This is a genomic window from Pseudomonas sp. FW300-N2F2 (genome assembly GCF_017351655.1).
Taxonomy (GTDB): domain Bacteria; phylum Pseudomonadota; class Gammaproteobacteria; order Pseudomonadales; family Pseudomonadaceae; genus Aquipseudomonas; species Aquipseudomonas fluorescens_AA.
Window position 1 is genome coordinate 2050750 of the sequence record NZ_JACNDQ010000001.1, and the last position, 57671, is coordinate 2108420.

Here is a 57671-nt window from a genome sequence, read left to right on the forward strand (position 1 = left end):
TGATCCCCCGCTCCAAGCTGGAGTGCGACGACCAAACCGGCCACGACGGCGTTGGGCAGGTGAGAGAAAATCAGCGTGAAGCCAAGCCAGTATCCTCTGCGGTTTTCCGGTGCCGACTCGACGATGTAGCTGGTCGAGCCGGTCGTTTCGCCACCCAGTGCCAAGCCTTGTGCGATTCGACAGAGCAACAGCAGTAACGGTGCGGCGATCCCGATGGTTGCATAGGTCGGAAGCAGCCCGATGATCGCGGTGCCTAGTGCCATGAGCCAAACGGTCATCGCCATGACCCTGATACGGCCAAGGCGGTCCGCCAGATAGCCAAACATCAAGCCACCCAGGGGGCGGGCTACGAAGGCCACTGCATAGACTGCGAACGTGCTCAGAAGCGCGGCAGTTCGATCTGAGCCGGGAAAAAAATGAACGGATAAAATGGGTATTGAGAACCCGAATACAGCGAAATCGTAGATCTCACCGAAGTTCCCGATAGCGCCAGCGGCTAGCGATCGCCGAGAGCTGGTCGTTTTCGTCTTCGTCATGCGTCTTCTCCTGTGACAGGATGGTTTTTATTAGTTGATGCAAAGCTGATGCATCAAGACTGCAGGATGAAACAGTGTTGCTTCGCCATCAGGCCTTAGAGATGTTCGAGGCGTGGATCAATATTGCATTTTCGCCAGATGAATCTTGGTGGTCAGCGAGCGTAATGTTTGTGAAAAGCGTTTCTGCGATGACGCAATCCGCTAACGAAGGTTATGTTAGAAAGACGCGTGTTGCTGGGGTTTAAAAGCAATACGCGTTCACTATTTGTTAATAGGTTGGCGAGGTTTGCCGGACCAGGCAGGTAGCCGAGCGTGGGCTTGTTTCCTGCAGAAGGTGCCGCTGGCTTACCGCCGCATCGGGACAGACTTTGGTTTTCCTATAGACCTCGATCGATTCCACGCTCACTATTCGTGAGCCGCCAATCAATTGCAGTTGGAGGAGGGCTTGAACTGAACCGCGGAAATAGAGCTGTAGAACGTGCTCAAGTCTTTTATCGGGACTGGATCGCTGATCTGATGATCCGCTTGCTCGAAGAGGCTTCGTGCAGCATTGGCGATCAACATGGGAGCTCCAAGATCATTGCCGCGCAAACAGGCCGCTTTGAGGATGGTTTTTTCGCTCGAGAGTGCCGTGTTGTCCAGGGCGTGACTGGATAACAATTGGGTATAAATAGAGCGAGAGGATTCACTCCATCCCGATGTCTTTTCCAGGACCTGTGCCATGTCTTCCAATGCCAACCCATATCGCAGGCCTGCCGCCGTGCATTCATAAGTAATCGCGCTGCATAGCGATGCGATCGCACCTGTGACCAACTCGATGGCGTCACCTTCAGGGCACGCTTGAGGGGCGCCATCCGTGGTCAGCTTCACGGCGTCGCCGTCGTACAGTTTTGTCGCCGCCATGCTTTCGATGAGCCCGACCATGTCTTCGAGCTGCGCAATTGGCCCCAGGGTGTTGGTTCCGATTTGCAACAATGCCCTGACCAGAGCGGTTAGCGGCATTGGGACATCCCTGGACATTCCCAGCGCGACGGCTTGATCGACGTCTTTGAGCATCAATGCGAGGGCGAAATTGGTGGAGGGTTTTCCCTGGGCAAGCGCGGGTAGCATTCTATCCGTGGTTTGATTTCGCGCTTTGTTGCGGTTCAACACGTCCGCCATCAGGGGCAGTGACAGGCCGGCTTTTTTGCCCATGGCCACGACTTCAAGGGTCCCGAGTCGGCAGCCAGCATTCATGGCGTTGTTGACCATTTTCATGGCTTGACCGTCGCCGACCCTTTCGCCACAACGATAAATCGTTTGGGTGATAACTTGTAAAACGGGGAGGGCGCGCTCGTAAACCGTATCCGGGCCCGCAACCATCAGGGTGGCTTTGCCTTCGGCAACGACCAGGGGGCTGGCAGACACCGCAGCATCCATCATGTCGATACCGCGTTCGGCCAGTTCTTCGGCCATACGTCTGGTCTCGCCCGGGATACCACTTGTTTGATCAATGATCAGCGTCCCCGGCACCAATCCGGCCGCGAGGCCGTTTGGACCGAACAGCGCAGACCTGACGTCCGAACTGCGTGGCAGGCACAGGAAGATGACGTCACACCGGCGAGCCAGGTCGGCCGCCGTAGGCGCGACATCGGCGCCCAGTTTCTTGAACGTGTCGACGGCAGCCGTGTTGATATCCCACACGCATAACGAGTGAGACAGGAATCGACGAGCGAGTTGACTGCCGAGGGCGCCGAGCCCGATGTATCCGATTTTCATTGCCTGTCGCCTCTCTTGTGACCATTCAACCGACGCATGCGACGTATAGGGGGAATGGTGCAGATAATTTTATTGTTCTTGGGGGGGGGATGAGAGCATATTGCCTGAATGCTAAAGCAATGAACCGATCATGCCGCCATCAACGCTGATGCTCGATCCAGTGATGAAACCCGCCTGTGTGGATGCGAGAAACGCGACCACGCCACAGACCTCGTCTTGCTCCCCCATGCGGCCGAGCGGCGTAAGTTTGCGGCGCGCCTCTGCCTGCTCCGGGGTGTACGCGGCGGTGCCGGTGCGGTGCGATGTGTCGATCAACGCCGGTGCTACGCAATTGACAGTGATGCCGCAAGAGCCCACTTCGTTCGCGAGATGTTTCATGTACGCGGTAACGCCGGCGCGAAAAACGGTTGAAAGGCTATGGTGCGGCATGGGTTGCTTTACTGATGCCGAGGTAATGGCGATGACGCGACCCCATTGCTTCTTGAGCATCTGAGGAACCATTTCCTTGGCTACCTGGATGGTTCCCCAGAGTTGATTTTGATAGGCCTCTTGCCACCGTTCCTCTTCAGTTTCGTCGAGCGTCGCCCGCAGCGGATTGGGGGCTCGTCCCGTGTTCAGGACGAGGATGTCGGTGCCGTTGAATGTAGCGTTCACCGTGTCGGCGAGGCGCTTTACGTCAGCGGCGACGCGCATGTCGCCGGCAATGGCGACTGCACGCACGCCGTGCTTTGCCGTTATTTCCTGGGCGAGGGCGGCCAGTTTGTCCGCCGAGCGTGCAAACAGCACCACGTGAACGCCCTCGGCCGCCAGTGCGTGAGCAATGTTCTTGCCTAAACCTGCGCTGGCGGCGGTTATGACTGCCACTTTTCCGTTGATCTTCAGGTCCATGATTTACTCCGATACGATGATTTCATTGCCTTCAACGCTAAATCGATGTGGCATGTCTTCGGAGGCCCATTCCAAGTAGGAAAGCACTTCATGGAATCGAGGATCGTCGTGATTCAGCACTTCAGGCCGATACCGTGCGTCCATGACCATCGGAAGGAACGAAACTTTTTGTATACCGTTTTTGGTCGCCACTGCTTTGGCGAGCAAGCTCAAGGTACAGGCCTTGCCGTAGGGCATGAAAGGGTATTCGGGGTCGAGGTCCGCGTGATTGCGAACCGCACCGTGGGACCAGGCGGGTTCGTTCCATGAAGGCGCGGGAAACGACTTGGTCATTGCGAACACGCCGAGACTGTAGAAGATGGCTTTGCCCTTATACATCTCGATCGCTTTGGGAATATGCGGTGCGTGACACACCACCATATCTGCACCGGCATCAATGGCAGCATGGGCTACGGTCACCTGGTAATCGGAGATCACGCGTGGCAGCCGGATGACGCCGGAATGAAAAGCCAGGATAACGACGTCTACCTCACCTTTCAGCTTCTTGATGTCCTCGATCAGGTTCGCCAGGTCGCTGGAATCGGGTTCCGTGCGAATGCGAACGGGCTGGTGGGGACCACGTGTTTCATAGGAGGTATCGACCTTGATACTGGACACGCCAGGTTTTTGCGGGCCTGCCTCACTGCCGGCAGGACCGAGCGAGGTATAGCCCATATAACCGACCTTGATCCCGTCGTGTTCAATGATTGCTGGACATCGTGCTTCTTCCAGATCCCGACCTGCGCCTGTCACCTGGATGCCGCGCGAGACAAAGAAGTCCCGGGTATCCACGAGGGCATCCGGGCCGCTGTCGTAGCTGTGATTGTTTGCCAGGGTCACCGCATCGAACCTGCCATTGGTGAAAATAGCAGCCATTTCAACGGGCTGACCGACTTGTGGGGCATGATCTGCGCGCACGGTGCGGTCCGAGTAGGTGCGCATGCAGTTGATGAAGCGCATATCGGCCGAGGCAAGGGTCGGCAGGACGAGCTCTGTGTATCCCTCCACCGGGAAGCCGTCTTTCGGTCCATGCGTGGGTCCGCAGTCCCCGCCGATCAATATGGTGGCGTTCGATGTCATTTTCCCTCCTATTATTTTTGTGGGGAATTTATGGTTCCGATGAATGAAACATATGCTGCTAGTTAGAACTGATAATAGCACTGCGAAAACGGCATGACCACGATTTGTACAGGCATCATGTCGTTGGATAAAGAGTCAGTTTTGATTTTCTTGGTTCTGATGATCGGAACAGGTATCGATAATAAGAACATGTGATAGTATCAATTTCGACTTCCTTCCGGGCGCGGGCGTTACCTGCCTGAGCGTCTCTGTGGCAGGTCGAGGGTCGACGCCTGTTCAGGAAAACGGCGTTGGTGCCAGTCTACTATTTAAAATTATCAGTTAGTTCAATCGCTTACATGAAAATAAGAGAGGGCGGAAATGGCAGGCTCACTGGATCAAACGCAGGGGTACACACCGGCAGGGCGGCTTGCCGGGAAAGTTGCTGTTGTTATTGGTGCTGGACAAAGCCCGGGCGAAGGCATGGGTAACGGTCGAGCGGCGGCCATTCGATTTGCACGTGAAGGGGCGCACGTTCTGGCCGTTGATCGGCAAATCGAGTCCGCTGAGGAAACTGCGGCGATGATCATTCAGGAGGGCGGTTCCGCTGCAGCATTTTCTGCGGATGTGACCCGGGAACATGAGTTGGCCCTTGCCATGCAGATGGCAAAAAAACGTTGGGGGGCCCTGGATGTCCTGCACAACAATGTGGGGGTCAGCCTCGCCGGTGGTGACGCCGACTTGATGGACATCACCGAAGATCAGTTCGATAACATTTGCCGTATCAATCTTCGCGGTACCGTCTTTGCCTGTAAGCACGCAGTAGCACTCATGCGCGAACAAGGGGGCGGGGTTATCGTCAATGTGTCATCCGCGGCGGCATTGGGTAAGTATCCCTACGTTACCTACAAGGCTACAAAAGCGGGTGTCATTGCTTTCACCGAGCAGTTGGCGCTTCAAAATGCTCCTTATGGGATCAGGGCAAACTGCATCCTGCCAGGCTTGATCTCGACGCCGATGGCGGTTGAGGCGCGTATTCAAGCGTGGAACCAGACGCGTGAGCAGGTCAGCGCGGAGCGCAACGCCAAAGTGCCGCTCGGCCGCCAGGGAACCGCTTGGGATGTTGCGAATGCGGCCCTGTTTCTTGCGTCCGATGAAGCCAATTTCATCACTGGTATCTCATTGGCGGTGGACGGCGGCCGGCTGCTCAATCGTATTTAATTGTAGTCCCCCACTGCTGGCAGTGGGGGACCATCGGCGCATTGCCGCTCAATCAACGTAGCCCGACAATACCCATCCAGTACTGAAGTTGATTTCCTGGCGTCTCGACATCGACGCTTCGAGCGTACTTGAGATGCCCGTCATCACCTATCCGGAATATCGACAGTGTCGCGGGCGTTACAGCCAGCCCTTTTTCATCATCGTATGTGGCCAAGGCCTTGATACTCGCCGTGACGAGCAAACGGCCACTGGGATCACAGGCAAATGTTCGGACGTGAAAGGAACGAGTGTCCACATGCTGAACGAGTGTGGGCTCGCCTGTTTCAGGGTTGATAGCGTAGACGGCTATGTTGTTTTCACCTCCGGAGAACACTTGGTGCCCCTGGTCGGAGTGCGTCGCATCTGCGCGATTTACCAGGTAAACAAACTTCCCGTTTGGATGAACATGGATTGCACCGGCGAGTTGTCGCGGGCGCACGTGCTCAGGGGTTCGCAGCGTTCCCCGCGTGAAGGCTGGCTCGGCCTCGATCCGGTCACCGTCATGTCGGAACATGTAGAGACGGTTGGTTCGCTCGTCGGCTGCGTAAAGCCACGGATGCGTCGGATGAAAGTCGACATGCCGCGGGCCGAAGTCATAGCCATGATTCGGCGCAACCACATCGCTCATTTGGAGATGCTCTTCAGTTAGCCGAAATGAACGGAGTGCCCCGGGATCTTCCAGCTTGTCTGTCGTTGCGTTATTGCCGCGGTCAACTACCAGGACTTGTTTGGCGGATGGATAAAACATGACTTGGTGCGGATAGACCCCAAAGTCGGTGTCCGGATCCTGAGCCTGGCAACTGCCAATTGTACGGTCTGCGTTGATGCGGTGCACAGTCAATGAGCCGCGCTTGAAATTGTGGGCATTGACGATAAATCGTCCCAGGGGGTCGATACACAAATGTACCGCTCGGTAGGGAAGTCGCGCAGGTAAGCCGTGAGTGTTGAGTTGCCCGTCAGGTCCCAACGAGTAAGCGCTGACGTGATTGTGATGGGACTCCACCCTCGGGCCACCGTCGCTTGTTGAGACATACAGGAAGCCGCCGGATGGATGAGGCCATGCGTATTGCACCTTTGAGGCCACAGTGACGCTTTCCATCCTGTGGAGCGTTGCGCTGTCTACGTCAATCATATAGCGCGTGATGACATCATCTACGGCGCTGTAGAGTACGGCGCGGCTGCTCATTCAAGCCTCCGAATGGTCAATTGTGAACATGGGAACGGACATGCCGCTTTCTGATTCTTTAAACGCGACCCTGACCCGCTGCCCGATGCGAACACTGTCCAGATCAACATCGACAATATTCGTAAGCATCATCAGTCCCTCGTCAAGGCGCACATAGGCAATGCAGTACGGTGCTGATGCGCCGCGTCTTGTGATGCTGAAGGTGTAGATTGTCCCGGTCCCGCTTGCGGTGATCCATTCGACATTGGTGCTCCAGCAAAACGGGCACAACGCACGAGGATAATGATGCGGTTGATGGCAGGCATTGCAGCTCTTCAAGAGCAGGCGCCCCTCGGCCGCAGCATCGAAATAGGGTTCATCACCGGGGTTCAGGATGGGGTCGCTGATGGGGCGTTCTGTGTAGGGGGTCGACATGTTTTTACTCCCTTTCCATGATGACGGTGGCTGCACCGTGCCGATGACCTATCGCGCCGCCGATGCCGGTGGCGAGGGCTAGCGAACAGTTGGGAACTTGCACCTTTGGATGAGCCTCGCCTCGAAGCTGTCGTACGGCTTCGATTATTTTTGTGATCCCGCCGCGATTGGCGGGATGGTTATTGCACAGGCCGCCGCCATCGGTGTTGAACGGCAACTTGCCGATGCCCGAAATAAGGTTGCCGTCCGACACGAATTTTCCGCCTTCGCCTTTTTTGCAGAATCCCAGGTCTTCAAGTTGTAGGATGACGGTGATGGTGAAGCTGTCATAGATGGAGGCGTACTGGATGTCGGCCGGTGTCACACCCGCCTCTTCGAAGGCTCGAGGGCCGGTCCACGCGGCTCCGGTATAGCTCAAGTCGAGGCGTCCACCCATCTGGTGTTTAGTGGATTCACCGCAGCCAAGTATCCGTACCCGTGGTCTGTTGAGGGCCTTCGCAATCTCCGGGCGGGCAACGATAACTGCGCCGCCGCCGTCGCTCACGACGCAGGAATCGAGACGCCGCAGCGGGTCAGAAATCATCGGCGATGCCAATACATCTTCGACCGAGACCACTTTGCGCAACATCGCCAGAGGGTTGTGTTGCGCATGGTGAGAGGCGGCGACCTTGACCCACGCCAGTTGCTCGCTGGTTGTGCCGTACTCATGCATGTGGCGCATCGCACACATGGCATAGAGGTTCAACGTGACTGGGTTATAGGGCATCTCGAATGGCGCGTCCGGTAGATTGACTCCTCGTACGCGCGCCTGTATCCCAGAGATACCTTCAGAGTTGGGGCGACCAGCCAGTGTAATCAGAGCCACGTTGCATCTGCCCGCTGCTATTGATTCTGCAGCGTGGGCGATATGGGCGAGATAAGAGCATCCTCCCATATCGGTCGAATCGACATGCCTCAGCTTGTCCAGATTCAGGTAGTTGGCCATCGACCATACATTCCCGCCGGGTGCATCGCCCGCGCAGAAATATCCGTCGATGTCATCTTTGCTTAATCCCGCGTCTTCAATTGCCCCTTTCGCCGCCTCCGCATGTAGTTGTGCCACCGAATGGTGGGGGGCCTTGCGTAGGGGGTGCTCATACGCTCCGACGATGTATGCCCTGCCTTTTATTGTCATCTCTAGGGTTTCCTCAGTGCATGAAGATGAAGCTCGAATGTGCTTTCCGGTACCTTCGTTCAGGGGGATCGGTCCAGCGTCAAAGACTAAAGTAGCACAGCAAAAAGTTCCGATCAGTGAAATCCGTGCTGATTATCAAAACTCATGCTACCATCGATTCAACGTTGTTTGGAGCGCAGGATGGCGCTGCACTCAAATTTCCGGGCCAAACCTGGATGCTCATTGGGTGCGAGCGGTCGCGGGGTAGGGGCAGGCCATATTTTTTTTTGAGACAGGAAGATGAGATGAGCGAAAGCCTGATGGTCAGTTACGAAGTCGAAGGTGTTGTGGCCGTAATCACAGTCAACAATCCGCCCGTCAACGCCCTGACTCCCGAGATGAGAGGGAGCATCATTGACGCCGTTACCCATGCGAACGCCGACCCGGCTGTCGCGGCGATCGTGTTGATGGGGGGTGGCCAGAATTTCATCGCGGGTGCTGATATTCGACAGTTCGGCAAGGCGAGAACAATCACTACCAGCATGAGTGCTGCGGCACTCGACGCCAGCGCCAAGCCGACTGTCGCTGCTATTCATGGATATGCGCTGGGAGGCGGTCTCGAGCACGCCCTCGCTTGCCATTACCGGATTGCATTGCCCACAGCCAAGCTCGGATTGCCCGAGGTCGCTCTCGGGCTGATACCAGGAGGCGGCGGTACGCAGCGTTTACCAAGGCTGGTCGGGGCGGCCGTAGCCACCGATTTGCTCGTCTCCAGCCGCCATATCCATGCCCCCGAAGCATTGCAGATCGGGCTTATTTCCCAGATTGTTCCAGGAACACAAAACCAAGAGCTTCGTGACGCTGCCGTAAGGTATGCAAAAGCAGTGGCGCACGCTCAACCGCAGCGCGTACGCGATTTGGCGCTCGAACCGATGGATGCGACAACCATGGATTTGCTGCAAGCGGCACGCCGCGAAGCAGCCAAAAAGTCTCCTCACAACAAGGCGCCTCAGTACGCGATCGATTGTATCGAAGCAGCTTTCAACCTGCCGTTTGATGAGGCTCTAGAGGTTGAGAGCCGCTTGTTTTCTGAGCTGGAGGGTTCTGATGTTGCCAAGGCACTTCGCTACGCATTTTTTGCCGAGCGCGAGGCTGCCAAGGTTCCGGATGCGCCCCCGGGTTTCAAGCCTGCTGGTGTGACGTCCGCTGCTGTGATCGGCGCGGGAACGATGGGCGCCGGTATTGCCATTTGCTTCGCTGATGCAGGCATTGTGGTGAAACTCCTGGAAGCGAGTGCCGAAGCACTGGACAGGGGCCTGCAGCGCATACGTGACATCTACGCCGTAAAGGTCAAGCGCGGACGCATGACTGTGCAAGAAATGGATGCATGCCTTCAGTTTGTCCAGCCTGTCTCTCATTACGAAGAGATCGGCGACTGTGATGTCGTGGTTGAAGCGGTGTTTGAACGGATAGATCTGAAGAAGGATGTGTTCACCAAACTTGATGCGGTGATGAAGCCTGGCGCGCTGTTGCTAACGAACTCTTCCGCGATTGATATCAACGTCATGGCCAACATGACAGGCAGGCCTCAGAGCGTCGCCGGCGCTCATTTCTTCGCTCCCGCGAACGCGATGAAACTGTGCGAAATCGTGAAGGGTGATCAAACCTCGATCGAGACAGTTGTGCGGGCAATGAAGATGGGTCGCGATCTTAAAAAAGTCTGCGCGGTCTCCGGAACGTGCGATGGCTTCGCGGCAAATCGCAGTCGCGCGCCGCTGGTCACGGAAATGATGCTACTGCTTGAGGAGGGAGCACGCCCTGAGCAGATCGACAGGGTCATGGTTGAATTTGGCTATCCAATGGGACCGTTCGCAGTGAGCGATCTGTCCGGTCTCGATGTCAGCTATGACACGCGCAAGCGTCGCGCGGCAGCTGACCCTCAATACAGGAAGCTCCATGTCCCGGATCGGATGGTCGAGCTGGGCCGCAAGGGCCAGAAAAATGGGGCCGGGTGGTATCGCTATGAAGAAGGTGACCGCACACCTCGTCACGATGAAGAAGTGATGCGGATCATCGCGACCGTCGCCCATGAGCTTGGCACGCCTCAGCGTACCTTTACCGACAGTGAAATCCTCAAACGTCTGTTATTTGCCTCGATCAACGAGGCTTGCAAGATCCTGGATGAAGGTAAGGCATATCGAGCCAGTGACATTGATGTCATGTGGTTGTACGGCTTTGGATTTCCTCGCCATCGAGGAGGGCTGCTGTACTGGGCTGACACGATCGGGGCCACGGAAATCCATCTGCAAGTGCAGCAATGGCATGAGCAATACGGCAGGCGTTGGGCACCTAGTCCGCTGCTGTCGAAAGCGGCCAATGAAGGGCTGTCCCTGAGAGAGCTGAAATCAGTCATATGAAAGCAGGGCAATGGCAACCATGGCCGCGTGCGGCCGGTAACAGCTGTTCTGGCAAAGTGAAAGCAACGCCCTGGTTGCTGTCCCCCAAGGGTTACGAAACGCTTCCCATGGTCGGCAAAGGGGCCAACAAGTAGAAAATGAAACGGAAGAAAAATCATGAGCAATGACACGTCCACACAAGCCTTGTCCGAGGGCGAATTCAAAATTTGGCAATGCATTTTATGCGGTTTCATGTATGACGAAGCCGAAGGTATTCCGGAAGAGGGCATACCTGCTGGAACTCGGTGGGAAGATGTTCCCCAGGATTGGATTTGCCCTGAGTGTTCGGCGACGAAGCTGGACTTCGAGATGGTCGAGATTTGATTAATTGCCTTTCCGGCACAGTGTTTTTTCGGTGATTGAGGGCGATATCAACCGAGCCCCTTGGCGCCAAATGTAGAGGGAATTCAGATGTCCATTGAAACCAATAATAATGTCATCGCCGACGCTGATCATCCGCGCGTAGGCCTCTTCATCGACGGTGAATGGATTTTCGACCGCCCCTCTTGCTTTGAAGTGTTGGACCCCAGCACCGAAGCATCGCTCACCAGCGTTCCCGGGGCCACGACCGCTGACCTGAAACGCGTGTTGGCCGCCGCTGAGCGGGGGTTCAAAATCTGGCGGGACACACCACCGGCTGAGCGTAATATCATCATCAGTCGTGCCATCGCAGGCGTGCGTTCACGTTCCGAAGAAATCGCGCAGATCATCACCCGAGAGAACGGCAAATTAATTGCAGATGCGCGTGCGGAGGTGGAGCGTTCGGCGAGCTTCTTCGATTGGGACATGGCACAGGCCCTGCGAGCCTACGGGACCATCGTTCCGGGCGAAGCTCAAATGCAGAAATCGATTCTTCGTCAGCCAATTGGTCCAGTCGCAGCGTTCACGCCTTGGAATGTGCCGCTAAGCGCACCGTCGCGAAAAATCAGCGGTGCACTGTGCGCCGGGTGCTCCATCATTTTGAAAGCCCCAGAAGAAACCCCTGGCGCGGCAGTAGCAATGGTTCAGTGCTTCGAGCGAGCCGGTTTGCCCAAGGGCGTATTGAATCTGGTGTTTGGCAACCCGGCGCTAGTGTCTTCGACCCTGATCGAGTCGCCAGTGACCCGCATGGTGACCTTGACGGGGTCGGTGGCAGTCGGCAAGCACTTGAGCCAACTGGCGGGTGCGGCCATGAAGCCGGTGCTGATGGAGCTCGGCGGCCATGCCCCGGTCATCGTTTGCGAAGGGGTCAATGCCGCGGAAATCGGCAAGATGGCACTCAAGAGCAAAATTCGGATCAACGCTCAGTGGTGCGCTGCGCCAGGTCGCTTCCTGGTACACGAGAGTATCTACGACGAATTCGTAGCGGCGTTTGTGGCAACCGCCGATCAGGTACGTGTGGCCGACGGCATGGATACGAAGGCAGACATCGGACCGGTCACCAGTGTCCGGCGCCTCGCCGCGATGCAGCATTTTGTCGATGACGCATTGGCGCGTGGCGGCAAGGTTGCCGTGGGTGGGCATCGTGTAGGTGAGCGTGGTTATTATTTTGCGCCGACTCTGCTGGTCGACACTCCACTAGATTGCGCCATCATGACCGATGAGCCTTTTGGGCCGGTCGCTGTCGCGGTTCGTTTCTCGACCCTAGATGAGGCCATCGAGATTTCCAACAGTCTATCCGTGGGTTTGGCTGCTTTTGCGTTCACCAATTCACTGGAACAGGCTGAACGATTGAGTCGTGAGCTGGATGTTGGAGTCCTGTCGATTAACCATTTCGGTGCGCCGGATCCTGACACTCCGTTTGGCGGTGTGAAGGACAGTGGTATTGGTAGAGAGGGGGGGCCGTGGAGTCTGGACTCGTACATGGTCAGCAAGACCGTGCTACAGAAAACTGCTCGCGTCTGACTCAGTGCCCCCAGTTTCCGTGACGGGCGTTGGGGGCTTTGGCTTTATCCGATGATCAAGGCCAATCCAGTGACCACTTGAATTCATAGGAGCATTCACTGAGGCAGGCATTTCCTGAAGCTGCTTCCTGCTAATGTCGGACTTTTTTTGATGCGCAAGGCATCAATGCGCTTCGCACGAACGCATCCGATTAAGGAGTTTGCCCATGAGTGCCAATAATGGTCGCCTGCCTATGATCGGGCTACTTGCTCTGTCCACTACAGCGTTTCTCACCATTCTGACCGAGACGATGCCGGCAGCGGTTCTGCCTGCGATGTCGGAGAGCCTTGAGCAGCCCCCCGCTGGTATCGGTTTATTGGTTTCCATCTATGCATTGGCCTCCGCTGCAGCCGCAATCCCCATTGTGGCGCTCACTCGAAGTCTGCCTCGCAAATCCTTGTACATCATGCTCGTGCTGAGCTTTGCAATGGCTAACGGTATTACCGCCATCTCGACGTCTTATGCGCTGACGGTCGCGTCACGGGTGGTGGCTGGCCTGGCCGCAGGAGTTGTCTGGCCGGTCATCTGTGGTTATGCCATCCGCTTGGTCGATCGCAAAGACATGGGACGGGCTGTCGCGATTACCCTGGCGGGGAGTACCGTGGCCATGGTCGCCGGTTTGCCCTTGGGTAGCATGCTGGGTTCATTGCTTGGATGGCGTTTCAGCTATGGATTGCTTTCGCTGCTCGCGCTGCTTGTCATCGTTTGGGTTTTGCTGGTCGTGCCGCCCATGCCGGGAGAGGGGCGCAAGGAAGGCACTTCGATTCATGACGTCATTCGCACCCCGGGGTTGAGAGTGATCTTGCTGTCGGCTTTTTGCGCGATCCTGGCTCATTACACGCTGTACACCTACATGGCGCCGCTTGCGGAAAAAAACAGGCTGTCAGGCGGGACCGCTCAGGGCCTGTTTCTGTTCGGTACGGGTGCCATCCTGGGCGTACTGATCGCCGGACGTTTCGTCGATACAAGGCTGCGGCTCATAGCGACCACCGCGTTGACGTGCACGGCTGTGACGATGGTTGTGCTGATAGCAGCTCCGTATCAAATGATCGCTTCGGCTGCGATATTTGTGTGGGGGGCTTCGTTCGGCGGCATGCCTACTGTTTTTCAATCAGCGACGGGGCGGGTGGCAGAAGATAATGCGGAGGTGGCAACGGCGATATTGACGACCATCTACAACTTGGGGATTTTTGGCGGAGGTGCCGTAGGTGGTTTGCTCCTAAGCTACTTCGGGATAGTAAGTCTCTCGGGGTTTGCGCTGCTCATCGTTAGCGCTTCCCTTGTGGTGGTCATGGGAGGGAGGTGTCACGCCTTTCCACGGCAGTAAATTATTGCGGGATATATCTCCCTGGAAGAGCGCGCGGCGTAGATGCAATCCTCACGACCGCGTTTCATGGCTGCCAAAAGCTCAGTCGGCATTCACCGGATCGCGCCCCGACGATGTTCAAGTGCTGCCATTCTGTTTATCGCGATAGCTCTTAACTCGTTGTTTTCATAGGTGCCTTCTTGATTCGGCGATATCTGTCTTTGCAGGACGTGCCGCTCATGGCTTAGCCACCGTTGTTCAACGGGACTCGTGGTGGCGCAGTTCAAGCACGAGCACTGTTGAGAAAAGCTCATTAGCGTATCAATCAGGTGCCGTATAGCCATGGCGCCATTGCCGGGGCTAGTTTTGTCTCGCTGGTGCAGCAGAAATGCTTTCGTTGGATGCGGGACTTGATTGCGCGCAACACAGGCATTGCACGCAGTTGTCATTTAATTTTATTACCCAAGCAAAGCAGGGCCGGATATGAATATCGCCGCAGTTAATACCTTGGAGATTCGGGTGATCGAAGAGGTTGACCAACACTTTGAACAGCGTTTGAAGGCGTACGCGGAGACCTTTGAAAAAGTACACGGATGCCTGGGGTATAGCGTGATTCGCAGCTCCCGCGATCCTGGTTTGTGGGTCTTCAGTGGCTACTGGAGCGCGGCATCGATGATGACTGAGCACTTTGAAAGTGAGTCGATGACGGCGTTGGTCAATCATTTGGTAACGTCATGTTCCAACCTGACGTTTGCCAGTTTCACGCCCCAAATCGGAAGGGGGCCGCACGATGAAGCTTGATGAAGCGCTATTTACGGCGATCGATCTCAATGCCTTGTTCATTCTCTTGGTGGTCTATCGCGAGCGAGGCGTGACGCGGGCAGCCGAACGACTGAACGTAAAGCAGCCAGCGGTGAGTAATACGCTGGCGAAGCTGCGCGTTCACTTTAAAGACCCCTTGTTCATTCGACGTTCGAGGGAGCTGGTGCCCACGGCCAAGGCCAACGAAATCGTACGGGGGTTGGCGCCGGCATTGATGAGGATCCAGGACGTTATACGCCCCTTGTGAGGATGATCGGCCGTGCCGTCCCTTCCTGTTCAGATAACCCATTCCAAGCAGGATTTTATCGATGAGAATAACGTTTGCCATGTCAATGCTTAGCGTAACCTTGATGGTTTCAAGTTCGTTGCACGCTGCAGAGGAGCCTGACAGCGCGATGCAAATTGTCAGGAACGGGGAGCAACCTTCTGTCCTGGGGTCGTCCAGGAATTTCGTCGGCACCGTCAGGGTTGATCCTTTATTTGCAGCGCGCCCGCCATCAAGGGTTACGGCAGGTGCTGTGACCTTTCAACCAGGGGCCCGATCAGCTTGGCACACTCATCCGGCGGGCCAAAATCTTATCGTCACGGCCGGTGTTGGATGGATTCAGCAAGAAGGGGGGGAGAAAATCGTCATCAAGCCTGGTGATGTGATTTGGACCCCGCCGGGTGTAAAACATTGGCACGGGGCCACGGATACCACTGGCTTGACGCACTTGGCAATTCAAGAGGTACAGGGCGGGAAAAATGTCGAGTGGCTGGAGCCGGTTACTGATGAGCAGTACGGGCATTCGCGATGAAGCCGCCAAGGCATCTGCGGATCAACGCGATATAGTCTGAAACCGGTATGGAAGAATCGACGATTAGGTCTGCATTATTCTGTTACATTGATGCTTGGCGCAGTGGGGCGATGGAGTTTTTTCGTCAATGATTAAAGGTGGGATTTAATGAATCTCCCGTACTCCGTGGGAACTCCCTAAACTGCAGCTAATAAAATCGTCAGCGCACCAGTCCAGGATTGCAGGCAGTCCGGTGTCTATTAATCAATTTTATGCATGACTCCATTCAATTGGATGTGGTGTTTTCCAGACAGCGCCTCGAATACATTGACGTCGACGAATTGATCCTTTGTGGGCTTAGACCTAATGCCATGAAGGGTAGTGCCCGGCGTCAAAGCCCAATGCTCCGTTCAGCGCAGTTGACCAGCTAGATTTGATTCCACTGGCGTTCATCGAGCCTGGGCCAGGCCGCAGTCGTTGTGGATGTCCACACATCGGTTCTTAATTAGGAACAACACCATGAAGAAATTATTTTTTACGCTGGCCCTGCTGGCTAGTTCGTTTACCGCGGTGGCAGCCGATATGTCCAACGGCGCGAACAACTTTTTCAAGAGTGATAAGGTGACTGAGCAGAAGGTATCCTTCAATAATCAGTACCGAATGAAAGTCGTCGGGAACCTGTATGTCCCGAAAAATTTGAATAAGGCCAACAAAAGCCCTGCGATTGTCATTGGCCACCCGATGGGGGCGGTCAAAGAGCAAAGCTCAAATCTTTACGCTCAGAAACTCGCTGAACAAGGCTTTGTGACCCTTGCGATCGATCAATCGTTTTGGGGCGAAAGCGAGGGGCAACCGCGTAACGCCGTGGCGCCGGATATTTACTCCGAAGCGTTCAGCGCAGCGGTCGATTACCTTGGAACCCAGTCGTATATCGATCGCAACCGCATCGGCGTTCTCGGCATCTGTGGTAGCGGCAGTTTTGTCATCAGTGCGGCAAAAATCGACCCTCGGATGAAGGCGATTGCCACCGTCAGTATGTATGACATGGGCGCAGCCAACCGCGACGCGCTCAAGCACTCGCAAACACTTGAACAGCGCAAGCAGATCATCGCAGAGGCGGCTGAGCAGCGTTATGTAGAATTCACGGGTGGGGAAACCAAGTACACCGGCGGTACCGTGCATAAACTGGACGCGAACACCCATCCCATCCAGCGCGAATTCTTCGATTTCTATCGCACGCCTCGTGGTGAGTTCACCCCGGCCGGGTCTTCGCCTGAAGTGACGACGCATCCAACGCTGACCAGCAACGTGAAGTTCATGAACTTCTATCCGTTCAACGATATTACGTCGATTTCGCCTCGTCCTATGCTGTTCATCGCAGGCTCTGAAGCACACTCGCTGGAGTTCAGCCAAGAAGCCTTCAAGCTGGCGGGTGAGCCTAAGGAGTTGTTCATCGTGCCAGGCGCGGGCCACGTGGACTTGTATGATCGGGTGAACCTGATTCCGTTCGACAAGCTGACTTCTTTCTTCCGAACCAACCTGAAGTAACCCATCTTTGAAGCCGCAACTGCCCGGTTTGCATAGGATGTTGTGGCTTCAAGTCTGAACGTAGGTCGTAGTGCGCATCGCTCGACTTGCCCTTGGTGGAACGTTCATCCCTTGAGTCTTCATGGCTCTTTCGGGCCCTGTACGCTGTGCAGGGCCTTTTTTTTCTGTCATGACTCGTGGCGCAACGCGGCGATTAATAAAGCCATAGCCCCGGAGGGTTGCCGACGGCTTGGGTAATAGAGATGAAGTCCTGTCCACAGCGGGCACCAGTCTTTCAGTACCGGAATCAGGTGGCCAGCCTTGACATAGGGCTCAGCGATGTCTTCAGGTACATAAGCGATACCCAAGCCTGCAATGGCTGCATCAAGGCAATCATAAATACTGTTGTAAATCAGCTGACCATCAACCCGCATGTTCAACTGCCGGCCATCTTCCCCGAACTCCCAAGGCCACAATCCACCATGGGTAGGAAGACGCAGGTTTATGCAATTGTGCTGCATCAAGTCTTCGGGCGTCTCTGGTTCAGGGCTGCTGGCGAAGTAGCGCCTGGTCGCTACTGCGGTGAATCGCATGTCAGGACCGATGCGTACGGCGATCATGTCCTGGGCTATCGCCTCACCCAATCGGACGCCCGCATCGAAACGATCTGCTGCGATGTCGATAAGCCCATTGTCCGCGAACAGCTCGACTTTTATTCCAGGGTACTTCGGCAGGAATTTCTTCAACTTTGGGGAGATGATCGATCGGATGGCGTGATCCGATGCGGTGATGCGTACGGTCCCGGTTGGGCTTTCGCCCAGCTCTGACAACGCCAGTAATTCAGCGTCGATCTCTTCGAAGCGGGGACCGACAGTTGCCAGTAACCGTTCACCGGCTTCCGTTGGCGAGACTGAGCGGGAGTTGCGCGCAAGCAAGCGCGTGCCCAGATTTCGCTCCAGTGAGCTGACGGCATGGCTGACCGCGGATTGAGACAGGCCTAGATGTGCTGCTGCTCGAGTAAAACTCTTTTCCCGGGCGACGGCAATAAAGGCCATCAACCCACCAAAGGATTGCTTAAGGATGTCATCTTGCATGGCTTGAATGATCTTCGTGAGTGCGCATGAACAATAACATTCCGGTGCGTGGTGCGTAGAGTTTACGGAGGAGTTTGCTAGCGATGGTGAGCGACAGGGAAGTGTTGCCGAGTAGGAGAAGCCAGCCCTCGGGCATGCGGACATTTGCGGTGTGGCTTAAGCCTATGACGTTATCTGGCGGTGCTCAGACAAGCGAATGATCAGCCGTGCCACAAAAGCCCCTGTCAGGATGACCGCAAACAATCGCAGGGTCTGCATTGCCAGCACCAGTCCCACGTCGGAATGCGTGTCCACCGCGATGATCGCCATCGTGTCGAGCCCGCCCGGGCTGGTGGCCAGGTAAATCGAGAGGAAATCCCTGTCCGATATTGTTGCCAATAGCCAGGCAGATAATGCGCACAGCGCGATCAAAAGCGTGGCACCCATTATCATCGCCGGCAGGCGCCGCCAGACGTACCCAATCGTTGGGCGGTCAAAGCGCAAGCCGACGTAGCAACCCAGTGCGCCATAAGCAGTAGCGAGGAGCCAGTCGGGCAGCGCGATGTGCAACAGGCCGCTGATTTGCAAGGCGCCACCCAGCAGCAACGGCATCAGCAGCGCCCCGGCGGGCACTCGATTGCCCAGTGCAACACCAGCAAGCAGCGTGGCGATGGTCAGGCCTAGATTAAGTAGTCCGAAGCTCTGCGGCTCGACGTTTGTCACGTGCGTTTCGCCGCCTGTCGGTGCCCCGACCCAGTGGCTCACCAGTGCGCCGATCATCACCACGCACACGACTCGTACGTATTGCATGGTGGCGACTACTCGCGAATCGGCACCGTACTCATCCGCCATCGAGACCATCGCCGAGGCAGCGCCTGGAGCCGTTCCCCATGCGGCGGTGCTGGCCGGAATGCCTGCCCATACCAAGGCTAGTCCGACCAGAGCACTGAGGCAAACCGTTGCGGCGGTTGCCAGCAGCATCATCGGCCAGGACTGGGCTATCGAGAGAAGCACTGCCAGCGTCATGGAATGGGCCGCCAGAATGCCAACACAACCTTGGCCCAGCTTGAAGGCGTAGGGATGGAGCTGTATACCCGCACCGAACGTTCCAAACACGATGGCGACCATCATCGGCCCCAGGAACTGGCCGGCTGGCACCCCTAGAAACTTCAGCAACTGACCGGCTGCTCCAGCCACTAGCGCAAGCGCCAACCATTTGAATGGCGCGGGGTAGGCATGTAGAGAAAATCTGGCAGAAGAAGACAAGAGTCGTGCTCCAATCGCTGGTCGCCTTGAGGGCGTGGCATCGCTATCGATGTGCTGATAATTATTGATAGCGTGTTTGATAAAGTCTATTTTCTAATATCGATTGATTGATAACTTTGGTTGATGAATATGGACCTGCGTGACCTTGCCTATTTTGAAGTCATCGCCGAGCTGGGCCATCTGGGCAGGGCCGCACAAAAGCTCAACCGCAGTCAGCCGGCGCTGACTAAAAGCATCCAACGACTTGAGGAGTCTCTAGGTGCCCGGCTGTTCGAACGCGACGGGCGTCGGATCAAGCTGACGGCAGTGGGGGAGTTGCTGAAGGTGCGTGGCAAACAGCTACAGCAGAGCGTTGCCGAAACCCAGCGAGAGATACGTGATGTTGCCAACGGGGTGATGGGCAATATTCGCCTGGGCTGCGCTGCTTCCATGGCTGATCACCTACTCCCGCACCTGACCGCGACTCTGCTTTCACGTGCGCCGCAGATCACCTTGAACCTGGTGATTGGGCAGGACGATTTACTGCGCGAATCACTTTTTTCCGGGCGGCTGGACATGGTGATCTGCCCGCAGTACGAAGCAGATCCTTTGTTGGAATTTCATGCGTTGTTTGACGATGAGGCGGTAGTGGTCGCCAGCCGCAACCACCCGCTGTTTAGCGCAGGTTATGAGTTGCGCGATTTGTGCCAGTACCGTTGGGTGCTGCCGGCCACCGCCGTGCCGGCCCGACGCTGGATAGACAATGCGTTTCAGTCCAGAGACCTGCCTTTGCCTCAAGTGCAGATCGAAACGACTTCGATCTCCTTGCTGCCGCGCCTGATTGGTGAAACCAACCTGCTCAGTTTTCTGGCCCGGGAGACTCTCGAAGACGTAAAGGGTGTGACGCACCTTCGGGAGATCAAGCTCAAGGAAACAACAATGAAACGCACGATTGTCGTTTTCGTGCGAACCGGCGCCTATTTGTCGCCGGCGGCGCAAGTACTGCTGAACGTGCTTAAAGACGATGCACCGCTGTTATTGAGGTAGCGGATGCATAGCGACGGCTTGGGCACAAGAGGCTATCAGGCGGGCGTGGACTGGGTAAGCCGCCCGCCATTCCCAACGACTAGCGCTGCCAGGATGAGCAATACGCTGCCGCCAATCAGCGGGGCTGTTACCGATACATGATCCAGCAAGCTGCCACCGAAAGCGCCTCCGACCATGATCGCCATCTGGATAGCTGCAACCATCAGTCCACCGCCAGTTTCGGGCTCATCGCTTACCTCTTTGGCGAGCCAGGTCGACCAGCATACTGGGATGGCCGAGTACAACATCCCCCAGGCAAACATCATGATGGCGGCGGCTGCGAAACTGTAGCCCAACTCGGCCAGAGCCACCGTCATGACAGCCAACGCCACCGGAAGCCAGCGCAACAATTGGAAGAGGAATTGTTTTTCCAGCAGTCGGCTGACGATGTACGTACCACCGAAACCGGCTATGCCCAGGCTCAACAATAAAACCGACAGTTGAGTGGAGTCGACGCCAGTAACCTGTTCGAGAAATGGCCGAAAATAAGTGAAAGCGGTGAATGTACCACCAAACGTCAGCATGGCGGCCAGCAGACCGAACATGACGTTCCGACGTTTCAGCACCCCGAACAGCCTGGAAAGGGGAATGGTTTTTTCTGGCTGCATTGCGGGCAAGCTTTTGTATTGCCAGATCACGTTAATGATGACAATCGGTACAAGCGCCGCGAACACAAAGCGCCACCCCAGATGACCTCCCACATAGGCCCCAATGGGTGCGGCAAACGCAGCGGCCACTGAGTGGCCCATATAGATCATGCCCAAGGCTTTGGGCACAGCCTCCTCCGGGACTATCCGAAGCACAGTGGCGGTGGACAATGCCCAGAAACCACCGATTGCGACGCCTAGAAAAGCTCTGGCGATCATCAACCAAGTGAAGCCCGGCGCCAAAGCGATGACCACCAGCGAAATGAGCATCAGCAGGGTCATCGAGACCAGGACATGACGTCGATCGAAGCGTCCGGCGATAGAGGCAATGCAAAGACTTGCCACCACCGCAAAGAAGCCGGAAATGGAAATGGCCTGGCCAGCCATGCCTTGTGAGGTGTGAAGGTCGTTGGCGATGGGCGTCAGGAGACTCACTGGCATGAATTCTGCGGCGATCAGCAGAGCGACGCAGAGTGTCAAAGACCCCACGGCGCTCCAGATCCGGCTGTCAATCTGGGCCGTATTCAAAGTTGAGGTAGTCATCGGTGTTCCTGTGAAATAGCCAATACATGACGCCCTCGACAACTAGGGCGCTGGGCGAATGGACGAATAATGAAAGGAAAAATAACCAGGGATCGACCCCAGCGGGCGATGGGACACTGTCTCATCGCGACTTGCTTGAGGCGAAATGATAGGGGGCTAAGGATGATCTGTAATGATCTGAAATCCGAAAGCGCCTATGAATGATGGCGAATAATTCAGATGCGAAAAAGGAAGGGCTCAGAGCACCGTTGACTATTCGGGGTGCCGTAACTCATCGATTAGAACCTGCATCGCCCGAGACTTCTCGCGCTCGCTGGAGTAATAAAGGTGCAGCCCCGGGAATGTTCTCCACCAGGCTTCCATGACAGGGACCAGGGTGCCATCAACCAGATGGGGCTGGGCGATGTCCTCGGGAACATAGGCCAGTCCGAAACCCGATACAGCGGCATCCAAAATCTGATTGATGCCATTGAATACGAGCCTGCCTTTGACTCTCGTATTGATTTCCTGGCCGTCCTTTTCCAGCTCCCACGCGTACAGGCCGCCACGTGTTGGCAGGCGCATATTTATACATTCATGTTCCATGAGGTCTTGAGGTCTGGTCGGCATGGCACGAGACTCCATGTAGGACGGCGCGCCCACTATCACAAAACGCATGTCGGGAGCTATACGAACTGCTTCGATCCCGTTTGCCAACCCGTCCCCGAGCCGGATGCCAAAGTCGAAATGGTCGGCCACGATGTCCGTCAAGCCATAGTCGATAACGACTTCTACACTTATTTGTGGGTATTTCGGCAGGGCTTGCGCCAATTTCGGCCAAAGCACAGTTTCGATGACATGATCGGTTGCCGTGATGCGAATGTTGCCGGCGGGGGTGTCGCCAAATTCAGCCACGGCGATCAGTTCGGTCTCGATTTCCCTCAATCGCGGTTCAACGGTATTGAGCAGACGTTCACCGGCCTCGGTGACGGATACGCTACGGGTCGTCCGAGTGAGAAGACGTACGCCGACCCGAGCCTCCAATCTCTGGATGCTATGACTGAGCATCGATTGAGAGATTCCCAGCTGGGAGGCCGCCCGCGTGAAACTTTGCTCTCGTGCAACTGCAATGAGCGCGAGCAGGTCGCTGTAGTGTTCCTTTGCCATTCATCATTCTCTACGTGGGGGCGAATACTGTATCAGCTCAAGCGCCCGCTCCAAGGATCTATGTTCATGAGCCGGCCATGACAATCGTGGAGGGGATTAATCAATTTTGATCATACCTCTATTCGCCGTCGAGCCTTTCACCCGAACGCCATCCGTGTTTTTAATCCAAAAAATAACAAGAGGCCTTTCATGAAAATCGGAATTCTTGGCTCCGGCCGAATGGGCAGTCATCTGGGCACCATGTTTGCCAGGGTTGGCCATGAGGTTTCCTTCAGTTACTCGCGTAATCAGCAGAAACTTGCCGATCTGGCTGCATCGGCAGGCAAGAATGCACAGGCCAGCACGCCGGCAGAGGCGGCATTCAACGCTGACTTGGTCCTCTTGGCCGTGCATTGGCTTCAAGTGCCTGACGTCCTCAGCCAGGTGGATGACTTGAGCGGCAAAATCGTCGTGACCTGCTGCAATCCTTTAAACGCAGAAGACACCGAGCTTGTCATCGGCCATACGATTTCCGGTGCGGAAACGCTGGCACAGATGATTCCTGAGGCGCATGTCGTTGCGGCCTTCCAGTCGACACCCAGCGAAGTTTTGTTCGATGTATTCGCGGCCAGGGGAGAGGTGCTACGTCCCAGTTTGATCTTCTGTGGCGAGGACGAAGCCAGTAAAGCCACAGTTTCGGATCTTATCAGTCAGGTGGGCTTTGATCCGGTGGACGCTGGGGCTCTGAAGGTCGCCCGTTATATAGAGCCTTTCGCGATGCTCTCCGCAGTGTTGGCTTACGAAACGGACCAGGGGCCCGAATGGGCTTATCGCTTCGAGCGTTTTGACCGGTTGTTCAAAGGCACTTCCCGCGTCGGGAAATAGCGGGAGGAGCGGGTACATGCAGATTTATGATTACATCGTTGTCGGTGCCGGTTCTTCGGGCTGCCCGGTTGCGCGCGGTTTGTCTGACGATCCCCGGAACAACGTCCTGCTTATTGAGGCGGGACCTGCTTCAGATCGTTTCTGGGTCAATACGCCCGCGGGAATGGGCAAGCTCTATTTCAATAAGTCATTGAACTGGAATTTCCGCACCTCGCCAATGGAGAAGCTTCAAGGGCGTCGGATGTACTGGCCTAGGGGCAAATTGCTCGGTGGATCCAGCTCCATCAACGGCATGGTATTCATCCGAGGTCACCAAAAGGATTTTGACGGCTGGCGTGCCTTGGGCAACCCAGGCTGGGGGTATGAAGATGTCTTGCCGTATTTCAAAAAGATGGAGCACTTTGAGCGGGGCGGCGATGAATATCGCGGAGCGAATGGTCCACTATGGATCAGTGATCCGGTCGTTAAAGAAAAGAGTAGCTACGATTTTATAGAAGCCGCTAACCGTATCGGTATCCCGGTGACCGAGGACATGAATGGCGCCTTGCACGATGGCGTAGGTTTCATGCAACACAACATCCAAGACGGGCAACGGATGTCGACTTACCGGGCATTTATCGAGCCTGTCATTGAACGGCCGAACCTGACGGTTCGAACCGGATGCGAGCTGCAGCGCGTTTTATTCGAGGGGCGTACCGCTGTCGGTATAGAGGTTTTGAAGAGTGGCCGTTTGGAGCGTATCTATGCGGCGCGCGAAGTGATTCTGTCAGCAGGCTCGCTGAAGACCCCACAGATGCTGATGTTGTCTGGCATCGGCCCAAGGGCTGAACTGGAAAAACACGCAATTCCCGAAGTTCTGAATTCCCCAGGAGTAGGGCAAAACCTGCAGGATCATTTTTATATTCACACAGCCTTCCGTTGCACCCCAGACAGTTCGTACAACGCCAACCTTGTAGGCCTGCGCAAGTACTGGGAAGGCTTCCGTTACCTGATGACCCGCAAAGGGTATCTTGCCCTTGGCTCTTCCCAGGTCGCGGCGTTTGTTAAAAGTAGCCCGGACGAGGACTACGCTGATCTCCAAATCAGCTTTCGGCCCATGACCTTTCAATACTTTCCCGATGGCACGGTTGACGTTGAAAGGCATCCCGGGCTCGGTGTGTCGGTCTATCAGTTGCGTCCCAGCACCACGGGAACAGTGACGCTGCGCTCAACCAACCCGTCTGACCCGGCCGATTACACGCCAAATTTCCTGAGCAGCGATTACGACGTCAATGCGGTGATCAGTGGTGTGCGCTGGATACGCAAAATCATGAACAGCGAACCCATCAAGTCTCGCGTGGTTTCGGAAGAATTGCCGGGGCTCCACATTCGTACCGATGAAGATATCTACAACTATCTGGTCGAAACCGGCAACTCGGCCCACCACCAGGGCGGCACCTGCAAGATGGGTAACGACGCCATGGCGGTGGTGGACGAACGACTGCGTGTCCGTGGTATCGAGCGTCTGCGGGTGGTGGATGCCTCGATCATGCCATTCATCACGTCGGGCAACACCAATGCGCCGTCCATCATGATTGGTGTGAAAGCCGCCGACCTGATTCGTGAAGATGCAATGGCTCGCCGGGCAAGCAGTTCGCCGGTCGAAACTGTTGGTTGAATCGGCGGGTACCGTGTTGCCACCTGTCACGAAAATGCTCACCGAATAACAACAACTGGAGGCACCAGCAAGATGCACGATTACGCGAAGTTTTATATCGACGGTGAATGGGTAGAGGCCGCGGCCTCCCAGCGCCAGGAATTGATTGATCCGACTACCGAAGAAGCGTTTGCCACGGTCGCCATGGCGACCGTTGAAGAGGTGGACACTGCCGTGGCCGCAGCTCGGCGTGCATTCAAAAGCTATTCGCAGTCTTCCCTCGATGAGCGTTACGACCTGATCAACCGTATCATCGAAGCCTACGAATTGCGCGCCGATGATTTTGTACAGGCCATTGCGCAAGAGGTGGGTATTCCCTGCAGTGCCCGTGCTCAGGTCATGGGGCCAATCGAACATATGAAGGTCGCTCGCGACCTGTTGAAGACGTACGAGTTCGAGGCGCGAATTGGCAATACGATCGTTCGCCGTGAACCCCTGGGTGTCTGCGCACTGATCTCGCCTTGGAATTGGCCGATCCAGACAACCGTCATCAAGCTGATCTATGCGCTGGCCGCCGGTTGTACAGTCGTATCCAAGTCCAGTATCAACTCGCCGGTCAGCGCTATTCTGCTGACAGAGGTGCTGGATGCCGCAGGCGTACCCAAGGGCGTTTTCAACATGCTCAACGGCTCGGGGCGAGTGATTGGCGAGGCGATGTCGAAGCATCCCGATGTCGACATGGTTTCCTTCACGGGCTCGACCGGTGCCGGTGCGCAGGTAGGCGAGGCAGCGGCACGCACCATCAAACGCGTGTGCCTGGAGTTGGGCGGGAAGTCGGCGAATATCGTGCTGCGAGACGCCGATCTGGAAAAGGCCGCGCGCTGGAATATTCAGCGCGGCTTCTTCAATACCGGACAATCCTGCCACGCGCCGAGTCGCATGTTGGTGCATGAAAGTCAGGTGGAGCAGATCATTCCGTTTCTGGTTGACGAAGCAAACCGATTCCGTCTCGGAGACCCGCGAGATCCCGCCACGACCATGGGGCCGATTGTCAGCCGGGCACAATTTAACAGCATACAGCGTCACATACAGTCGGGCCTCGATGAGGGTGCACGGCTGATTGTCGGCGGACTGGGGCGCCCCGAAGGCTTCGAACGTGGCTTTTTCACCCGTCCGACCGTGTTCGTCGATGTGACCCCCGAGATGACTATTTGCCGGGAAGAGATTTTCGGGCCGGTCTTGGTGGTGGTGCCTTATTCCACCGAGGCGCAGGCATTGGAAATCGCCAATGACTCGCCTTATGGGTTGGGTGGCTATGTATTCGGTGGGGACCGGCGCAAGGCGTATGAGTTCGCCAGCGGCCTGCGTGCCGGGCGTGTTTGTTTTAACGGCGCGCCGACTAACTCGCTGACGCCTATGGGTGGCTACAAGGAATCCGGCATTGGCCGCTCAATGGGCGTTTTCGGGTTGCAAGAGTATCTGGAAATCAAATCGGTCTATGGCTTTGACGAGGAAGCCGCAGCACTGCCGTCGTTGAAGGCCTGATGCGACTATCCAAGACCAAGCGGTGCCGCGCCGATTATTGGCGCGGCACGCCTGCTGTTTGAAGAGAATATTTATTCATCTGATTAATAGCACCTTGCGAGGTGACTCACGTGGTTCGCTTGCTGTGCCACGGACGAGCCCAGTAGGGTAAGGCTTGTCTAAAAAGACGACGTTGCAGTTGTTGTTATTGCGAATGGTCAGTTGCCAAAGATTATCCGCAGGTCGTGCTCGGCCAGGTTTTTCACACTGTTTTCAATCGAGGCATTCTTACAATGGAACTCAACGTAAATGGCACTGTGTATGAGGTTGAGGCGGATGCGGATACACCATTGTTATGGGTGATTCGCGACGATATCGGCCTGACCGGAACCAAGTACGGGTGCGGTTTGGCGCAATGCGGCGCCTGTTCGGTCATGGTGGACGGCGTGCTGCTTCGCTCATGCGTTACACCGGTTGAAGGGGTAAAGGGCAAACAGATTCGCACAATCGAAGCCATTGAAGACGACGAGCTGGGCAAGCGCGTGGTGGCGGCCTGGGTCAAGCATCAAGTCGCCCAGTGTGGCTATTGCCAGTCTGGCCAGGTAATGGCCGCCACTGCGCTGTTGCAGCGCATTCCCAAACCTTCCCAAGCCGATATTGCTGCCGCCATGACGAATCTCTGCCGTTGCGGCACTTATAACGCGATCAAGACTGCTGTCGATGAGCTTGCTGGTGCTTGAACACGCGCAATTCGACTGAGCTGCGATGTGCCTGGTGACAATGCCGACGGCTAATCCTGACCACCTTTAATGGAGCAGGGATTGGTCTGCTGCCAGGCCGAGCATTGAATGCAAACACAGGGGAACACTATGTCAAAACTGGATGATTCTATCGCCGAGCGCGGCGTACTCTCCGACGCGCAACCTGTGAACGTCTCTCGCCGCCGTTTTTTGCAGGCATCGGCTGGCGTCACGGCGGGTGCGCTTGTTATCAGCTTCGGAATTCCCCTTGGCCCGTTGCGTGCTGCCGAGCGTGCCCAGGCATTGCCGCCTGGCGCCCGTGTACCGGCGTTTCTGGAGATTCGTCCGGATAATACCGTTCGCCTGCAGAGCCCCTTTATTGAGGGTGGGCAGGGCATTTTCACGGGCATGGCACAGGTCGTGGGTGAGGAGCTCGATATAGATCCAGCCAGCTTTCTGGTGGAGAACGCGGCGCCCGGGAATGACTTCAAAGTCATGGAAGGTGGCATGCGCTTCACGGGTGGTAGCCGGTCGATGCGCGCGAGTTACATGACCATGCGCCGACTGGGCGCATCGGCGCGCCTGATGCTATTGCAGGCCGCGTCATCCCACTGGAAGGTGCCTCTGGCGCAGCTGACTACTGAGCCAGGGCGGGTCATTCATGCCGCTTCCAATCGATCGATCACCTACGGTGAACTCGCGCCGTTAACGCTCGATTTGCCCATTCCCGATCCGCAAACCGTTACTCTGCGCGACCCTGCCACATTCCGCTGGATCGGTAAGCCGGTCCAGCGAATAGACGTCTACGACAAATCCACTGGTAAGGCGCAATACACCATCGATACTCGTGTCGAAGGCATGCTCCACGCCGCGGTACAGCATGCGCCGCGCTTGGGTCTGCAAGTGGGGCTGGTGCGCAACGAGGATCAGATCAGAAACCTCAAAGGCGTGCATTCGGTGCACCGTCTTGAGGGGGCAGTGGCGGTGGTTGCGCAACGCTGGTGGGTGGCCAAGCGTGCCGTCGAGGCTCTGCAAGTGGAGTGGACGGAGCCGGGTGGCGATTCAACCGTGCGCTACATGCCGGCTAATTTCGACACCCAGGCCTATGCGGAGCAATTGAGTAAAACCACCGACGCCGGGGATGAGGCCGAACGTGAGGGTGACCTGCAGCAAGGGTTGGCCGGCGCCAAGAAAGTCGTCAGTGCGACTTACCATACCCAATACCTCAACCACGCCCAGTTGGAGCCGCCCTCGGCCCTGGCGCGCTTCGACGCTGAAGGCAATCTCGATCTGTGGCTGCCGAACCAGGCCCCGGATTTGTTTTTGGCCGACGTCGCCAAGCGTACCGGTCTGGACCCTTCCAAAATCACTCTCCACTCTCCGCTGCTGGGTGGTTTTTTCGGCCGGCATTTTTTATACCCGAATGCATCACCTTACCCTCAGGCTATCCAGCTGGCTCAATCCACAGGTCGACCGATCAAGGTGATCTGGAGTCGCGAGGAAGAATTTTTGCGTGACGTGCTTCGTCCTTCCGCCGTAGTGCGCTTTCGCGCTGGCCTGGATGAACAGGGCATGCCGGTGGCCTTTGAAGCAATTAGTGCCACGGAAGGGCCAACCGAGGGTATCGCTAACAAACAAGGAGACAAAATCGACCCGACCGCCGTCGAAGGCCTGGCCGGTAAAAAATACGCCATTGCCCATCGTCGGATCGCTCAACTGTACTCGCAGACCCCGGTGATGCTGGGCTACTGGCGTTCAGTCGGGAACTCCATCAATGACTTCATGTATGAAGCTTTTCTGGATGAAGTGGCGGATGCCGGCGGTCAGGATCCCTATGAGCTACGGGCCAAGCTGCTACAGGGCAACGAGCGGCTAAGCCACTTGCTCAAAGTAGTGGCCGACCTGTCCGGGGGGTGGAAACGAGGGCCGTTCACGGCGCAAGACGGCACCAAGCGAGCAAGAGGCGTTGCAATGGCATCGCCATTTGGTACCGAAACGGCGGTGATCGCAGAGGTTTCCATCAGCAACGGAGCCGTGAAGGTTCACGACATCTGGCAGGCAATCGATCCGGGTAGCATCGTCAATCCCGCCATCATCGAGGCTCAGGTCAACTCAGCCGTGGCCCTTGGCTTGTCTCAAACCCTGGTCGAACAAGCCATCTACAAAGGTGGTACGCCGGTGGCGCGCAATTACGACCTCTACCGCATCCTCACACCGGAAATGATGGCCAGGGTCCATGTCCGTGTGGTGGAGAGTGGTGCGCCAATGGGCGGAATCGGTGAGCCGCCTCTGCCTGCGGTGGCACCGGCGGTTGCTAACGCCGTCTCGCGACTGACCGGTCAACGAATTCGCAGCATGCCTCTATCGCAGTACCGCTTCGACACCTGATGAGGAATGGTTCGTGAATAAAACTATAAAGTATCTGCTGCCAGCAGGCATCGTCGTGGCAGCTGGCTTGGGCTGGTTTGTCAATCGCACGCCATTTTCGCCTTTTGCTAATGAGGCATCTGCACCCTCGGCAGATGCACAACTCGTCCAGCGTGGTGAATATGTCGCCAGGCTTAGCGATTGCGTGGCCTGCCACAGCACGCCCAAAGGTGCGCCGTTTGCCGGCGGCCTGGAGATGGCGACCCCGATGGGATCAATCTATGCCACCAACATTACCCCGGACAAACAAACGGGCATCGGTAATTACAGCCTAGCCGACTTTGATCGCGCAGTACGCAGCGGAGTCGCGGCTGACGGGCACAGGCTGTATCCGGCTATGCCGTACCCATCCTATGCCAAGCTCAGCGACGATGATGTGCGGGCGCTTTATGCGTTCTTCATGGCCGGCGTTAAGCCGGCGCAGCAGCAGAACCAGCAAAGCCATATCCCCTGGCCGCTCAACATGCGCTGGCCGCTGGCTTTGTGGAATACCGCGTTTGTCGATGACGGTGCCTATCAGGCCAAGCCCTCAGAGGATGCGCTGTGGAACCGCGGCGCCTACATCGTCCAGGGCGCGGGGCATTGTGGCAGTTGCCATACCCCACGCAGCTTGACGATGAACGAGAAGTCGCTGGATGAAAGCAGCGCTACTTTCCTCAGCGGTTCGCTGCTCGATGGGTGGTACGCGCCGAGCCTGCGCCAGGATCCGAACACTGGATTGGGGCGCTGGAGCGAGCAGGAGATCGTCGACTATCTGAAAACCGGACGTAACGCTCACAGCGTGGTCGTGGGCACCATGGCGGAAGTCTTCAACAACTCGACGCAATACATGTCCGACCCGGACTTAAAAGCCATTGCGCATTACCTGGTGTCGTTGCCGGGCGACCCAAAGCGTGACGGGCCGCCATGGAAGCCAGCGGCCAAACTGGCAGAACAACCTCTGTCGACACCTGGGGCAGCCAACTATATGGCCAAGTGCAGCAGTTGCCACGGCAGTGACGGCAGCGGGCAGGCGCCATGGATACCTCCTTTGGCAGGCGCATCTTCATCAATGGTGAAGGAAGGTGCTACGAGCATCAATGCCACCTTGAACGGTTCCGAACGTGTCGTTGCTAATGGCATTCCGGATTCATATCGCATGCCCCCGTACCGCAACCAACTCTCTGATCAGGAAGTCGCCGATGTACTGACTTTCGTCCGCACGTCTTGGGGTAATCAGGGAGGGGCAGTGAAGGCTGACGAGGTGAAGGAGCTGCGTGAGCGAACCAATCCGGCCAGCAGCAACCCGATCATCCTGCAGATGCGTTGAGAGAGTATGGTGAGGGCTTGGCCAAGGCCCTCGCCATACACAAGGAGTCCCCGTCGGGGAGAAGTGGTTCGTGAAGAGGTGGTCCTTGTTTTCGATCATTACGCTTCGGCGTGCATGATCCAAGCAGAGCTCTGGTGTTAACGCCGTTGTGGGGCTAGTAATCAGAGGGACAGGCGCCACTTTCGACGTCCGGGTGCGTTCAGGGAACGTTGTGACCTGCCGCTCGGATAAGCCCGTACCATTCGGGGCGGGTGAGCGGAATATTCGAGCCCGCGGCTGCCTCGACTAGGCGCTCGGGTCTCGTGGTACCCAGTACGACTTGGATGCCGGCGGGATGACGGGTGATCCAGGCTGTAGCGATCGCGGTCGGAGTGACGTCGTACTGTGCAGCGAGTCGTTTGAGTTCAGCGTTAAGTTCCGGATAGTCGGGAGAGTCGAAGAACACCCCATCCTGAAAGGCTTTCTGAAATGGAGACCACGCCTGCAGCGTGATTTTGTTGATCCTCGCGTAGTCGACAATGCCGCCACCGTCACGAGTAATTGAGTCGTCGAATCCGGTCATGTTCGACGACAGGCCCTGGGCGACGATCGTCGAATGCGTCACCGAAAGCTGGACCTGGTTGGCCAGGATCGGTTGGGTCACGGCGGTTTTGAGCAGATCGATTTGACGGGGCGTATGGTTGGAAACTCCGAATGCGCGGACCTTTCCGGTGGACTCCAGATGGTCGAAGGCGCGGGCGACTTCTTCCGGTTCCACGAGTGCGTCGGGCCGGTGCAGCAGTAGCACATCCAGATAGTCGCTACCGAGCGCTTTCAGCGACCTCTCGGCCGACGCCACGATGTGCTCATAGGACTGATCGTAGTGCCACGGGTCGGCGACAATACTGGTTTTGGACTGGAGGAAGATCTGCTCGCGCTCGGCGCTGCTGAGTCGCAGCGCCTCGCCGAACCGGCGTTCGCACAAGTGCGGGCCACCGTCGGGATGGTTGAATCCGTAGAGGTCGGCGTGATCGAAAAAATTGATGCCCGATTCGCGCGCCGCGGTGTAGAGCGCGCGGATCTGGTCATCGGTGCTGCCGGCGATGCGCATCATGCCCGCGACGACGTTGGGAACCCGAGTGTCGGTTGATCCTAGTGGTACGGTCTTCATGAAAGCTCCTTGTCAGGACAGTGGTGGGCTGTCGGACGCCTTGCGTGAATGCAATGCACTCACCAAGGCTGGTTCGCAGGGCCAACTGTGAACTCGTTGATTGTCGTGTCATCGGGCTGGTCGATCGCGAAGGCGACGATGTTGGCGATTCGGTCTGGAGAAATGCCGTACTTGTCATAGATGTCCTGCATCTGGTCAAGCGCCAGCTTATCGCTGATCGTCGCCAGCAGTTCCGTCTTGACGGCGGCCGGGTAGATCGTCGCGGTGCGGATGTTATTGCCTTCCATGGCGGATTCCATGCGCAGCACCTCCATGAAGTCGCGAACGAACCACTTCGTCCCGCCATAGACGGCGCCGCCCGGATAGGCCTTTAGTCCCGCCACCGACGAGGTAGTGATGACGTGCCCAGCCTTCTGTGCCAGGAACTCGGGTAGCACCGCTGCCACACCATTCAAAACGCCCTTGACGTTGACATCTATCATTTGGTGCCAGTCTTCGGTCTTCAGTGCGGACAGGGGGGAGTTTGGCATCAGCCCTGCATTCAGGAAAATCACGTCCACGCGACCGAACCTTTCTTTGGCCAGGCGGACGATGCTGTTGTTGTCCTCTTGCTTGGTCACGTCCAGCGCTTGATAGACCACTTGGCCTCCGTTCAGGAGAATCTCGTCCGCGATCTGCTTGAGCTTGTCTTCTCGACGGGCGCCGAGCACGATTTTTGCGCCCTTGCTCGCGAGCAGCTTGGCGGTTGCCTCGCCGATTCCGGACGATGCGCCGGTAATGATGACTACTTTGTCTTTGATCATGATCTCTCTCTCTCTGGATTCGGGCTGCGAAGGAGATGCAGCAGACGATGACGCGGTATTTCAGGTCGGTGTTGAGCGCGTGGGGACTACTTTGTCAGCGCACGCTGCTATTGGGAAAACATCACCCGAACATCGCCACTGCCGAGCGCTTGGGCCAGGCCAGTCGGATCGTCCACGCGGCCCAGACGGGTGTATGAGTAAGCTGAGTCGAAGGTCTTGTAAAAGATGACCACGGTGCGCGATCCCCAAAGCATAAGGTCTCCGTTGCGGATCGTGCCGGGCCGGCTCTCACTGGTGGGCAGCGCTTCAGGCAGTTCTTTTTTCTTCTCGTTTCCGTGGAGGTCCTCCATGTCCAGTGTCAGCGGCAGCGTGGCAGCGAATGCGCGAGTGGCCTCGTTGTTGGCAAGGGTGATGGCGAAGCGACGTTCCCCGACGGTCATCCACAGGCGTGATTCATCCGATTTATTGGGTGCTTGAGTGACATCCTGCTCCGCGGCCACGGGCAGCGCAGTGCTGGCGGCGTGGGCGGGATGGCCGCTGCACAGTGCAAGGAGAACCAGCGGCATTCCAAGCTGTCGCATGGCCCGCCGGTGCCAGGAATGCCTACGGCTTGCAGCGCCAAGAGAGGAGAGAGTGCCGCCTGCACCGACGTCAACGTGTTTGCTCTGCATGTTGTTCTCCTTGCAATGCGGAAAATGGGCCAGACGCGTTGCCGCGCCTGCACGTGAACTCGTAGGTTTCGAGCGCGAATTCGCGCAGCAATATGGCGCTAATGCCCCTCAGCGAGTGGTCTATTGCCAGTTCTGGTTGCGATCCCCACTGGAAAGTCAGAAGTGTTGAGTGGCATGAGTCCATACCGTAGGGCGCGCCAGCCAGTTCAGCCGCATCGTGGCATTTCGCTCGCCAGGATGCGGCCGCTTCAATGCGTCAAGCGGCGCCTGCCGCCGTGGCCAGGTGCTGCGTGAAGAAGGTCGTCAGCTTGTCGAAAGGAATCACGTCCACACGATCGTACAGATCGGTGTGGCTGGCCTCTGGAATGATCATCAGCTCTTTTGGCTGCGCCGCGGCCGCGTAGGCGGTTTCGCTGAAGTAGCGCGAGTGGGCGTTTTCACCATGGATGAACAGGACCGGGCGTGGAGAAATTTCCGCGATGTAGGTCAGGATCGGCATGTTCATGAACGACAGCGGTGTAGTGACCGTCCAGGAGTTGCCCGAGTTGACCGCGCGCGGATGGTGTCCGCGGGTCGTGCTGTAGTAATCGTGATAATCGACCATGAACTGCGCTTCACCACCCCTCAGTTCGTTGTAGGGGGGCTGGTAAGCAGGGGCACCATTTTCCGCGTCGACCCAACGTTGTGCGCTCAGTTGTTCGAGCCCTTGCGTGCGCTGTTCGAGGGTTACGCTATCGTTGTAGCCCTTGGACATGACGCGGGTCATGTCGTACATGGTGCTGGCGACAACCGCCTTGACGCGCTTATCCAAGGCCACGGCATTCAGCGCCATGCCACCCCAACCGCAGATGCCGATGACGCCAATCCGTTCGCGATCAACGGAGGGTTGCAGGCTGAGAGCATCAACTGCCGCGCTTACGTCCTCGGTGTTGATGTCTGGTGAGGCGACGTTGCGCGGCTCACCGCTGCTTTCCCCGGTGTAGGATGCATCGAAGGCCAGCGTGACAAAGCCGCGCTCGGCCATGGTTTGCGCATAGAGCCCGGAGGACTGCTCCTTTACCGCGCCGAACGGGCCACAGACGACAATAGCTGCCAGCTTTGCGCTGGCGCTCTTCGGTTGGTACAGGTCGCCCGCCAGGGTGATGCCATAGCGGTTCGTGAAGGTGATCTTCTTATGGTCCACCTTGTCGCTCTTGGCGAAAGTCTTGTCCCATTCCTGTGTCAGTTGCATGTGCTTGCCTTACATGTAGTTGAGATTGTTCCTGCCAGCCTGAATACCCGTCGAGCAGCAGGGCTTGTCGTCGGCGTAGGCGTCATAGACTTTTCATGAGGAATATTCGTTTCGCAAATGGCGTCGCGCGTCGGGATTGGCTTTGCCAACTAATGTATGCCAGTCCCTGCCCCAAAACATCCCATGAAATTGCAAGCATCTATGCACGCTATTGGATAATCGCGCCCCCAAGTCCCAGGCGGTTCGAAATGGAAACCTATCCCGATGAATTCATGCTTGTTCGAATGACATATCACCACGCTGCGATGACCATTGATCATCGAGTCCCGTACATGGAAGTATTCGGTCCGCCTGCATCAGCTCAGCCTTGCTATATGACCGGCGGAAAACCCGCCGCAGGCTGCGTTGGTCGCCGATTCGAGTGACTCGGTCTGGGACAGGCGATGGAGGAGACCTTGTAGAGGACATCCGCCAGGCTTAACGGACGTGAAAGCTTGTTTGGTCAAGGCTTGTTGGGCTGCGTCGAAAGAGAGATCACAACCTCTGTTTCCGTTCCGGCGCTTCCTGCGGAAGCTGCTTCTAAACCCGTTCTTCAGGTCTGTAGGGGCAAGAGACCATTTGAAAAATTAGCCGCTGGCCGAACAGTAATACTTCATCCAGATTGTGGGCTGGCAGGTTTTTCCAAAAGAAAAAATGCAAGCCCTGAATCGGTAACGGTAATCGTCTCAAGCATGTTGCTTAGTTGTGAGTCGTGCTCGCTCGTAGTTGAGCGGGCACTAAATCACTGTGTTGATGTGCCATCGAAGCGCGGTGATTTCTTGCATTGCGTGCTTTTATTCATAGGGCCTAGCACGTGGCTGCATGATTGAGCCCACTAAGCTCGTGATATTTTCAAACCATGTATAGGTAGCCATTACGCGATGCGCCGTTAATAGTGCTTTTTAGAGCCAAGATGGCTAGAGAGTTATGGAACTTTAGATTAACGATAAGAGAGTGATTGCTGCCCCGCAATCGTTGGGCAATGCGCTGACCCCCAGACCGGGATGAGTGGGGAAGGGCATGCGCAGGCACTTTTCGGCGCTTCGACAGGCAAGCCCTGATCTACGAGCATAAACGTCGCCAGCGCTTGGAAGGCATGACTGACACCCGGCATATGCCGCAGTATATCTTGCCCATTAAGCGCCAAGCTTATCTCCGGCCAGCGTACTTCCAGGTCGGCACGGTAGAAATCAAAGAAGCCGGCACCCCGTTGAGGGGGCAGACAAAACGCGTCGCAGAGCATCACTCTGGAGCCCGGATGCAGATTCACCATCACCTCGCTGTGCAGTTTTGCTTGGGGGAATAGGATCGTCGCCACTTGTACTGCTTCTTCGCCGCGCGGCCGGCGGCAACGTAACGTTGCTGGTCGGTGCGTATAGAAGTCTTCAGCGCCGTAGCGACTTCGCACAAGGTTTTGAGTAAAGCGTTAAATTCGTTACAGAACTCTCCACCCCGCACTCCGGAAGAAATTTCGATGAACGAGCGACATCCTCACTCCAATAAGTCTTTTCTAGGGCCGCTCGTACTGATCGCGGCGGTGGTTGTCGCCGTCGGCGCCGCGTTCGCATACACAGCCGGTTGGTTGACACCCGCGCGCCTCACGCCGACCAAGATCGTCGAGGTGCTGGCGCCGCCCGCCGGACCGGCTCTCGGTTTCCGCCGCGCCCATGCCAAGGGTATCTGCTTCACCGGTACCTTCGAGGCCAACGGCGCGGGCAGCGATTTGTCCAAGGCACAGATGTTCGCCGCCGGCACCTATCCCGTGACCGGCCGCTTCAATCTCGCCTCGCCCGACCTCAAAGCGCCCGATGGCACGGCGCGCGTGCGCTCCCTGAGCCTGCGCATCCGAACGCCCGACGGCCAGGAGTGGCGCTCCGCGATGATCAATGCGCCGTTCTTCCCGGTCGCGACGCCGCAGGCTTTCTACGATTTGCAGGTGGCTTCCGCCGACAAGAGCCATCCGGATGCGTTGAAGAACTTCGCCACTGCGCACCCCGAGATCGGCGCGTTTAGCCAGTGGGCTGGCAGCGCGCCGTTCACCAGCTCGTACGCCGAAGACCGCTACAACGGCATCAACAGCTTCGTCTTCACTAACGCGCAGGGCCAAGACCAAGCCGTGCGCTGGTCCTTTAAGCCGGCCGCCATACCTGTGCCGGTCTCGAGCGACGAACTCAAGAAGCGCGAGCCCGATTTCCTGCTGGCCGACATCACCGAGCGCGTCGCGAAGGCTACGCAGCGCTGGGCTATGACGGTCATGGTCGCCGGCCCGGGCGACCCGACCTCCGACCCGAGCAAGGCTTGGCCGGAAGATCGCCGCAGCGTCGGCGTCGGCACCCTGTCGGTGACGAAGATTGAGCCCGAGGCCGATGGCTCATGCCGCGACATCAACTTCGATCCCACCGTGCTGCCGGCTGGCATGCGCACATCCGACGACCCTTTCCCCGCCGCACGTTCGGCCGCTTATTCGGTCTCGTACAACCGCCGGACCGCCGAAGAAAAAGACTATCCGCGCACCCCGTCCATCATCACCACCACCACCGCCGGAGCCAAGCCATGAGCCAAGTCAACCAGCAATTCGCGCCGTTGCAGCGGGCGCTTCATTGGGGCATGGCGATCTGCATCCTCGCGATGCTGTTCATCGGCGTCGGCATGGTCTCGACGATCACGCCCGCGTACTTGATGCTGGTCTCGATCCACAAGCCGTTGGGTATTGCGATCCTCGTGCTCGCGGTGCTGCGTCTGATCGTCCGCTGGCGCCTTGGTGCGCCGCCGTTGCCGCGTGACATGCCCGAGCCGATGAAGCTCGCCGCCAAACTCTCGCATGTCGCGTTCTATGTGCTGATGCTCGCGATGCCCTTGCTTGGTTGGGCCATGTTGTCGGCGGCGGACTACCCGGTGCTCGTCGCCGGGCTGCATCTGCCCGCCATCGTGTCGCCCGACGCCGGCCTGCACAGCCGGCTGTGGAACGCTCATAAGTTCCTCTCGTTCTGCTTCTTCGCGCTGATCCTGCTGCACCTCGGGGCCGCTCTGTTCCACGCGCTGGTGCGACGCGACGGCGTGTTCGAGGCCATGGCGCCATTCCCGGTACATCCGTCGGTCGACGGCAGGGTCGTGACCAAGTGCGCTGACTGACGCAGGCTCCGTTACCACGGGCGCGGTGGCGCACGCGTTCTCGGTGGGGCGAGATGAAATACCTCAGTGGGCGTGTAGTGTGGGACCACGACCTGCAGTGACCGTCGAGCTGGGAGGCTGGCACGAAGTGACGCTGACCCTCGCCGGATCACCGAGCTTCATAGAGACGTTCGTCGCCAAGTTCAGCGAGCCGCCGACTTGAGGCGCCGTGCCTAAACACCTGGCGTCGAAGCCTCCCGCCATTGGCGTTCGGACGCAGGGGGGCGTCTTCACGATGCAGAAACTTCGGCGCATTAACGGGATCGCAAAAGCAGAGAAATATCTGGATGCACATGCGTAGCGCACAGATTTACTAATTTATATCTTTCTTCGTAGGGTGTGCTAGCGGCTGTCAAATCAACTATTGGAACAGACATGAATCTGAAACTTGAGTGGGTTCTGGTCCCAGCATTTCTTGCCATGGGTTTTGCTGCCAGCGCGCTGGCCGCCGAGGTGCGGGCTGAGCGGGTGGCAACCGGATTAGAGAATCCCTGGGCAGTGGCCTTTCTGCCGGCACATCGCTACTTGGTGACAGAACGGCCGGGACGGCTTCGGGTGGTTGGTGCCGATGGGAGCATCGGCCCGCCGGTTGAGGGGCTGCCGGCGATCGCGGCAGGCGGGCAGGGCGGGCTGCTGGATGTGGTGACCGACAGTGCTTTCGACGTGAATCGCATGGTCTACTTCTGCTTTTCCGAACCGCCTGCTGGTGGCGCGGGCAATAGCACGGCAGTGGCACGCGCGACGCTGTCGAGCAACATGGTGCGTCTCGACAACCTGCAGGTGATTTTCAGTCAGCGACCGAAAGTGAGCAGCTCCGCGCATTTCGGCTGCCGCATCGTCGAGGCGAAGGACGGGACGCTTTTCGTCACGTTGGGGGAGCGTTACAGCCGGAAGGAGGATGCGCAGGAGCTCGATAACCACTTGGGCAAAGTGGTGCGCATCCAGAAGGACGGCGTGGTGCCGACCGACAACCCTTTCGTCGGCCGCCCCGGTGCCTTGCCAGAGATCTGGAGCTATGGCCATCGCAATAGCCAGGGCGCTACGCTCGGTCCGGACGGCCGCCTCTGGATGAACGATCACGGTCCGCAGGGCGGCGACGAGATCAACGTTCCGCTGGCGGGTCGCAACTACGGTTGGCCGGTCATAACCTACGGCGAAAACTATGGCGGCGGGAAGATTGGCGACGGCCTGACCGCCAAGGACGGCATGGAGCAGCCGCTGCATTATTGGGTGCCCTCGATCGCGCCGTCCGGCATGGCCTTCCTGACTAGCGACCGTTATGGGCCGGCATGGAAGGGCAATCTCTTCGTCGGTTCGCTCAAGTTCGGTTACCTCGACCGTATCGAACTGAAAGACGGTAAGGTCGTGGCCGAGCACAAGTTGCTGGAGGACGGGCATGCCCGCGTTCGGGATGTCAGGCAGGGCCCTGACGGCCTGCTCTACGTGCTCACCGACGAACAGGATGGCAAACTGCTGCGTCTTCAGCCGCGCTGAGCCCCATCAGGGTAGGCATTGCGCAGCTGCAGCTGCAGCGTCGGCAAGCCGCGACGCCTGCCCGCAACCTCTTCGACGGCTTGCGCTCGTCGCCTCCCAAGGAGGAACTCGGCGATACCAAGCTGATCGTCGAGAACGATACTAGCCAGGTCGGTTCTGTGGGGAAATGTGTTTCAGGATCTCGACACCAGCGCTGGAAACAGAAGCGAGAAGCCCATTCAGGGTAACAAAGAGGCCGTCAACTCGACAGTTTCACAGAGAGAAAGTCGTACGTAATGGTCATGCGCCCTGCCAGTATTGCCAATCGGCCCCCGAACTCTATTAAACAACGACGCGGCGACAATACGAGACACCTGACCAAAAACTGAATGCCCCCATAAAAGCCACCGTGTCCTTGACAACATCCGCGTGACTTGTAATCCAAGGGGGTGCTCGGGCCGGAAAACACGCATGTCAGTGCTTTTTCACCGATGCTGCTTTCTCCGGATTTACAAGCGCTACTGAAAAAAGACGAAGATTGGCTCAGAGCACTGACTTTTCATTCATGGTTGGCTCTTGATCCTCCCAAATAACAAGTCCAGAATTAAGTCTTTTCCTGCTCGGGCAAGAAAAGAAACCCCTTAGATTTCAATGGGTCGGACGCCAGATACGAGTCTCGTTTCCCGCTCCAAGATTCAAAAAAAAGCCACTCAGATGAGTGGCTTTTTTTGTGCCTGTGATTCTCAATGTCAGCGATTGTGTGGCGATCGACTGTATTGTTTCCGCACTTACCCTGCTGCTTATGTGCCTCGAAAGCCCAAGCACACGCCGGCTCCAGGCTCGACGTCTTCGCACTGGGCGCTTTCGAGTGGTATTGGACGAGTCTTCGCTAGTGGATCTCCGCACTGGCGGCTGGCTGCGTCTGGTCGACTAGGTTCTGTACGAAATCCCGAGAAACCCAATTGCCGCCCTCAAACGCTGAGATTTTGTAGAGTCCTCCGCCATCGACGGAAAGGAATTCTGTGATGGCAAAGCGTTACGAACTCTCGGATGAGGTCTGGGGTGTGGTCTCCGACCTCTTAATCGAAACTCATGGCCGAGGGCGGCCGCGCCTGAGCGACCGCTTGATGCTCGATGGTGTGCTCTGGGTGCTCTGCTCGGGTGCTGCGTGGCGAGACATGCCGGAGCGCTTCGGCCCATGGACGACGGTGTATCAGCGGCGATGGTCTCACTGGCTTGCGCCATGCGGCGTTTGAGACAGTACTTTTCGTACAATGCCTAGCATAGAGTATGAGCCAGCACTCAATCGCAATACTGGCTCGACAGTGGCGCGAGCGCATCTAGATAGGAGCTAAGAATGCAGCGCCGCTTCTTCCAACTTATTTAACAATGTTTGACTTGAGGAAAATAGAATCCACTCTGTGCTATCAATGGCACGAAGGGCGACTTCACAGCCTTGGAAGTCATCGGCTAATAGTTTGTCGACCTCCAGCTTATCAATACTCGATACGGCAACGATTAAGCAATCGATAGTGTACTCAATTGTTTCTGCGAATTTTAAAATTCCGCTCCAAGTCAGAACTAGGCCGCGAGGTTGTTCACGTAATTTTTTCTGAAACTCAAGAACTGAATAATTCGACGGCATTTGGCCGACGCCATCAAATTCGATAATGCTCCAAATCCAGCTATTTACTGGTACCTTTGCTAGAAAATCTGCCAGTTGAGCACGAGTCCCATTCACTCGATACATCGGTACTTCAAGCATATTTATATCCTTATCTTAGTTTTGCAATGGTCGTGCAGGGCCATGTTGAAGCGTGCCACCTGTCGGATTGGGCAAATAAGGATGCTCATGCGGATTCGTGTGATTCTTTGGTCGTCCGTGATCCGTAAAGTCAATATCCTTCACTGGGCGCCCATTGGCATCCCATTCCCGTCCTTGATCGTATTTACCGCGACGACCTTCCTTTTGACCAAGTTGAGTATGCGCTCCTTCAGCTTCTGGATCCCGAACAGGATTACCATTTCGGTCTCGCGGCAATTCACGGTCGGGGAAGCCGCTTCCCTCGCGGTCTCCTTTTGTACTTTCATTATTGTAGGTCGTGGAGGTTGGCACATCTGAGATTTGAGTCGCCGATCCCGGTGAGCCCCCAAAGCTAAAATCATCGCCCGATTTTCCGGCGCCGCCATTGAGCATTGTGTTCACTGTGAGCGCGCCTGCAAGCGCAGTGAGCGCGTAAAAAGCTGGAACCGCCAGAAACGCAAAACGTCCGTCAGGATCCACATATTTGTAAGGATTGTTGTTGGCGTAAGCATAACGATTGAAGCTATGGAGGTTGTCCGTCTGAAAATCGACCGGATCAACGCCCATAAACCGGCCTAGCACCGGGTCGTAGTAGCGGGCTCCCATGTACGACAAGCCAGTGGCATCGTCATAGGCTTTGCCGTGGTAGCCGATCTTGTTGCTGCTGCTGGGCGCCGAGCGATTCAGCTTGTCCCCATAAGGCTTGTAGTTTTCCTTCCACAGCAGGTTGCCAGCGGCATCCGTGGCAGCCATCGGGGTGCCCGAAATGTCGTTGTGAAAATAGGTGATGGTGTCGGCGATGGCCACGTTGTTTAGTATTAGGGCCAGCAGACCTACGCCGAGTTTCTTGCCCAGCTTCTTCAAAGCATCCATGTGTCTCTCTCCTTTTTTCCGGCTCATGGGCTGACCCGCTGGGCGATGCGCTTGTCACCCAGATAGAGGTACTCGGTGAGCACGCCTGCATTCAGTTCGATCAACGGTTTGCCATTGGAGTCGTGCATCTCGTAAACCTTACCGCTGGCCTTGGTCACGGCACTGCGGTGGTTGAGGCCGTCATAGCTGTATTCCACCTTTTTCGCAGGAACAGCGCAGTTGATGCAGATGAGATTGGGCACGTCGTTATAGCTGTAGGTGTTGCCTTGGCTGCTGCTGACGTTGCCGTAGGCGTCGTAGCCAAAGGTGCTGGCCCGCAATCCACTTACACTGCTGAGACGGTTACTGGTGTCATAGGTGTAGGCGAGACTGGATTGCCCGAGGGTTTGCTTGGTGAGATTGCCGCCACCGTCGTAGGAGATGCTGCCCTGGCCCCAGAAACCCACAGCGCTGGTCAAGCGGTTGATGTTGTCGTAGCCCAGCGTGCGGTTGAAGTTGCTGTCAGCGGCATCTTTGATTGTGGTTAAGTTTCCGACGCCATCATAGGTGTAGGTGCTGCTGAGGTAGACGCCGGCTGTGCCTGTTCTTAGAGTGCTGAAACTGGACGGCCACAGGCGCGCATTCTGGCCATAAGTGGATACGGCACCGCTGCTGTAGGTGATGCTTTGAATCAATCCAGACGGCCAATACTTCACGTTGGTGACGTAGCCTGAAACCGTGGTGGGCCGCCCCAGTGCGTCGGGTGTGTAGCTCACCACACGACCGGATTGCGGGTAGGTGATGCTGCTCAACTGATCATTGCCGTTGTAGGCATATTTGGCAGTGAACACCTTGCCGTCCAATGCCAGACTTTCCTGGGTCAGGTTGCCTGCGGCGTCGTAGGCGAAGCTGCGATTGCCGCCGCTGGTATTGCTGGTCAGCAGTTTGCTGTTCTTGTTGTAGGTGTTGGTGATTGCCGGTGTTGAGCCGGGATAAGTCGTAGTGATCAGGCGATTCAACTTGTCGTACGTGTAGGTGGTCACGCCTGAAGCTCCGGTTTTCTTGCTCGTCATGTTTCCGGCTATATCACGCCCATAGGTAGTGACGCCGGTTTCTGGATTTGAAGCGGAAGTGAGATACGCGTTGCTGTTATAGGTATAGTTACGGATAAAACCACCTTGTGAGATAGTTGCTATCTGATCCTGTGCATTGCGGGTGAAGGCGATGTTTGCACTACTCTCCGGGGCAATGATGCTCATCAATTGTTTCTTGCTCGGGTCGCCATAAGCTTGATAATTGTAGGTGGTTACCTTGCCACGCTCATCGGTTACTGAGCGGCTACCGTCTTTGTAAGCAATGCTTTCAAACGAGTTGTCGGCATTAGTTATACGTGTAATACGCCCTAAGGCATCATATTGGTAACGGGTGCCAGTAGTGACATCAGGGTCAGACACGAAAGTACGTCGCCCCAGTCCATCATGTTGATAACGTGTTGTAATACCTCCCAGGGTAACACTGGCAACACGAGCAAAGGCATCATACACCGTGCTTTCCACTAATGGACCTCGAGTTGCGATACGACTATTTGGAGTGTAGGTAATGGTTTTGACATTGCCAAGAGCAGGTGTAATGGATGTCACTCGATTCATGGTGTCGTAAGTGAATTTAGTGGTAGCCCCTTCACCATTGGTCTCAGCTGTGACGTTACCTGCATTATCTACAGTTCTGCTGATCGTGATGTTTTGCGGTAAGAGCTCGGTTTGCGGCGTTCCTAGCTTATAGTTGGAGTATTTATATACCCCGCCGCCAGGCATGGTTTTGCTCGCAGTATTACCGTTGCTGTCGTACGTGAACGCAGTGGTGACGCCATTTTTGCTCACAGATAACACGCGACCGTTAACATCAAACGTCTGATTCATGTCGCCAGCGGCCGACGATTCACTTTTGTGAAGGCCAATGATCCATTTACTCGTATCGTTGACGTAAGTATTTTTGGTAACTCGAATATTACCTGTTGGCCCGTTTTCTGTAATAGTGCCGACATCGCCAAATAAATCATAATCACTGTAAGTAGTCTTGTACGTAAGACCGTCAAGTAGAATACTTTTCTCGGCTAAATCCGCTGCACGGATCTGGGTGTCCATTCCATACCCAAGATCGACTATTAATTCATTACCTCCGGTGATGACCCTCGGCTGCCATTTGTATTTTTCTATATTCCCTAAAGGATCAACTTTTTCTACGAGGGATCCAATCATCCACAGCGTCTCTTCTGGCACTCCCGGTAACGCAGTGGTGAGTTTGTAGGACGGACCAACGTATTTATATGTGGTGATACCCTCAGGGCCGGTGACCGTCGTGATGTCATATGCCCCATTTTGTCCTTTAATATACGAATAGGACCATCTTTCACCCGTTGATAAGGTGCGAGAGGATATTTTTTCCGCAGTATCAAATACTCCCCAGCTCTGTCCGCCTCTTGAAATACGGGCTTCGTGATTGCTGTTGGTATAACTATAATTTACAATCCCGCCGGTGGGGTATGTGACGCTTATTAGTTTCCTTGCAGTAATGTTCGCTTGTGTTAAAGGAATGATTGTGTTGGGGTATGCATCAATGTATTTTCCAGGTTCATATTTGTATTGCCATGTTTCTCCTGTATTGTAGGATACGCGTGTAAGTGTGCGCGAGTTCAGGGTGTCTGGCGCCTGGTATTGGTAGCTGATTTTTTTACCTGAATTTGAAGTGGCGGTTATTATTCTGCCTGTCGTGGGGTCATGCTCAAACGATATGGATCTCCCGTCGTTAGCATTAATGGTTGCTAGCAATACAGCAGGTTTCTCGTAAGCCGTTGGATCCTCCGAAAACCACGCAGCTAGGTCGGGAAAATCATACCCAGGCATTTTCCATGGTTTGATAGCATTGCCAAGGGTTTTGTATGTAAAGGTTAAAATGTTGCCATTTAAATCACGAGCCTCTTTCGGAACCATGTAAGTTTCAGTTCTTATAGGGTCTGATGCTTCTGTGGCCTCATTAAAATAGGTATCACTCATGTGTGCAATGCCTATTCTTCGTTCGCTAATGTCCCCATAATCATATTTTATGCCCATGGGTGATGTAACGCTAACGGTGTTGTTTAGGCATTCAACCTTCCAGTTGCTTTTGGTTTTGCCTGTATGTGCTCCTATGCTGTAAATGGTTTCTCTTCCTCCCCCTGGAATTTCCAGCACAGGAAATTGGCTATGCCTCGAAGTTTTAGTCCAATTGCTAGTAGTCTGCTCATGAGTGTTGTTAGATGTGCATAACTCAACAAGCATGTCGTTCAGATAAGCGACGCGGGCTTCGCCGGCGCTTATAGCTGTGAAGTATGTATTCACTTCACTGATTCTCGGCGCTACCTCCAGACTCCATCCTGGTCCAAGCTCGGCCCAGCGATATGAAGAGTTCAAAGTGGCACCCAGCCCGGCTGACTGCTTCAGCATGTCGTATCTTCGCCATACGGTGATATCTAGACCACCTTGGCCTGGTATAAAAAAATCTTTATGCGTCAATAACAGATTGCCATTGACCGTATCCACTTTGTCTATGTACTCTCCTCTTTGGAGGTTGTTGACAGTGTCTGGCAATCTGTAATTGTCGTCATTTGAATTTGCGGGGTCTTTCGTTCCTAGGGCACTGGAGTTCTCCATCAGAAAGAGGCATAGGGACAAAGATAACATTACTTTTGATATTGTAAGTGTGGTCATGCTGGTCTGATTTTAGGTTAAAGGTTAGGTTGCTTGTTGAGTTGCATGTTGTTGGCTGGCCATCCGCTTATTAAATGGCGCGCTGAAGATTGTGATGTAGTTCAATAACCAATCCAGCCTGATAGAAAGTAGGCTTTCGGTTCAACCTACTTCCGTGGTCATGAAGCCCATGTCGAGGGGTGCTTTGATAACGATTTGTTAATGAGCAGTATGTACTTACTGCTTTCTTAGCGACGGGTTAACAAGATGCACAACCGCTGTTGAAGGGCGTCTACGAGGGTAAACGAATAGCGACGAATTTTTATTTAGTAATCTGGGGGTATTTGTTCGGTAGGCCGCCGAGGTATTTTCGACGAGCGAACGCTGGTGACGGGCATGATACTTCCTTGTATTTGCTAAGTGGCTTTTGCGATCGTTAGAATCTAGCAAGATTCGAGGCTGGAGTACAGAGGATGTCGCGTTGTGCAATTGCGCTAGGTGCAGAGTGAGGCCAAAACGGTCGAACGGTATCAATCACTCATTTCTACTTACCCTCACCTGCCTCGAAGGATGGGTTTCTTGATGTGTGATGGCCTTGAACGACCCAAGCTGACGAAGCTCGCACCTCGTATGCGATACTGGTCCGAGGGATAAATGTGAGCTTAGTCGGATTGGCACGAAGGCTGAGCCTGCATAGCTCCCGCTTGAAGAAAATATTTGGGCTTCAGATTTGCTTTTGTTTCACAGAAAATCAGTCGGATAGGTAATTAAGCATGCCATGGGGGGCGAAGACACTAGCTGCATGTCGGCAACAGGGAGCAGCCTTGATCCTCGTGCTATGGGCTGTTGCGGTTCTTGGTTTATTGATGGCTGGTGTATTGTCGAGCGTGCGTATTGAGAATCGTCAGAGCCATAACGAGTTACAACGAAGCAAGGCCCTGATCGCCGCTGAAAGCGGCATAGCCTTAGCGGTAAAAAATTTACTGAGTGATCCTGATGTTTTCATCGCCGATGGAAGAGAGCATCGATACGATCTTGACGGGATTCGCCTGACATTCTCCGCTCGCAGCGAACATGGCAAGCTGGATCTGAATTTTTGTCAACTGGATCACTTTTCCAGCTTGCTTCGATTCATGGGGGCTACGCAACACGAGGCGGCCTCATTTTCAGATCTGCTTTCTCAGCGCCGAATCGAAGGAAAGCCGTTAGGTCATTTGGAAGAGCTTTTAGACGTCACATCGATGAATGTCGATCTATACCAGCGAACTCTGCCACTCGTTACTTTGTGGAGCGGCAGGGGGGTACCGGACGCCGCATTCGCCGCCGAGCCATTGCTCCAAGCACTACAAAACAAGATTTCGCCAGGCGTCATGAGCAATGCGGGCTCCGTTATCAGTATTGAATCTTCTGCGGAACTGAGTAACGGCTTCAAGGCGGGTCTTGTTGCCACGATTGCGCTCAACCGTAGCGCAGACGGAGGCATGCTTTATAGCGTCTATCGCTGGCAGGAGCGATAGCTAGGTACTCACATTTGGAATGGTAGTGTGAAGCCAGGGGCAAACTGATATCATTCGCGTCCTGTGACGTGTTTTCTCCTCAGGAAGCCCCCATGTAATCCCTAGTACAGTGGCGAAATGGATATCACCGCAAGCCTAATAGAGCGTCTGCTCCAGCAAGGAAGCTTAAGTGCTGATGGATTAGAGCACCTGGCTCGTTTGCGCAGTTCCCAGTCCGAAACTCCTGTTCCAGACCTGCTTAGTCGGCTCGGACTGGTATCAGAAGGGGACCTTGCTGCTGCATGGTCCAGCTCGCTAGGTTGGCCACGATATAGTGGGCAGCCTGTGACTGAGATTCCTGAAGATCTCCCTACGCTTCCACTGCGCTTTTTAAAACACTACGCCGTGGTCCCGGTTGGGTTCACCTCGGACAACGCGCTAGAAATTGTAAGCTCAAAGCCATTGAATGACTATCCATTCAAGGCCATAGAGTACGCGACGGGATTTAGTGTTAGGCCGCTGGTGGGTTTGCAAAGGGAGGTCGAGCATTTGATCGAGCATTTATACGGGCAAGGTCGAACGGCAATGGGGTCGTTGACTGACCTGTTTGATCATACAGCGCAACTTGACGACATCGACCATCTCAAAGATCTGGCCTCTGAGGCGCCGGTAATTAAGCTGGTGAACCTGATTCTCCAACGAGCAGTCGAGATGTTCGCTTCTGACGTACATATCGAACCCTTCGAAAACCGATTGAATGTCCGCTATCGCGTTGACGGCTTGCTGAGAGAGTCCGAATCACCTCCGGTCAGTTCCGCTGCGGCGGTTATTTCCCGCATCAAAATCATGGCCAAGCTGGACATTGCCGAGCGGCGTTTACCACAAGACGGTCGAATCGCTTTCAGGGTTCAAGGACGACAACTCGATTTGCGGGTATCGACACTGCCAACCAGTTTTGGTGAGTCTGTGGTCATGCGTCTGTTGGACCGGCAAACCATAGCGTTCGAATTCACAAAACTGGGTTTTGATGGCGAGCGTCTTGACCGGTTTCTCGAGGTGCTGCAGCGTCCGCACGGCATCCTGTTGGTCACAGGGCCTACCGGGTCAGGCAAAACTACAACCCTTTATGCTGCGATTTCTCGACTCAATACAGCTGAGCGCAAGATCATTACAGTTGAAGATCCCGTGGAGTATCAACTCGAGGGGATCAATCAAATGCAGGTTAAGCCGGCAATCGGTTTGGATTTTGCCGGAGCGCTGCGCTCCATCGTTCGTCAAGATCCAGATGTGATCATGATCGGCGAAATCCGCGATTTGGAAACTTGCCGTATTGCGATCCAGTCGGCGCTCACCGGGCACTTGGTTTTGTCGACCCTACATACCAACAGTGCCTGTGCCAGTCTGGCAAGGTTGCTGGATATGGGCGTCGAGAGTTACATGTTGGCCTCCACTATCAATGGAGTTTTGGCTCAACGCCTGGTGCGCAGGCTTGATCCGGCTCAGCTTGAGGCCTTTGACGCGCCTGCTGCCGTGATCGCTGAGCACAAACTTGATCAGTACACCAACGAGCGCCCAGTCCGGCTATATCGCCCCAGGTCGGGAGCATCGAATGGTGGGTATCAAGGGCGTGTGGCTATTACTGAATTGCTGGTCATGTCCGACGAGATTCGTGCGCTGCTGATGGATAAAGCCGACAGCACTACTGTCGAGCAGGCTGCACGCAGGGGCGGTCTGCGTACCCTTTATGAAGACGGTCTGCGCCTTGCTTTGGCTGGTGTCACCAGCCTAGAAGAAGTCTTGCGAGTTACACGGGACGATGGGGCGATTGCGTCATGACCCTATTTCGCTATCGGGTATTGGATCGTGACGGCCTGAGTACACGTGGTCAAATGCAGGCCAAGACCATTGAGCAAGCAATCAGCAAATTGCAAGAATCAGGATTGCTGATCGTGGACATTCGTCCCGCAGTGACGACATTTTTGTCAGGTGGGCTCTTCCAAAAAAAACAGATTCCTGGTGTCGAAATTGTTCGATTCACGCAGCAACTCGCGACACTCCTTGATGCTGGACAGCCTTTAGAAAGTGCTCTGGCACTCCTGGCGCGCCAATCAGATAAACGACCCGTTGGCGAACTGATCAGTCGATTACGGGAACAGGTAAAAGGTGGGAGCCTGTTGTCGGCAGCGATGGAGGAAGAAAACGGTACGTTTTCGAATTTTTATCTTAGTCTGATCCGAGCGGGCGAAGCGGCTGGTATGTTGGCTCAAACGCTGGTGCAGTTGTCGCATTACTTGGAAAGAACTCAAACCCGAAACCGTGAGTTGGTCAGTGCTTTAATTTATCCGGCGTTCTTAATAGTTGGTGTGGTGGGCTCATTGGCGCTTTTGATGGTGTACGTTGTTCCGCAGTTTGTGCCAATCTTTAGAGACCTAAACATTACACTTCCCCTGCTCACCGAGTTAATTCTTGTATCGGGTGAGTTTCTCATGCAGTGGGGGCTCTATCTGATATTGCTGGCGGTGATCGGTGCGTGGTGGTTCAGCCGGCACTTGCGTGACCCGATTCGACGCTTACCTCTAGATGTACGTCTGCTGCGAATGAATGTTTTGGGAACGTTACTCCAGGGCATTGAGACCGCACGCTTTGCGTTGACTCTGGGCACGCTTTTGGAAAGAAAAGTTTCGTTGCTCTCGGGAATGAGCATCACCCGGAAAGTCGTCAGTAATCTAGCTATTCAAGGTGCTTTGGAGCAAGCAACCCTTCTGACTAAAGAAGGTTGTTCATTGTCTACAGCACTGGAGCAGACAAAAGTTTTCCCCGAGTTGGTCGTGCAGATGATTCGAGTGGGGGAGCAGGCCGGGCAATTGAGCGAGATGTTGCTAAAGTTGGCTGATATTTATGATAAAGAAACGCAAAGTACTTTGAAACGCTTTATGGCCGCGCTGGTTCCCATTTTGACATTGATTATGACGCTCCTGGTTGCCATCGTCATGTTGGCGATCATGCTGCCGTTGATGAGTTTGACCAGCAATATCTAAGGAAAGAGAAAACAAAATGCGTCAGATCTATCGTATGGAAAGTTTTAACAACCGTAATAAAGGTTTCACCCTGCTGGAAATGCTCGCGGTTATCGTGCTGTTAGGTATTGTTGCGACTCTTGTCGTGCGCCAGATTGGTGGTGGCGTCGATAAGGGTAAATACGGGGCTGGCAAGGCGCAGTTGGCCAGCCTGAGTATGAAGATCGAAAATTACGCGATGGACGTAGGCCGCGCCCCGGCCAGGTTGGAGGATTTGGTAGTTAAGCCCGTAAATGCTCAGTCCTGGCAAGGACCGTACGCAAAAAAAAGTGACCTGCTTGATCCGTTCGGTCATGCATTCGGTTACCTAAATCCGGGTGAGCATGGAAGCTTTGACTTGGTGTTCCGAGGACGCGATGGGAAGCCTGGCGGAACGGGTCCGGATCTGGATCTGGGGAGCTGGGAATAATTGCGCCAGAGCGGTTTTACTCTCCTCGAGATGTTGGCGGTTCTAGTACTGATCAGTATTGCGTTCATGCTACTGGCGTCGGGGATTACACGTGGCCTGACTCATGCGCGTGAACGCCAGAGCATCAATGAGTTGCTGCAGAGTTTAAGGCAAGCGCGAACGCAAGCGATAGTTGAAGGGCGCCCTATGTCCCTGCTATTCGACCTGGATAGCATCTGTTATCGCGTCGAGCAGTTTCCACCTCGTTGTTTGAGTGCCGGTACACAATTACGAATAGAAACAGCTGAGGGGCTGGGCAAAGACGTTACGTTGATTTTTTATCCGGACGGCAGCTCAAGCGGCGGCAACCTCAGCTTGAAAAATGAGTCCCGTGAAGCACGTATCGATGTGGGTTGGCTTACTGGCAACGTCAGCCTTGTCGAGCGTGTTCAATGAGGCGTGCTTATAACCCCCAGTCCGGCTTCACCCTTATAGAAATATTGGCAGCGACAGCCCTATTGGCTGTGGCCCTTGGCATTTTCATGAGTAGCATGGGGCAGTCCATGCAGTTGTACACGAAGGACGAGTTAAAAACGCGGATGGGATTATTGGCCCGATCTTTGATCGTAGACAGAGCCTCCGGCCGACTGGAACCTGGTGTCACCACAGGTCAACAAAGTGGGATTGACTGGCGGCTTGAGTGTACGGAAGGAGAGGTGCAATCGGGCGTTCAGTTGTTCCAGTTAAAACTGATTTTACGTCACGCGGACACTATTGAGAGCTTCAGTACGTTGCGTGTTCAGCTCTTGAATCAAGGGCGATATCCGTGAGGCGAATGAGCGGCTTCACCCTTCTCGAAGTGATGGTGGCGATCAGTCTCCTAGGCATTCTGTTGATGTTAGTGAGCGGAAGTCTTTTGGCCACCAATCGAACCGTCCAAGGTACCGAGCGCTATGCCGGGAGGCTTGACGAGGTGAGAGCGGCTCAACGTTTTTTACGTCAGGCATTGCAAGAAACAAGACCTATCGCCTTACCTGAAAAACGTATTCCACAACATCTGTTTGAGGGGGATCCTCAGAGAGTACGGTTTTTTGCACCGGTACCATCGGGTGTTGGTGGCAAGTTGAAAATTCACCAACTTGAGTCGTTCAAAACGGAAACAGGTGATTTACAGCTGCGTATTACGTTTTTTGAATTAGATGGCGTGCAGCCTTGGGGAAGCTCTCAAGTGTTGATGGGTAAGTTGCGTAAGGTCCACTTCAGCTACCGCGGGCTAGATGAAAAAAATTTCAGCACCGGGTGGTTGGCGCAATGGCCGTGGCCAGAACGCTTACCACAATTTATCCGAGTCGAGCTTGACGCCGATGGACCAGTGCAATGGCCGTTGATGAGCGTGGCGGTGCGTACAAACCAGCAGTTGGAAGCGGCTCTGTGAAAGGAGAAATGATGTTATTTAGCTCACTTCGCTATCACCTGCATGAGCGTTGGGAAGGGTCACCTATACCAGCATTCTTTAAGTGGTGGTTCAATGAGCTCCTGGCATGCGTGCCGTCCACTTGGCGTCATCGGTTGAGCGACCGGAATTTAACTCCGATCGTTTACTGGCCATTAAAAACCCCCTTGGATCATGAGACCGATAAAACGGTTGTCTTGCTGCTGGCTGCCGATCAAGTTTTGTTGTGTCAACTGCAGTTGCCCCCTCAGAGTGCACGTAATCTCAAGTCAGTACTGACCTTCGAACTAGATAAATACACGCCTTTCAAGGCAGAGCAGATCTACTTTGATGCACGGTCCCGTGCATCTGAAAACCAGGCTCTACTGCAGATATCTCTGGTGCTTATTGAGCGCAGCCGTCTGGATGTGGCGGTACAGTCGGTCGAAGCACAGGGGGCGCGTGTGGTTAGTGTGGATGCAATGGATGAGACGGGGCGCCCGTATGGGGTCGACCTGTTGCCAAGACGACATCGCGACATTCGGGCGACGCGTTTACGGTATACCAAATATGCGCTCAGTCTGGGCATTGGGCTTCTGGTCCTGTTACTCATGATGACCTGGGTTGGCAATCGCGAAAAAGAGCTCATTGAGATGCGAGAGCAGGTCGTTTCGCTTCGGACTCGGGCAATGGAAGTCGACAGGATGCGCAAGCAGTTGCAGGAGCGCATAGAAATAGAAAAAGCCTTAGTTCTGCAAGATAAGCAAAAGCAGACAAGCGTTGCCTTTCTCAAGGAGCTTACTAACTGTGTACCCACAGATACCTGGCTAGAGCAACTAGAGATGCGTCTTGACGGAGCTGTCACTCTCAGCGGGCTGAGCCGTCAGTCAAACTTGTTACCCGCTGAGCTTGTGCGTTGTGCCGGCCTCGAGAAAGCAACCTTTCAGGGTGGAATTCAACCCGATCGTGAAAGTGGCCTGGAGCGTTTCAATATTGTGGCTCATCGTCGGAAAGCGGGAGTGTAACGCGTGTACAAGACTCGACGCGCACAGCGATTCTACGCGATCGCCCTAGTGATCTTGATGGGCACTTTTTTGTATTGGGTACTCCTGCATTGGTGGTTCATCGCGCCGCTACAGCAGATGGCCGAGGAAGTGGAAGTTCTGCAGGTGTCGTATCAGCGGTTTTCGACGCTGGAAGCACAGCGTGGATTTATCCAGGCTGAACTTGAATCGGTAACCCGACGTCCTCTCCCTAGCGAAGGGTTGTTAACAGCAGATGAGCCTGAGGTCGCGACTGCTCAACTCATGCAACTGGTTTCGGAGCGGCTATCACTTGAGCCAGCAACAGGGATCGCTTGTACCGTACTGAGTCGTAGCCCTCAAACAGCGACCCCGAATGGTCAGCTTCTACAGATTAAGGTCAACGTCGATATGGAATGCGGCATCGAGTCGTTGGCGGGTACCCTTCATAGGCTCGAGAGTGAACAGCCATATCTAGTCGTGGACACGCTAAGCATCCAACGTGCACCCAATTCAACGGGGGCACAGGATCAGCAGGGGCATCTAGTGGTGAAGATGCAGGTGAGCGGACTCCTCAGCGCTATGCAGGCTGCTGGACATGAATGAGCGCCAGTATATCTACAGAACGCTGCTGCCCCTCGCTGGCGTCGCAACCGCATTACTGGTCCTCTGGGTCGTAATGCTTAACGGTGTGGGAGCGACAGTAGAGTGGCGATCTCACATTAGCGTGCCTGCGAAGATTCCGCCGATGGCTGATCAGCCTGAAGTCACGACATATCGATCCCAACCGACTCTGCAGGAATATCTTCAGGTCTGGTCCGCACCATTGTTTAACTTCGAACGCCAACCCGACGCTACAAACGCCGCGCAACTGATTGAGGCGCCAGCGCCTGCGCTGGATAACGTGATACTCACCGGTGTGGTGATCGCCCAGGAGCTGAAGGTTGCATTGCTCAGAGTAAATAACGAAGCGCTTGCGGTGAGAGAAGGGCAACCTCTTCCCAATGGTTGGCTGGTCGAGCGCGTTAGCGAGCGGCGGATCGAGTTAGTACATGGACAAACCCGGCAGAGCCTGGAGATCGAAAGCCCCAGGTTACCGATGACTCTCCCCTGAACTCATTATTACTAGCTTTATCAAGGATTTAATTTCGTGGTCAATCGTTTGGCTCTTTCCTGTGTGGCAACGATATTGCTGCAAGGCTGTATTAACCCAGCTACTCAACAAGATGATCGCCTTCTTCACGAAGGTCTCGCCGGAACCGAGGCTGACAATTCATCGGTCAGCCCGCTGGGCAAGGTTGCTCCAACCGACAATGCACAGGTTTCCCCGCAGCCTCCGAGGCAGCAGATTATTCGCGGAAACCAACACTTTGTCAGCAAAGTGGCCGCCCGCCCAGAGCGTAAGCCTGAAGAAGGTCAGAGCAAGGTAACGTTCAACTTCACCAATCAACCTATTGCTGCGGTGATCAACACCATCCTTGGGGATTTGCTAAATGAGGACTTCAGCATCTCCCAAGGTGTCAGCGGTGATGTTTCATTTTCGACAGCAAAACCTGTAGACAAAGATCAAGCGTTATCGATCCTTGAAACACTGCTGTCTTGGACCAATAACGCGCTGGTACGACAAGGAAATCGTTACTTAGTGGTTCCCGCCAATCAGGCGGTGGCTGGGCAACTGACACCACAATACCGTGTGCCAGCTCCAAGCATTGGGTTGAGTGCCAAGTTATTCACCCTTGACTACATCTCTGCCGTGGAAATGCAAAAGCTGCTCAAGCCATTCGCTCGGGAAAATTCATTTCTCCTGATGGATTCTGCTCGCAATATTTTAGTCATGGCCGGTACGGCCGATGAGCTGAATAATTACCAAGACACAATTGATACCTTCGACCTTAACTGGCTCAAAGGGATGTCCATTGGAGTCTACGGTTTGCAGCGCGCCAATGTTGCCGAGCTGATACCTGAGTTGAACCAACTTTTCGGCCCGCGTAGCGGCACGCCCTTGGCTGGGATGGTGCGTTTTCTGCCCATTGAGCGGACCAATGCGATTGTCGCTATTTCCTCTCAGCCGGAGTATCTGGACGAGGTCGGTCGCTGGATCGATACAATCGATCAGGGCGGGGGATATGAGCCCCAAATGTATGTGTACGACGTGCGTAATATGAAAGCCACTGACTTGGCCCACTATCTGCGGCAGATCTACGTCAGCAACGCGGTAGAACATAAAGAACGTGCTCAGGTTGCGCCGGGGTTACGCACGATTACTCTGTCATCGAATAAAAATACGGGAGGCCTTGGTAGTCTGTCTTCCGCACCTACGAATAGCGATGAACTAGAGCCGAGAGCAGAGTCTTTGGAGTCAGAGGACTTGCAAGAGCAACAGGGTGAAGAGACGCTTGAAGGTAACTCCGCGGTCGTAGGTAAGGCCGAAGACTCTGTACGCATTACGGCGCAAAAGAGTAGTAATCAACTGTTAATACGCTGCCGCCCGACTCAGTGGCAGGAGATCCAGGCAGCGATCCGGAGATTGGATAATCCTCCTTTGCAAGTACAAATTGAGACTAGGATTCTTGAAGTCAGTCTTACAGATGGTATGAACCTCGGAGTGCAGTGGTATCTTGGCCGGTTAGCCGGTAATTCCGGAACCCCTGGCATTCAGAACGCTTCAGGTAGTCAGGGAGCACTTGGGGCGGGCGGCGCTGCACTTAAAGCCACGGATACGCTCTTCTACTCTTTTGTAAGTGATAATCTGCAAGTGGCATTGCACGCTTTAGAAAGTAACGGTAATACCCGAGTGCTTTCGGCTCCTTCTCTAGTTGTAATGAATAACCAGAATGCGCAGATCCAAGTCGGGGACAATATTCCAATTAATCAGACTACGATTAATCTTGATAATACATCGGTCAGTACTAGTAGTGTTCAATACATACAGACAGGTGTAATTCTTGACGTTGTGCCTCGGATAAATCCTGGTGGCTTGGTGTACATGGATATTCAGCAGCAGGTCAGCGACGCTAGCAAGGTCGTAGATAATAACGGCAACCCAAGTATTTCCACTCGCTCCGTATCCACTCAGGTAGCTGTACAGAGCGGGCAAACAGTTTTGCTTGGTGGACTTATCAAACAGGACGAAGCCCGACAAGACAGCCGCGTGCCGTATTTGGGGACTATACCGGGCCTAGGCTGGTTGTTCAGCAATAAACAGGGCAGTCACGGGAGAACTGAGTTGATTGTATTGATCACCCCGAAAGTCATATCGGATGCTGAGGCAGCGAGAGGGGTGACTACAGAGTATCGTCAAAAAATGCAACTCATTCAACCTTTCCAAGGGGAGAATGCTAGTGCATACAAAGTCAAATAGGTGTCGACGAGGGGTGACGGAGTCGAGGTGATATAGCTCAGGCTCAGAAATACTTTGTAAGAAGGTTGGGGGCAGCATTCACCGACATATCAATTCGAAGGGGTGAAGTATGCCAACGGCGTGAGCTTAAGTACCCAACGGTTAATGGGTGCCTGCCGACCAAAGCGGCGGTAGAAGTGCTTGGTCGGGTATTTCGACCCCTACAGCAAGGCGTCGGTGCCGCAAATGAACCTCTGCCAAGCGGGGTTGGTACACCGCTGATTTTGTCCGCCACGTCGCACCCACCTAATGCCAAGAATCTGATGGCGGTGTTAGCGAGATTAATGGGCGTTAGGGGAGAGGAGCGGACCAAGAGCAAACATTCTTATCAAGTAAATGTTGGAGCGCTGCAGCTTGAGCTAATCAAGCTACAGCGGTCACGGTAAGTTTTGTCTCTTCCTCTGAGATTTTTTTGCCAATAGCTACCAGATAGGCATCGTAGGAGGGGTCTATTTCGAGAATGAGAACGGACCCTGAGGAGTCCTCGAATTTTCTTACGAAAAATCAAGAAGTTGGAAGATTGAAGAGACCTGCATGAGTCGGCAGCTTGTGTTGCACCACACAAAACAAGATCCCGCTCCATGCAGGCCATCC

General features: G+C 55.2%; 49 protein-coding genes and 2 pseudogenes (2 of these 51 only partly in view). 32 read left to right on the top strand and 19 right to left on the bottom strand.

What is annotated here, in order from left to right; genetic code table 11:
• The 4 genes from J4E63_RS09240 to J4E63_RS09255 form a co-directional block, all read right to left on the bottom strand.
• A protein-coding gene (locus J4E63_RS09240; protein WP_060743014.1) for an MFS transporter crosses the window boundary here: on the bottom strand, positions 1–536 show its start. Its footprint begins 835 nt before the window's first position; only the first 536 of its 1371 coding nucleotides appear in the window; the start codon lies at positions 534–536; its stop codon lies beyond the left edge, outside the window.
• Positions 537–959: 423 nt separating this feature from the next.
• Positions 960–2294, bottom strand: coding sequence for an NAD(P)-dependent oxidoreductase (locus tag J4E63_RS09245; RefSeq protein WP_060743013.1), 1335 nt, complete (start codon positions 2292–2294; stop codon positions 960–962).
• A gap of 111 nt (positions 2295–2405) precedes the next feature.
• The gene (locus J4E63_RS09250; protein WP_013692819.1) at positions 2406–3182 is read right to left on the bottom strand and encodes an SDR family oxidoreductase; all 777 of its coding nucleotides are present in this window, start codon (positions 3180–3182) and stop codon (positions 2406–2408) included.
• Positions 3183–3185: 3 nt separating this feature from the next.
• On the bottom strand, positions 3186–4301 hold the full coding sequence (locus J4E63_RS09255; protein ID WP_060743012.1) for a CapA family protein: 1116 nt from the start codon (positions 4299–4301) through the stop codon (positions 3186–3188).
• Between the two features lie 360 nt (positions 4302–4661).
• Between J4E63_RS09255 and J4E63_RS09260 the strand changes: the two genes are divergently transcribed.
• A complete protein-coding gene (locus tag J4E63_RS09260; protein WP_060743011.1) occupies positions 4662–5501 on the top strand; it encodes an SDR family NAD(P)-dependent oxidoreductase in 840 nt (279 codons plus the stop codon).
• Between the two features lie 52 nt (positions 5502–5553).
• On the opposite strand, the gene J4E63_RS09265 is transcribed toward J4E63_RS09260, so the two are convergent.
• The 3 genes from J4E63_RS09265 to J4E63_RS09275 are packed head-to-tail and all read right to left on the bottom strand — an operon-like array spanning position 5554 to position 8314.
• On the bottom strand, positions 5554–6726 hold the full coding sequence (locus J4E63_RS09265; protein WP_060743010.1) for a beta-propeller fold lactonase family protein: 1173 nt from the start codon (positions 6724–6726) through the stop codon (positions 5554–5556).
• A complete protein-coding gene (locus tag J4E63_RS09270) occupies positions 6727–7140 on the bottom strand; it encodes a Zn-ribbon domain-containing OB-fold protein (protein WP_060743009.1) in 414 nt (137 codons plus the stop codon). It abuts the gene before it with no gap.
• A 4-nt stretch (positions 7141–7144) separates the two neighbouring features.
• Positions 7145–8314 (bottom strand): thiolase domain-containing protein, encoded by a 1170-nt coding sequence (locus tag J4E63_RS09275; protein WP_013692824.1) that lies wholly within the window; start codon positions 8312–8314, stop codon positions 7145–7147.
• A 284-nt stretch (positions 8315–8598) separates the two neighbouring features.
• Here J4E63_RS09275 and J4E63_RS09280 point away from each other — a divergent pair, with 284 nt between their 5' ends.
• The 8 genes from J4E63_RS09280 (at position 8599) to J4E63_RS09315 (ending at position 17124) form a co-directional block, all read left to right on the top strand.
• Complete coding sequence (locus J4E63_RS09280) at positions 8599–10710, top strand: 3-hydroxyacyl-CoA dehydrogenase NAD-binding domain-containing protein (protein ID WP_060743008.1); 2112 nt, start codon at positions 8599–8601, stop codon at positions 10708–10710.
• 183 nt (positions 10711–10893) lie between these two features.
• Positions 10894–11073 (top strand): rubredoxin, encoded by a 180-nt coding sequence (locus tag J4E63_RS09285; protein WP_343226763.1) that lies wholly within the window; start codon positions 10894–10896, stop codon positions 11071–11073.
• 87 nt (positions 11074–11160) lie between these two features.
• A complete protein-coding gene (locus tag J4E63_RS09290) occupies positions 11161–12633 on the top strand; it encodes an NAD-dependent succinate-semialdehyde dehydrogenase (protein ID WP_060743007.1) in 1473 nt (490 codons plus the stop codon).
• Between the two features lie 205 nt (positions 12634–12838).
• Entirely contained in the window at positions 12839–13999 is a 1161-nt protein-coding gene (locus tag J4E63_RS09295; RefSeq protein WP_060743006.1) for an MFS transporter, read from the top strand.
• A gap of 462 nt (positions 14000–14461) precedes the next feature.
• Positions 14462–14779: an antibiotic biosynthesis monooxygenase family protein gene (locus tag J4E63_RS09300; protein WP_060743005.1), complete on the top strand. Its 318-nt coding sequence runs from the start codon at positions 14462–14464 to the stop codon at positions 14777–14779.
• A complete protein-coding gene (locus tag J4E63_RS09305) occupies positions 14769–15047 on the top strand; it encodes a LysR family transcriptional regulator (protein WP_060743004.1) in 279 nt (92 codons plus the stop codon). Before J4E63_RS09300 ends, J4E63_RS09305 begins: the two co-directional genes overlap by 11 nt.
• 61 nt (positions 15048–15108) lie before the next feature.
• Positions 15109–15597, top strand: coding sequence for a cupin domain-containing protein (locus J4E63_RS09310; RefSeq protein WP_060743003.1), 489 nt, complete (start codon positions 15109–15111; stop codon positions 15595–15597).
• A 498-nt stretch (positions 15598–16095) separates the two neighbouring features.
• Positions 16096–17124, top strand: a complete 1029-nt coding sequence (locus tag J4E63_RS09315) for an alpha/beta hydrolase (RefSeq protein ID WP_207281711.1) — start codon at positions 16096–16098, stop codon at positions 17122–17124.
• A gap of 167 nt (positions 17125–17291) precedes the next feature.
• Here the strand turns inward: J4E63_RS09315 and J4E63_RS09320 are convergent, their stop codons facing one another.
• Positions 17292–18197 carry a LysR family transcriptional regulator gene (locus tag J4E63_RS09320; protein ID WP_013692832.1) on the bottom strand — a complete coding sequence of 302 codons (906 nt, stop codon included), beginning with the start codon at positions 18195–18197 and terminating at the stop codon, positions 17292–17294.
• 162 nt (positions 18198–18359) lie between these two features.
• Complete coding sequence (locus J4E63_RS09325) at positions 18360–19442, bottom strand: AbrB family transcriptional regulator (RefSeq protein ID WP_060743002.1); 1083 nt, start codon at positions 19440–19442, stop codon at positions 18360–18362.
• Between the two features lie 129 nt (positions 19443–19571).
• Between J4E63_RS09325 and J4E63_RS09330 the strand changes: the two genes are divergently transcribed.
• Positions 19572–20468 carry a LysR family transcriptional regulator gene (locus tag J4E63_RS09330; protein ID WP_013692834.1) on the top strand — a complete coding sequence of 299 codons (897 nt, stop codon included), beginning with the start codon at positions 19572–19574 and terminating at the stop codon, positions 20466–20468.
• 35 nt (positions 20469–20503) lie between these two features.
• On the opposite strand, the gene J4E63_RS09335 is transcribed toward J4E63_RS09330, so the two are convergent.
• A complete protein-coding gene (locus J4E63_RS09335) occupies positions 20504–21697 on the bottom strand; it encodes an MFS transporter (RefSeq protein WP_207281712.1) in 1194 nt (397 codons plus the stop codon).
• A 252-nt stretch (positions 21698–21949) separates the two neighbouring features.
• Positions 21950–22843, bottom strand: a complete 894-nt coding sequence (locus J4E63_RS09340) for a LysR family transcriptional regulator (protein ID WP_060743001.1) — start codon at positions 22841–22843, stop codon at positions 21950–21952.
• Positions 22844–23032: 189 nt separating this feature from the next.
• Between J4E63_RS09340 and J4E63_RS09345 the strand changes: the two genes are divergently transcribed.
• From J4E63_RS09345 to J4E63_RS09370, 6 genes are all read left to right on the top strand, one after another.
• On the top strand, positions 23033–23707 hold the full coding sequence (locus J4E63_RS09345) for an NADPH-dependent F420 reductase (protein ID WP_060743000.1): 675 nt from the start codon (positions 23033–23035) through the stop codon (positions 23705–23707).
• Between the two features lie 16 nt (positions 23708–23723).
• Positions 23724–25364, top strand: a complete 1641-nt coding sequence (locus J4E63_RS09350; protein WP_060742999.1) for a GMC family oxidoreductase — start codon at positions 23724–23726, stop codon at positions 25362–25364.
• Between the two features lie 72 nt (positions 25365–25436).
• Positions 25437–26888, top strand: a complete 1452-nt coding sequence (locus J4E63_RS09355; protein ID WP_060742998.1) for an aldehyde dehydrogenase family protein — start codon at positions 25437–25439, stop codon at positions 26886–26888.
• 272 nt (positions 26889–27160) lie between these two features.
• Complete coding sequence (locus tag J4E63_RS09360; RefSeq protein WP_013692840.1) at positions 27161–27607, top strand: (2Fe-2S)-binding protein; 447 nt, start codon at positions 27161–27163, stop codon at positions 27605–27607.
• Between the two features lie 129 nt (positions 27608–27736).
• On the top strand, positions 27737–29995 hold the full coding sequence (locus tag J4E63_RS09365; protein WP_060743252.1) for a molybdopterin cofactor-binding domain-containing protein: 2259 nt from the start codon (positions 27737–27739) through the stop codon (positions 29993–29995).
• A gap of 13 nt (positions 29996–30008) precedes the next feature.
• The gene (locus J4E63_RS09370; RefSeq protein WP_060742997.1) at positions 30009–31343 is read left to right on the top strand and encodes a cytochrome c; all 1335 of its coding nucleotides are present in this window, start codon (positions 30009–30011) and stop codon (positions 31341–31343) included.
• 199 nt (positions 31344–31542) lie between these two features.
• On the opposite strand, the gene J4E63_RS09375 is transcribed toward J4E63_RS09370, so the two are convergent.
• The 5 genes from J4E63_RS09375 to J4E63_RS31205 all read right to left on the bottom strand — a co-directional run bounded on the left by J4E63_RS09375 (position 31543) and on the right by J4E63_RS31205 (position 36510).
• Positions 31543–32493, bottom strand: a complete 951-nt coding sequence (locus tag J4E63_RS09375) for an aldo/keto reductase family oxidoreductase (protein WP_060742996.1) — start codon at positions 32491–32493, stop codon at positions 31543–31545.
• Positions 32494–32552: 59 nt separating this feature from the next.
• Positions 32553–33296, bottom strand: a complete 744-nt coding sequence (locus J4E63_RS09380) for an SDR family oxidoreductase (RefSeq protein ID WP_060742995.1) — start codon at positions 33294–33296, stop codon at positions 32553–32555.
• Positions 33297–33403: 107 nt separating this feature from the next.
• Positions 33404–33967, bottom strand: coding sequence for a cyclophilin-like fold protein (locus tag J4E63_RS09385; RefSeq protein ID WP_310650538.1), 564 nt, complete (start codon positions 33965–33967; stop codon positions 33404–33406).
• Positions 33968–34223: 256 nt separating this feature from the next.
• The gene (locus J4E63_RS09390) at positions 34224–35198 is read right to left on the bottom strand and encodes an alpha/beta hydrolase (RefSeq protein WP_060742994.1); all 975 of its coding nucleotides are present in this window, start codon (positions 35196–35198) and stop codon (positions 34224–34226) included.
• Between the two features lie 979 nt (positions 35199–36177).
• Complete coding sequence (locus J4E63_RS31205; protein ID WP_371919202.1) at positions 36178–36510, bottom strand: hypothetical protein; 333 nt, start codon at positions 36508–36510, stop codon at positions 36178–36180.
• Between the two features lie 201 nt (positions 36511–36711).
• On the opposite strand from J4E63_RS31205, the gene J4E63_RS09395 reads away from it, so the two are divergent.
• The 4 genes and pseudogenes from J4E63_RS09395 to J4E63_RS09410 all read left to right on the top strand — a co-directional run.
• The gene (locus J4E63_RS09395; RefSeq protein ID WP_060742992.1) at positions 36712–37794 is read left to right on the top strand and encodes a catalase family peroxidase; all 1083 of its coding nucleotides are present in this window, start codon (positions 36712–36714) and stop codon (positions 37792–37794) included.
• Positions 37791–38369: a cytochrome b gene (locus J4E63_RS09400; protein ID WP_060742991.1), complete on the top strand. Its 579-nt coding sequence runs from the start codon at positions 37791–37793 to the stop codon at positions 38367–38369. Before J4E63_RS09395 ends, J4E63_RS09400 begins: the two co-directional genes overlap by 4 nt.
• A 414-nt stretch (positions 38370–38783) precedes the next feature.
• Positions 38784–39902, top strand: coding sequence for a PQQ-dependent sugar dehydrogenase (locus J4E63_RS09405; protein ID WP_207281713.1), 1119 nt, complete (start codon positions 38784–38786; stop codon positions 39900–39902).
• A gap of 1004 nt (positions 39903–40906) precedes the next feature.
• A pseudogene (locus tag J4E63_RS09410) lies at positions 40907–41101 on the top strand (transposase); the annotation flags it as partial.
• A gap of 131 nt (positions 41102–41232) precedes the next feature.
• Here J4E63_RS09410 and J4E63_RS09415 read toward each other — a convergent pair.
• Genes J4E63_RS09415 through J4E63_RS30845 form a run of 3 tightly spaced genes read right to left on the bottom strand, consistent with a single transcriptional unit; the run spans position 41233 to position 46019 of the window.
• Positions 41233–41646, bottom strand: a complete 414-nt coding sequence (locus tag J4E63_RS09415) for a hypothetical protein (protein WP_207281714.1) — start codon at positions 41644–41646, stop codon at positions 41233–41235.
• Between the two features lie 15 nt (positions 41647–41661).
• Positions 41662–42558: an RHS repeat-associated core domain-containing protein gene (locus tag J4E63_RS30840; RefSeq protein WP_259333656.1), complete on the bottom strand. Its 897-nt coding sequence runs from the start codon at positions 42556–42558 to the stop codon at positions 41662–41664.
• A gap of 23 nt (positions 42559–42581) precedes the next feature.
• Positions 42582–46019, bottom strand: coding sequence for an RHS repeat domain-containing protein (locus J4E63_RS30845; protein ID WP_259333657.1), 3438 nt, complete (start codon positions 46017–46019; stop codon positions 42582–42584).
• A 1076-nt stretch (positions 46020–47095) separates the two neighbouring features.
• On the opposite strand from J4E63_RS30845, the gene J4E63_RS09430 reads away from it, so the two are divergent.
• From J4E63_RS09430 to J4E63_RS09485, 12 genes and pseudogenes are all read left to right on the top strand, one after another.
• Positions 47096–47779, top strand: coding sequence for a type II secretion system protein GspK (locus J4E63_RS09430; protein WP_310650709.1), 684 nt, complete (start codon positions 47096–47098; stop codon positions 47777–47779).
• 117 nt (positions 47780–47896) lie between these two features.
• A complete protein-coding gene (locus J4E63_RS09435) occupies positions 47897–49594 on the top strand; it encodes a GspE/PulE family protein (protein WP_207281716.1) in 1698 nt (565 codons plus the stop codon).
• Positions 49591–50796, top strand: a complete 1206-nt coding sequence (locus J4E63_RS09440; protein ID WP_207281717.1) for a type II secretion system F family protein — start codon at positions 49591–49593, stop codon at positions 50794–50796. The genes J4E63_RS09435 and J4E63_RS09440 overlap by 4 nt, the downstream gene beginning before the upstream one ends.
• A gap of 16 nt (positions 50797–50812) precedes the next feature.
• Entirely contained in the window at positions 50813–51244 is a 432-nt protein-coding gene (gspG, locus tag J4E63_RS09445) for a type II secretion system major pseudopilin GspG (protein WP_207281718.1), read from the top strand.
• Complete coding sequence (locus J4E63_RS09450; protein WP_207281719.1) at positions 51245–51679, top strand: GspH/FimT family pseudopilin; 435 nt, start codon at positions 51245–51247, stop codon at positions 51677–51679.
• Positions 51676–52053, top strand: a complete 378-nt coding sequence (locus tag J4E63_RS09455; RefSeq protein WP_207281720.1) for a prepilin-type N-terminal cleavage/methylation domain-containing protein — start codon at positions 51676–51678, stop codon at positions 52051–52053. Before J4E63_RS09450 ends, J4E63_RS09455 begins: the two co-directional genes overlap by 4 nt.
• Positions 52054–52058: 5 nt before the next feature.
• Positions 52059–52658 (top strand): prepilin-type N-terminal cleavage/methylation domain-containing protein, encoded by a 600-nt coding sequence (locus J4E63_RS09460; RefSeq protein ID WP_207281721.1) that lies wholly within the window; start codon positions 52059–52061, stop codon positions 52656–52658.
• Complete coding sequence (locus tag J4E63_RS09465) at positions 52601–53680, top strand: type II secretion system protein GspL (protein WP_207281722.1); 1080 nt, start codon at positions 52601–52603, stop codon at positions 53678–53680. Before J4E63_RS09460 ends, J4E63_RS09465 begins: the two co-directional genes overlap by 58 nt.
• A gap of 3 nt (positions 53681–53683) precedes the next feature.
• Positions 53684–54283, top strand: coding sequence for a type II secretion system protein GspM (gene gspM / locus J4E63_RS09470; RefSeq protein ID WP_207281723.1), 600 nt, complete (start codon positions 53684–53686; stop codon positions 54281–54283).
• The gene (locus tag J4E63_RS09475; RefSeq protein WP_207281724.1) at positions 54276–54791 is read left to right on the top strand and encodes a hypothetical protein; all 516 of its coding nucleotides are present in this window, start codon (positions 54276–54278) and stop codon (positions 54789–54791) included. Before gspM ends, J4E63_RS09475 begins: the two co-directional genes overlap by 8 nt.
• A gap of 36 nt (positions 54792–54827) precedes the next feature.
• Positions 54828–57038 carry a type II secretion system secretin GspD gene (gspD, locus tag J4E63_RS09480; protein ID WP_207281725.1) on the top strand — a complete coding sequence of 737 codons (2211 nt, stop codon included), beginning with the start codon at positions 54828–54830 and terminating at the stop codon, positions 57036–57038.
• A gap of 620 nt (positions 57039–57658) precedes the next feature.
• Positions 57659–57671, top strand: a pseudogene (locus tag J4E63_RS09485) (IS4 family transposase) (it continues 1180 nt past the right edge of the window).

Excerpts from the sequence above, each read along its gene's own strand:
- J4E63_RS09355 (WP_060742998.1), top strand. The coding sequence starts at position 25,437 with ATGCACGATTACGCGAAGTTTTATATCGACGGTGAATGGGTAGAGGCC.
- J4E63_RS09265 (WP_060743010.1), bottom strand. The coding sequence starts at position 6,726 with ATGAGCAGCCGCGCCGTACTCTACAGCGCCGTAGATGATGTCATCACG.
- J4E63_RS09360 (WP_013692840.1), top strand. The coding sequence starts at position 27,161 with ATGGAACTCAACGTAAATGGCACTGTGTATGAGGTTGAGGCGGATGCG.
- J4E63_RS09260 (WP_060743011.1), top strand. The coding sequence starts at position 4,662 with ATGGCAGGCTCACTGGATCAAACGCAGGGGTACACACCGGCAGGGCGG.
- J4E63_RS09305 (WP_060743004.1), top strand. The coding sequence starts at position 14,769 with ATGAAGCTTGATGAAGCGCTATTTACGGCGATCGATCTCAATGCCTTG.
- J4E63_RS09245 (WP_060743013.1), bottom strand. The coding sequence starts at position 2,294 with ATGAAAATCGGATACATCGGGCTCGGCGCCCTCGGCAGTCAACTCGCT.
- J4E63_RS09455 (WP_207281720.1), top strand. The coding sequence starts at position 51,676 with ATGAGGCGTGCTTATAACCCCCAGTCCGGCTTCACCCTTATAGAAATA.
- J4E63_RS09440 (WP_207281717.1), top strand. The coding sequence starts at position 49,591 with ATGACCCTATTTCGCTATCGGGTATTGGATCGTGACGGCCTGAGTACA.
- J4E63_RS09460 (WP_207281721.1), top strand. The coding sequence starts at position 52,059 with ATGAGCGGCTTCACCCTTCTCGAAGTGATGGTGGCGATCAGTCTCCTA.
- J4E63_RS09320 (WP_013692832.1), bottom strand. The coding sequence starts at position 18,197 with ATGCAAGATGACATCCTTAAGCAATCCTTTGGTGGGTTGATGGCCTTT.
- J4E63_RS09385 (WP_310650538.1), bottom strand. The coding sequence starts at position 33,967 with ATGCAGAGCAAACACGTTGACGTCGGTGCAGGCGGCACTCTCTCCTCT.
- J4E63_RS09250 (WP_013692819.1), bottom strand. The coding sequence starts at position 3,182 with ATGGACCTGAAGATCAACGGAAAAGTGGCAGTCATAACCGCCGCCAGC.
- J4E63_RS09295 (WP_060743006.1), top strand. The coding sequence starts at position 12,839 with ATGAGTGCCAATAATGGTCGCCTGCCTATGATCGGGCTACTTGCTCTG.
- J4E63_RS09395 (WP_060742992.1), top strand. The coding sequence starts at position 36,712 with ATGAACGAGCGACATCCTCACTCCAATAAGTCTTTTCTAGGGCCGCTC.
- J4E63_RS09400 (WP_060742991.1), top strand. The coding sequence starts at position 37,791 with ATGAGCCAAGTCAACCAGCAATTCGCGCCGTTGCAGCGGGCGCTTCAT.
- J4E63_RS31205 (WP_371919202.1), bottom strand. The coding sequence starts at position 36,510 with ATGGTGAATCTGCATCCGGGCTCCAGAGTGATGCTCTGCGACGCGTTT.
- J4E63_RS09350 (WP_060742999.1), top strand. The coding sequence starts at position 23,724 with ATGCAGATTTATGATTACATCGTTGTCGGTGCCGGTTCTTCGGGCTGC.
- J4E63_RS09415 (WP_207281714.1), bottom strand. The coding sequence starts at position 41,646 with ATGCTTGAAGTACCGATGTATCGAGTGAATGGGACTCGTGCTCAACTG.
- J4E63_RS09375 (WP_060742996.1), bottom strand. The coding sequence starts at position 32,493 with ATGAAGACCGTACCACTAGGATCAACCGACACTCGGGTTCCCAACGTC.
- J4E63_RS09380 (WP_060742995.1), bottom strand. The coding sequence starts at position 33,296 with ATGATCAAAGACAAAGTAGTCATCATTACCGGCGCATCGTCCGGAATC.
- J4E63_RS09300 (WP_060743005.1), top strand. The coding sequence starts at position 14,462 with ATGAATATCGCCGCAGTTAATACCTTGGAGATTCGGGTGATCGAAGAG.
- J4E63_RS30845 (WP_259333657.1), bottom strand. The coding sequence starts at position 46,019 with ATGCTGAAGCAGTCAGCCGGGCTGGGTGCCACTTTGAACTCTTCATAT.
- J4E63_RS09335 (WP_207281712.1), bottom strand. The coding sequence starts at position 21,697 with ATGACTACCTCAACTTTGAATACGGCCCAGATTGACAGCCGGATCTGG.
- J4E63_RS09435 (WP_207281716.1), top strand. The coding sequence starts at position 47,897 with ATGGATATCACCGCAAGCCTAATAGAGCGTCTGCTCCAGCAAGGAAGC.
- J4E63_RS09365 (WP_060743252.1), top strand. The coding sequence starts at position 27,737 with ATGTCAAAACTGGATGATTCTATCGCCGAGCGCGGCGTACTCTCCGAC.
- J4E63_RS09270 (WP_060743009.1), bottom strand. The coding sequence starts at position 7,140 with ATGTCGACCCCCTACACAGAACGCCCCATCAGCGACCCCATCCTGAAC.
- J4E63_RS30840 (WP_259333656.1), bottom strand. The coding sequence starts at position 42,558 with ATGGATGCTTTGAAGAAGCTGGGCAAGAAACTCGGCGTAGGTCTGCTG.
- J4E63_RS09310 (WP_060743003.1), top strand. The coding sequence starts at position 15,109 with ATGAGAATAACGTTTGCCATGTCAATGCTTAGCGTAACCTTGATGGTT.
- J4E63_RS09255 (WP_060743012.1), bottom strand. The coding sequence starts at position 4,301 with ATGACATCGAACGCCACCATATTGATCGGCGGGGACTGCGGACCCACG.
- J4E63_RS09345 (WP_060743000.1), top strand. The coding sequence starts at position 23,033 with ATGAAAATCGGAATTCTTGGCTCCGGCCGAATGGGCAGTCATCTGGGC.
- J4E63_RS09315 (WP_207281711.1), top strand. The coding sequence starts at position 16,096 with ATGAAGAAATTATTTTTTACGCTGGCCCTGCTGGCTAGTTCGTTTACC.
- J4E63_RS09465 (WP_207281722.1), top strand. The coding sequence starts at position 52,601 with ATGGCCGTTGATGAGCGTGGCGGTGCGTACAAACCAGCAGTTGGAAGC.
- J4E63_RS09330 (WP_013692834.1), top strand. The coding sequence starts at position 19,572 with ATGGACCTGCGTGACCTTGCCTATTTTGAAGTCATCGCCGAGCTGGGC.
- J4E63_RS09290 (WP_060743007.1), top strand. The coding sequence starts at position 11,161 with ATGTCCATTGAAACCAATAATAATGTCATCGCCGACGCTGATCATCCG.
- J4E63_RS09275 (WP_013692824.1), bottom strand. The coding sequence starts at position 8,314 with ATGACAATAAAAGGCAGGGCATACATCGTCGGAGCGTATGAGCACCCC.
- J4E63_RS09340 (WP_060743001.1), bottom strand. The coding sequence starts at position 22,843 with ATGGCAAAGGAACACTACAGCGACCTGCTCGCGCTCATTGCAGTTGCA.
- J4E63_RS09390 (WP_060742994.1), bottom strand. The coding sequence starts at position 35,198 with ATGCAACTGACACAGGAATGGGACAAGACTTTCGCCAAGAGCGACAAG.
- J4E63_RS09405 (WP_207281713.1), top strand. The coding sequence starts at position 38,784 with ATGAATCTGAAACTTGAGTGGGTTCTGGTCCCAGCATTTCTTGCCATG.
- gspG (WP_207281718.1), top strand. The coding sequence starts at position 50,813 with ATGCGTCAGATCTATCGTATGGAAAGTTTTAACAACCGTAATAAAGGT.
- J4E63_RS09475 (WP_207281724.1), top strand. The coding sequence starts at position 54,276 with ATGAATGAGCGCCAGTATATCTACAGAACGCTGCTGCCCCTCGCTGGC.
- J4E63_RS09280 (WP_060743008.1), top strand. The coding sequence starts at position 8,599 with ATGAGCGAAAGCCTGATGGTCAGTTACGAAGTCGAAGGTGTTGTGGCC.